Below are 57671 nucleotides of genomic sequence, written 5' to 3' on the forward strand. Positions count from 1 at the left end.
GGGCGTGAGTACTTCTATATCCCGAGCCTGTCCAGCAGCACCATCGTGTATAAGGGGCTGTTACTTCCGCATCAGATTCCCCAGTACTATCAAGACCTGACCGACAGCAGCGTGACGAGCGGCCTGGCCCTCGTGCACTCGCGATTCAGCACGAATACCTTCCCGACCTGGCCGCTGGCCCATCCCTATCGCTACATTTGCCACAACGGCGAAATCAACACGTTGAAGGGCAATGTGAATTGGATGCGCGCACGGCAAGGGCGGCTGAACACCGAACTGTTCGGCGAGGACATGCAGAAACTGTTTCCCATCGTGTACGAGAACCAGAGCGATTCGGCCTGTTTGGACAACGCGCTCGAATTTCTGGTGCTCGGCGGGCGGTCGTTGCCGCACGCGATGATGATGTTGATTCCCGAACCCTGGGTCGCCAATCCGCAGATGGACCTGGATCGCCGTGGATTCTACGAGTACCACGCGGCCATGCAGGAACCCTGGGACGGACCGGCGGCCGTTTGCTTTACCGACGGCAAGCTGATCGGCGCCACGCTGGATCGGAACGGACTCCGTCCGTGCCGCTATCAGGTGACCACCGACGGTCTGGTGGTGCTGGCGTCCGAAGCGGGCGTGCTTCCGATGGACCCGCAGCGGATTCGTCAGAAGGGCCGTTTGATGCCAGGACGGATGTTCCTCGTGGACACCGTGCAAGGCCGCATCATCGACGACGAAGAAGTCAAAGCCGATATCGTGCGTCGCAAGCCCTATCGTTCCTGGGTGGCTCAATATCGGATTTCGCTCGATGAGTTGCCGGATCCGATCAACGTGCCGCAGCCTGATCATCCCACGATCCGGCAGCGCCAGCAGGCGTTCGGCTACACCGTCGAAGAACTGAAGATGGTCATCACGCCTATGGTGGTGGAAGGGCAGGAAGCGATCTCGTCGATGGGCACGGACACGCCGCTGGCGGTGTTGTCGGATCGGCCGCAATTGCTGTTCAAATACTTCAAGCAACTGTTTGCGCAGGTCACGAATCCGCCGATCGATCCGATCCGCGAAGAACTCGTGATGTCGCTCACGACCAGCATCGGGCCCAAGCCCAATCTGATGGATGAAAATCCGGAGTCCTGCCGGCGTATCCGGGTGAAGCAGCCGATCCTGACGAACGCCGATCTGCAGAAGATCCGCGAGATTAACGACCCCAATTTCAAGAGCAAGACGCTGAAGATGTTGTTCCGCGTCGCCGAAGGCCCGGAAGGGTTGGGCGCGGCGGTGGACGATCTCTGCCGCCAGGCCTCGCAGGCGATTCGTGAAGGATACAAGTTCCTCATCCTCAGCGACCGCGGGGTCAATGCGGACTACGCCCCGATTCCGAGTCTGCTCGGCGTCGCGGCGGTGCACCATCACCTGGTGCGGGAATGCACGAGAACCGAAGTCGGCCTGACGGTGGAAACCGGCGAGCCGCGCGATGTCCATCACTTCGCTTGTCTGATCGGTTTCGGAGCCGGGACGGTGAATCCCTACCTGGTGTTCGAGTCGCTGGTGGACTTGGAGCGTGACGGCTATTTCCCCGAAGGGCTCGACGCACCGACCGCGGAAGGCAAGTTCATCAAAGCCATTAACAAAGGCTTGCTCAAGATTTTCTCGAAGATGGGCATCTCCACGGTCCAATCCTATTGCGGCGCGCAGATTTTCGAAGCGATCGGACTCAATCACGAATTGATCGACCGCTATTTCACCGGCACGCCGTCGCGGATCGAAGGCATCAGCATCCGCGAAATCGGTGAAGAGACATTGCGCCGTCACCGCGTGGCCTACGAGCCGGCCCCGATCCGGCAGTTGGATTTCGGCGGCGAGATTCACTATCGCATCCAGGGCGAGCACCATAACTGGAATCCGGACACCATCTATAAGTTGCAGCATGCGACGAAGAATAACGACCCCAAGACCTTTGCCGAGTTCTCCCAATTGGTGAACGACGAAAGCAGGCGCCGGTCGAATCTGCGCGGTCTGCTGGAGTTCAAGTTCCAGCCTGAGGCGATTCCCCTCGACGAGGTGGAGCCGGCGAAGGACATCGTGAAGCGCTTCACGACCGGCGCGATGTCGTTCGGGTCGATCAGCAAAGAGGCCCACGAGACGCTGGCGATCGCGATGAACCGGCTGGGCGCGAAGAGCAACACCGGCGAAGGCGGCGAAGATCCCGAGCGGTTTGCGCCGCTGCCGAACGGCGATTCCAGAAACAGCTATATCAAACAGGTGGCGTCGGCACGGTTCGGAGTCACGAGCCACTACCTCGTGAATGCCAAGGAACTCCAGATCAAGATGGCCCAGGGGGCCAAGCCGGGTGAAGGCGGACAGCTTCCCGGTCATAAGGTGGATGAGAACATTGCGCGACTGCGGTATTCGACACCGGGCGTGCAGCTGATTTCCCCGCCGCCGCACCATGACATTTATTCGATCGAAGACCTGGCGCAGCTGATCTTTGACTTGAAGAATGCGAACTCCGATGCGGCCGTCTCGGTCAAGCTGGTCTCTGAAGTCGGAGTGGGCACGGTGGCCGCCGGTGTGGCGAAGGCCCATGCGGACAAGGTCCTGATCAGCGGCGACTCCGGCGGAACCGGGGCTTCTCCGCTCTCGTCCATCAAGTATGCCGGTGTGCCCTGGGAACTGGGATTGGCGGAAACGCATCAGACGCTCGTCCTCAACGACCTGCGCGGCCGGATCCGGGTCGAAACCGACGGCCAGATGAAGACCGGACGCGACGTGGCCATTGCCGCCCTCTTGGGCGCGGAAGAGTATGGATTTGCGACGGCCCCGCTCATCATCGAAGGCTGCATCATGATGCGGAAGTGCCACCTCAATACCTGCCCAGTCGGCATTGCCACGCAGGACCCGGTGTTGCGCAAAAAGTTCACCGGCCAGCCGGAACATGTCGTCAATTTCTTCTTCTTCATCGCGGAAGAGTTGCGGCAGATCATGGCGAAGCTGGGATTCCGGACCATCAACGAGATGGTCGGCCGCGTGGACAAACTGAAGATTCACAAGGCCGTCGAACATTGGAAGGCCAAGGGGCTGGATTTGACGCCGCTGCTCAAGATGCCGGAAGTCGGTCCTGAGGTTTCCCGCTACTGCGTGCAGAAGCAGGATCACGGGATTGCGGACATTTTGGATCGGAAGCTCATTGAGCAATGCCGACCGGCGATCGATCGCGGCGAAAAGGTCACGCTCGAACTGCCGATCCGGAATTTGAATCGCACCGTCGGGACGATGCTCTCCAGCCAGATCGCAAAGAAATACGGCTTGGAAGGGTTGCCCGCCGATACGATTACGATCAAGTTCAACGGGTCAGCCGGACAATCGTTCGGAGCCTTTCTCTCGCGCGGCATCACGCTGGTGCTGGAAGGTGAGTCGAACGATTACATCGGCAAGGGCCTCTCGGGCGGCAAGATCATCGTCTTCCCGCCGAAGAACGCGATTTACACGCCGGAAGAAACCATCCTGGTCGGCAATACCTCCCTGTACGGTGGAACGCAGGGCGAAGCCTATTTCTACGGCATGGCCGGGGAACGGTTCGCGGTGCGGAACAGTGGCGTGAGGGCTGTCGTCGAAGGGACCGGCGACCATGGCTGCGAATACATGACCGGCGGCGCGGTGGCGGTATTGGGCCGCACGGGCAGGAATTTCGCCGCGGGTATGTCCGGCGGCGTGGCGTTTGTGCTGAACGAACTGGATAAATTCCAGTCGCGCTGCAACCTGGGCATGGTGGAGTTGGAGCAGGTCACGAGCGACGACGATAAAAAGTTGTTGCACGACATGATCACCTCCCACTTCATGTATACCGGCAGTCGGAATGCCAAGCGTATCCTGGATGGCTGGGAAGTGATCCTGCCGAAGTTCGTGAAGGTGATGCCGATTGACTACAAGCGTGTGCTGGCCGAACGGAAAGCGGCGGCGGCTAAAGTAGCCAAGTAACCGTGAAACGTGATGCGGTGTTCGTGAAGCGCGTGCGTGATTGAAAAGTCTTGAACGAGATACGAACGACGAAAGACGATTAAGCGATGGGTGATCCAAAAGGCTTTCTAAAATACGCGCGTGAGGGACCGAAGCGGAAACCGGTCGAGTTGCGTGTGCTCGATTGGAAGGAAATGTACGAGCCGATCGCTGAGGACAAGCTTAAGGTCCAGGGCGCCCGTTGCATGGATTGCGGTGTGCCCTTTTGTCAGGGCAATACCGGTTGTCCGGTCGTGAACCTGATCCCGGAGTGGAACGATCTCGTCTACCGCGGGCGCTGGAAAGATGCGCTCAAAGCCCTGCACACCACGAATAATTTTCCCGAGTTCACCGGTCGGCTCTGCCCCGCGCCCTGCGAAGGGGCCTGCGTATTGGGTATCAACAGCGATCCCGTGTCGATCCGTGTGCTGGAATGGAACATCATCGACCGTGGCTTCAACGAAGGCCTGGTCGAACCGGCCATGCCGGTCAGAAAAACCGGCAAGACCGTCGCGATCATCGGTTCAGGACCGGCCGGTTTGGCGGCGGCGCAACAGCTGGCGCGGGCGGGACACACGGTGACGGTGTTCGAGAAGTCCGATCGCATCGGCGGGTTGTTGCGCTACGGGATTCCCGATTTCAAAATGGAAAAGTGGGTGATCGACCGGCGGCTGGAACAGATGAAGGCCGAAGGGGTGGAGTTCAAGACCGGCGTCACCGTGGGTAAAGATATGACTGGCGAGCAGTTACGCCAACAGTTCGACGCAGTCGGGCTGACCATGGGCGCCGAGATGGCGCGTGACCTGCCGGTCCCCGGTCGGGAACTCAAGGGCATCCATTTCGCCATGGAGTATCTGACCCAACAAAATAAGCGAACGGCAGGCATTTCCGTCTCCGAGGAACCAATCACCGCCAAGGGCAAACGGGTCATCATCATCGGCGGCGGCGATACCGGGTCCGATTGTCTGGGAACCGCACATCGTCAGGGGTGCAGCGAAGCCCACCAGTTTGAAGTGTTGCCGGAGCCGCCCCCGTCGCGTTCGACTTCGACGCCCTGGCCGCTTTGGCCCATGCAACTCCGCACGTCGCATGCGCACGAAGAAGGCTGCGATCGCCAGTGGAGCGTCTCCACCACCAAGTTTACCGGCCATAACGGCCATGTCACCAAGCTGCATGCCAATCGCGTCAAGTTCGAGGGCGGCAAGTTCGTGTCGATGCCGAATACGGACTTTGAATTGGATGCGGACCTCGTGTTGCTCGCCATGGGTTTCACGGGCCCGGTCAGAAACGGTTTTCTCGACAGCCTCGGCGTCACCTATGATGCGCGCGGTTGCGTCACCGTGGACGACAACTTCATGACCAACCTCGACGGCGTCTTTGCCGGCGGCGATACCAAGCGCGGCGCCTCCCTCATCGTCTGGGCCATCGCCGAAGGGCGCAAGATGGCGGCAGGCGTGGATAAGTATCTGCAAGCGAATAAGTCTGTGAAGACTGGCCGCTGAAAAATCCTCCCAGCCTCGTCTCGCTTCGCTCAAACCCTCAACGTACCTCAACCCGTACGCTTCGGGCTTTTGCTCGCTGCGGCCTAGCTGGATAGGCTATTAGAGCGGCCTGGGCTGCATAAAGATCCTTCGTTGAGACCCCAACCCGGCTGCTAATTGTCCTCTGATCCGCTAGAATGGCGCCGTGCATCAATGATGTTCTAGGCAAATTCAGCGGACCGCAAAAGTTTAGAAAGGACTCCCGCTACATTTTCTGCGGCTCTCGCCAGCGTGCCAAAACCGCAATCAGGATCGCGGTTTATTGATCGGGGGACGACGTGGGGCTGTATGAGAGGTGGTGCAAGTCCACAAAAAAAACGGACAAGCGCAAGCACTACTGGACCTATGTTGAGAAGGATGGCGGCCGCATTGAGATCCGCAATGATCTCGCCGAAACCATCCGCTCGCACTACGACCGACTCGAACGCATCGCCGAGGATGTAAATCGACTTGGATACAAGGTCGCCAGTGGAATACTCAGCACGGCAATGCCTCAAACTGCCAAGGGCCGTTCCGGCGACTTCGGCGAAATTCTCGCGACCGAACTGGTCGAGGAAGAGATCGGGCTTCGAGTCCCCGTGCGTCGTCTCCGTTACAAGGACGGCCGTAACATGGCCATGCGCGGTGACGACTTCATCGGTGCTGGATACGATGGAGACGGCGAGAAGCTCTGGCTCCTGAAGGGTGAGGCCAAGAGCAACAAGGTACTCGGCAAGGCCACGATCATGAGCGCCCGCAAGGTGCTCAACCGCGACAATGGCCGTTGTACGCCCGACTCACTGCTGTTCGTCGCCAATCGCTTGTTGGAGAGTAATGACCCGGTGGACAACGAGCTAGGCCGCAGCCTTCGTGACGAAGTAGGTCTAAAGTCCCTCCGTGCCGATCGCATCGACCACATGCTCTTTACGGTGTCTGGTAACGGTCCCCACGCCTCGCTGGAGAAGGACCTCGACACCATCGGGACCAACCGGGACCATTATGTCGTGAACATCCACGTCGAAGACCACCAAGACTTCATCGCGGCCATGTACCTGGAGGCAGAAGACCTTGGAGACGATTGACGAACTGACGGCGTTCCTGACGACTGCGACCGTAGACGGTATCCTTGGGCGTCTCCTCTATCGTGGCGCGGCCTGGTCGCTCATGCGGGCAGAGGGCAAACTGCCGCCCAATGCGCCGCCCCTTGGGGGGGCAATTGACACTGATCTCGCCGAACACGGCTTTGCCCTGCTCCGAGGCGCGATGGCCCTGCGTGCTCAAGCTGGTGCTTCGGAGCTGACCAGCAAGGCTTTCGAGCGTGCTGCCAATGCGTTTGAAGCCCTAGTGCGCAACGCTGACCCCGAGGCGCCTGATCGCGGGTTCCGCCGTACCATAGCCGCCTGTGCGTACCATCTGGCCGGCTTCTCGGCCGTCGCCTATTCGCTCTTCAACGAGACGGCAGGCGACCTCAACACATCGCCGGGCGAAAAGGCGATCCGCCATCTGATCCTGCGAGATCTTGACCAGTTGCGTGGCTTCGTTCGCGGATGGCTGGACGACGAGGCTCATGGTGACGAGCAGATCGCTCAAGCCTTGCGGGGCGAAGAACCCGACGTTGACGAGGTGCTGTCGACCATCCTCAATACGACGATCTGTCGGGCCCTGCTGTTCTTCGATTTCGCGCTTGAGACGGGCGAATACCAGCCGATTGAAAGCGCACGGGCTTTGCTTGCCACGGCAGTTAGCCTGGCAGACAACGCTGGGAATGTTCCGCTGTGGTGGATTTCGAACCTCTGCCGCCACCTAATCGACGATCTGTGGCAGCACTCGTTGCACCAGAACCTGCCGACCGAGCCGCCCAAAGGCACAGAGGAAACATATCCGGACCTGCGGCGACTGTTCATTTCTTCGCTCTATGCTCGCAAGACTTCGGAGGTGGAGCTATGGCCGTCACAACGTGAAGCCGCCCGACGTTCCACGGACGTCACGGACGATTTAGTCGTTGCCCTACCAACTAGCGCGGGAAAGACTCGGGTGGCTGAGATCGCCGCCCTGATGACCCTGTCCTACGCACGACGGGTGCTGATCGTCACGCCGCTGCGCGCCTTATCGGCTCAGGCCGAGAGGTCCTTCAGAAAGACCTTTGCGCCTCTCGGCTTCAAGGTCTCCTCGCTCTACGGCGCCAGCGGCCTTTCGGCCGGTGATGAAGACGCTCTACGCATCTGCGAGATCATAATTGCGACGCCCGAAAAGCTCGACTTCGCACTAAGAAGTGATCCGTCACTGATCGACAATGTAGGGCTTATCGTCCTCGATGAAGGGCACATGATCGGTCCGAGTGAGCGCGAAATCCGCTACGAGACTCTGGTGCAGCGTTTACTTCGGCGTTCAGACGCGGCCGAACGCCGGATCGTCTGTCTTTCCGCAATCTTGCCGAGCGGCGACGAACTCGACGACCTCACGGCCTGGATTCGTGCCGACGAACCAGGTGAACCGGTGCGTTCTGGCTGGCGTCCCACGCGACAGCGGTTTGGTGCGCTCACTTGGCGCGGCAAGGACGCGCTCCTACAGTTCGACCTCGACGACGATGGTCCTTTTCTCGACAGGTTCGTTGTGGAGAAACCAGCGCTAGGGACGGAGCGGAAGCCTTATCCACGGGCGAACTCCCATCTAGCTTTGTTCGCAGCATGGGAGTTCGCGAGGCAGGGCAAGCGCACCCTGATTTTCTCCACCCAGGCGAACTGGGTCGAGGGGTATGGCAAACAGGTCGTGGATCTTTGTAAACGCGGTTATCTGGACTCGTTGCTAGATGACAAGATGTCGATCGCCCGCGCTCTGGAGGTCGGCAAGGAATGGCTAGGCGAGGATCATCCCGCTGTGGCTAGCCTGAAGGCGGGCGTCGCAATCCACCATGGCCGACTCCCGAGCCCGTTCCTGCGTGAGCTGGAGATTCTTCTGTCCGAGGGCGTGCTGAAGGTGATCGTCGCCTCGCCCACGCTCTCGCAGGGTCTCAACCTCAACGCCGCTGTCCTGCTGGTGCCCGCGCTCCATCGGTCGAGCAAGAAGATCAAAGGCGAGGAGTTCGCTAACGTTGCTGGCCGTGCGGGTCGTGCGTTCGTCGACGTCGAGGGGCTGATCGTCCATGTTATGTTCGACAAGATTAGATGGCGCAAGAAAGAATGGAGGGGGCTGGTCGCCTCCGCCAAGGCTCGCACGCTAAAAAGCGGTCTTATCCAGATCGTTGCTGAGATTCTTAACCGTCTGACGCGCGAGGGTGTTCTGGATCGAGAGGACGCTTGGGAATATCTCGCCAATTCCCGCGAAGCCTGGCGATCGCCTGACGAAGAAGCTGTGGTGGCTGATCGTCTGACTCCTGCCGTGGAATACAGTGCGGAAGACGATGCCGAAGAAGGCAGTAGCGGCGACGAAGAGGATAGCATCGACGAAAGGCCTCTGTCCCATCTCGTCGAACGCCTCGATTCAACCGTGTTTGGTCTGATCGAAGCATTGGATGCTGATCGAGCTGACCTACCGAAGCTCTTGGACGAAGCACTTAAGGGATCGCTCTGGGCTCGTCAGATCGCCCGTGAAGAAGAGGATGTCGCCCCTCTGCACAGAAAGGTGCTCGGCGCACGCGCCGACCTCATCTGGAGGACGACCATAGCGCAAGCACGGCGCGGACATTTCGCTATGGGAGTCGGGCTAGAAGCTGGCCTAACCATCGACGCCATGGCCGACGAGTTGGCCGAACTTGTCGACCGGGCCGACGCCGCCGCGCTGGGCGGTGACGTCGACGAACTCGCCCACGCGCTTAGCAGTCTCGGCGAACGCCTTCTATTTATGCGGCCATTCATCCCCGACAAGGCGAACGCGTTGCCGGAAAATTGGAAGGCTATCCTTCGCAGTTGGGTGTCCGGGGAGGAAGTCTCCAAAATCGGACAGCAGAACATGCGGTCAGTCGAAGAGTCCTTCACCTATCGCTTAGTCTGGGCGCTGGAAGCCGTTCGCACCCGTAGAATGTCCCTTGGTTGGTCGCCGGAAACGGTGGCGGGCGGCGCAGCGGCTGCGATCGAAACCGGCGTCCCGCAGTTCATGATGGCGATGCTGATCCGCGCGGGCCTTCCGTCAAGGCGGGCGGCTATGGCGGCGATCGAGAATGCGAAGCCTGTCTTCGTCACGCCTGCGGAGATGCGGGCGTGGCTCGAGTCCGACGAGATCACAGCCTACACCGACGCTGGCGGGTGGCCCACGGCCGACACCGCCGCACTATGGGCACGATTCCGAACCGAAGCCCTCAACGTCGGCATTCAGAAATGGTCAGTCGAACACTACAAGCGGTTGCTCGACGCTGAGGCCCCCCCGCCCTCCGGCCTCTACCGCATCGTCACCGACGAGGGTGATGGACGGACTTGGCTCACAACCCCCGACTACCAACCGGTCGCAGCATTCAAGAAGCCAGCTGTCGACCCTAAACCCAGCCTCTTCTCGGGCCGGCTGCCAGAAAAGGGTAGGCTCGTGGAAGCCTTGCGCGTCGGCCGCGGAAAACTGAGCTGGCCGCGCGCCGATCCGTAAATGGGAAACGCAAGAATGAAAGTGTGAGGTTGTGGCCTGACTGTGCATCTTGTTGAGCAGGGAGAATAAAGTAATCAGGCTGCTGTGTCTCTAAGAACCGGTGATAAATGGTCGATAGGGCGCAACTCACTGGACTACCCTCGATTATGAAGTACTGCTCACGATCATTGAAGGTGTGGTGAGCGTGTAGAAAATGGCAGACTCGGTTCTTATTTGGATCCGCCTAAGCATTGTTACGCGCCCGAGGAAGGAGATAGTACATGGAGGCAGGCGACGAAGACTTAGACCCACAGCTTGTGCGCGGTTGGTTCGACACATTCTTGGAACATCGCTGCATTTGCCAGTACTGCGGATTCGACGGTAGCTGAACGCCAGAAGATTGGGTACAGCTTCAAGGCGACCATCTCATTCCTCGCAACATTGCGGGGGAGCATGCCGAGGCCCCTTTGAACCGAGTCACCTCTTGTTACTATTGCAATAGCCGCAAGCGTCGCTACGATTCCGCGCATGGACATTTTACGAAAATACCAAGCCGAGAAGTCCAGCGAGAACTAATTCAAGATGCTCGAAAAGAGATCCAGCGGCGGAAGGCTGATATTTGGAAGTATGGCGGTGGCCTCGAGCAGAGTTACAGGTTCATGATGCAGCGTCTTCGTCCATGAAAAGTTGTACCAAATATGTGGCCAACAGGCGCTTTCAGGTGACGCACTCGAGCTCGTGCGCGGCTGAAAGCGTGGCGATTTATTCGCAAAGGGTGATACTGGGAGGTAGGGATCAGTGGCGACCTATCAGCGCTCATCGTCTCTTCTAGACTTCTTTCCTCCTGCTCTGTATCTTCTCCGGAATCACCATTCTGGAGAATCTACAAATGACTCAACCAGCCTATCCCCGCAGTCCCAAAGTCCTCCTCGGAGGCATCGCCCACTTGGGCCGGTTTATCGACAAGGTTCGCTTGCGGCATGCAGGCAAGATTCAGGACTATAACTACATCACGGTCGGGTTCGATAAGTACCTGATCGACTTTCTGCAGATCGACCCGAAAGCCTTCGAGCAGCAGGTGTTGGCTGGTGGAAGCGATGAGTCGTTACTGGCTTGGGTCAAGACTCACGGCCGTAAGCATTCGGAACAAGAAATTGCCGAGTGGTCGAAGGGCATCCTCACCGGTGGCCCCAAAGACGACGCGGCCAGGCAGCGGTATCAGGGCCGCCTGCAGGACATCGCCACAAAGCGAGGCGTACCGGTGACCGCGCTCCCTCCCGCAACCACCTGGGTCCATGCGATCGAGCTGGACGAAGGCCGGATGTAAGATTGCGGCCGAGGCGCGTGGCGAGTTGCTATCGCACCTCGGTCCATCCGGTTGATTGCGACTTGAAGATGACGGTGCGGGACGAGGTGCGGACGACCATGCCGTTTTGACTGCCGTCGACGGACAGCACCCGCTCATCCGGCGTCCAGGCGATGTTAAAAAAACCGCCGGTGTAGGTCGAAAATCCCAGCGCGCGTTCACTGGTGATGGCGACGGCCACATGCCCGTGACCCCGCAGCTGGACAACTTTTTCGTTTGGCCCAAGTGACAGCTCCGTCCAGTGCCCCCGCGTTTCTTGAAATCCGTACACCTGTTGATTGCTGTGGGCAAGAATCAGAAACGGCAGCAGTTGATGTCGTACGATCCGCTCCTCGACTCCCAGCGACACTTCACGCCATTGCCGCAGGCCGGCAGAAAATCCTAGCAGTCGATTCGACGTCTGCACGAACCCTGTGTGTCCGCGCGCGCCTGACGTGACGACGGATTCCCCCGGTTGCAGTGACTCTTCAACTCCGCCACCCACGGCCGACCAGGCAATGACCTTATCGGCGGTCGGCGTGACGGTCACTTGCCCACCTCCGCCCCGGCTCTGCGAGAGAGTAGGCATCAGCAGCAAGCCGGCGATGGAGACCATGATCATGGCCGGCATGAGAGCGATCGATCGACGCATGGATGTTCTCCCTGCGTCCCAACCTACCACAGCTCTCCCTGAAGGCGAAGGTTGAATCATTCGGTCCGTTCGCGTTGTGTCAGATCAGTACAGTGAGGGTAGGTTGCTTCATGGTGCGGTCATGGTAGAAATGGTCGTCCCTCACAGGCAGAAAAGAGGTGGTCAGGTGAGATCCCGGTGGGTCATCCTCTCATGGTCCCTGGCGCTTGGCGCTGGACTGCCGCTACTCGGTGTCTGGTGGGCTGGTAGGCCCATCGCGTCTTATCTCGAATTTCCACCGACGACGCGGTTCGTTGCCCACGAGCCCTTTTCCTGGCCGATCTTTACTGGAATGGCCGCGATGATCATCGGGCTACTGACCCCGTTTTGGTCGTACGTTTTGCGGATGCAACGATCTGACTTCCCAGCAACGGCCGATCCGAGCCACGTTTCACGTGTTACGTTTCACGAACGACGCGCATCCATGGGCCGCTTCCCCTGGTGGGGATGGCTCGCGCTGTTCTGGAGCTCGGGCTGTTGGTTCCTGGCCTGGACCCGATTCGAGTGGATGCAGGCAGTGCAGGCCCATACGTTTGCCCCCCTCTGGATAGGTTACATCGTAGTGGTGAATGCGCTGACGTATCGTCGCACCGGCCGTTGCATGCTGCTGCACCGTCCGCGCTACGTTCTGTCTCTCTTTCCGCTCAGTGCCTGCTTCTGGTGGTTCTTCGAATATCTGAATCGCTTTGTTCAGAACTGGCACTACGTCGGTGGAGGAGAGTTAAGCGCGTGGGAGTATCTGGTGCGCGCGACGCTACCCTTCTCCACGGTGCTGCCCGCGGTACTTGGTACGGCAGAATGGTTGTCGTCATTTCCGAGGTTATCGGCAGGGCTGGATCGGTTTGTGACGTTCGAATTCAAGAACCATACGACGTGGGGGTGGGGGCTCTTGATCGGTTCGGCCGTCGGGCTTTTCGGAATTGGTCTGTGGCCTGACTATCTCTTCTCGCTGGTGTGGGTCGCGCCGCTGTTGCTGATCACGTCGCTGCAATTGATTCGGGATGAGCCGACGATCTGCAGCGGCACGGCGCAAGGCGATTGGAGAACCCTTTGGGCAGCGGCGCTTGCGGCGTTGATCTGCGGCTGGTTCTGGGAGATGTGGAACTTTTACAGCCTGGCCCGATGGGAATATGCGGTGCCGTTCGTGCAACGGTTCAAATTGTTTGAGATGCCGCTGCTCGGGTATGCCGGCTACCTGCCGTTCGGGCTGGAATGTCTGGCTGTGGCGGACTTGTGCTTGTCGAGAAAGTTTTCGGGAGTCGTGGCCTATTACGGTGCGGCTGAAGGCGGCACCGATTTGGCACAACGAAAGCCCACGGTGGCGGAGCGCTGATCGGCAGGTGCGCCGCTGCGGGTGGCGGTCCTGAGCATGATCGGCCGGCTTTTCCAGGACCCGCCGCGCAGGCTTTTGTACCGGCCGCTGGTCGGTCCGGGCGGATTGCGTTCCGGCATGTAGGCGTAATAATCGAAGCCGAACCAGTCGTTGACCCATTCGGCGACATTCCCCGCCATGTGGTGGACTCCGTAGTAACTTTTCCCCGCCTCGCCGCTGCTCACAGGCGCCAGAATCGGGATTTCATGCACGTGATGTTGCCCGAACATGGCGAGTGTACTGTCGGGGAGGGTGTCCCCCCAGGGGAAGCGATTTCCGTCCGGCCCGCGCGCGGCTTTCTCCCATTCCGCTTCGGTCGGCAGGCGTTTGCCCAATGAGCGGCACAGGCTGTCGGCTTCTTTCCAGGTCACGTATAAGGCGGGCCACTGGGCCAGCGTCTCATCGGTGACGGAGTGCACTGTGATCACGTGCCAGATCAGGTGCTGGAGGTCCTTTGAGGGATGCAGCTTGTGAGCGAATAGATAGGAGAGATATTCACCGAGGCTGATTTCGTCGCGGTCGATTTCGTAGGCATCCATCCAGACCCGGTGCTGTGGAAGTTCCGTATCGTCGAACTGTGTGCCCATCCCATAGGGATCGTCATCCACCCGGACGCTGCCTAGCAGGAACGGCCCTTCGGGAATTCGAATGGTAGGCGAACCGGTCGTGAGTTTGGCGATTGATGTCAGGTGCTTGGCCAGTTCAGCAGAAGGTGGAGGACTGGGGGCTCGGTTGGCAGCGGGGAAACTCGGGCTGGACCAGGCTGAGATGAGGAACAGGATTGCAAGGCCTACGTAGCGTGGAATGGAAGCCATTCCCGGTAAGACGGAACGTGCAGGCATTACAGTTTACTCGGCGAGGCGACGGCTTTTCCGATTTCGGCAATCAGCCGGCGTTCGATCTCCGCGGTTTCCTCCGCATCCACCGCCAGGATGCGACCGCCCTGCGCCAGGCGTTCAAAGTCGGCTTTGACGCTCAACCGAGTGACGTTGGACGGCAGGGCTTGGAGCGACACCACATACTGATTGCGCGAGCCTGAGGTTTCCAGCGAGGTCGGGGTGGTGACTTTGCGTTCGGTGACGTAGATCGTTTTCTGGTCGGTCTTGACGCTGACTTTCACGCGGTAGCCGTTGCGCGCCAGGGCTTCTTCGGCGGCTTTTCCGACTGCAACCAGCGGGCGCGGGAGGTCCTCGACCTGCGAGCCCTTCTCTTCGACGCGGATATTGTCCGTGGCCTGGGCCGCTTTTGCGGCCGTTCGCTGAATCTCTCCCGACAGCTTTTTCGACTCGGCCAGTTGGGAGTCGAGTTTGGTCCCGAGCGCCTTGGCTTCGGCCTGCAGCGCCTTTGCCTCGGCTTGAGCATGCTCCGCCTGCTTCTTGGCGTCACGTAATTCCTGGTTCAGCAGATCGATCTGTTGCTGCATGACCTTGTTGCCGTCCTGCAGCGAATTCATGACCGACTCCTGCTTCGCCAATTGCTTGCGGAGGCTTTCGTTTTCCTGGCGAAACGGCGACTCGTCCGGTGTGCATCCGACACACCACGATAGTACTGCGAGGCTGAAGAGAGCTGCGAGCGATCGCTGGGGAGGCTTGATCATAGTTTGGGTAAGACCATCAGACCAATACCAGAGTTTGGCCCCCCTTGTCCATCTTCATTCATGTTCCCGCCGGTTTGACCCATCACGAAACAAGCGGCTATTCTGTGGTCATGGCGTTCTGGTGCAAGGTGGTTTTGCTCGTCAGTCTGGCGCTGTGTCAACCAGCGACAGCCGTGGTGTTTGCCGCGGCAACGCCCGAGCAGCCGGAGTCCGTGCCTGCCGACGAGTATCCGTTTTATGACCTCGCCGTCGAGGCAAAGTTCCTGACCTCTCGTACCAGACTGGTCATCATCGAACGCATGACGTCCACCCGTCTGCATCCGGAGGAGCCGCAGTTGCCGACGGTGGCCTGGTTTGCCGAGCAGGGATTTTTCGATGGCCGGTTGCCTCAGGATCTCATTCGGGATTTCGTGGCGAAGGCTCAGCGGCCGGCTCGATTGGATGCCCGTTTTACCTTCGGGGTACGCTACCGGTTCGTGTCCGGCGAAGGGGTGCCGGAGACTGAAGCTGCTGTCCCGGTTGTTCCCGCTGCTTGGCCTATTGAGGAGGATGGTGACGAGGATGCTCTCGAGACCCTCGACCGGCTGGCCTTCTCCCGTGTGGGACTGACATTGCGGGGCGACCAGGCCTTGCTCTATGTGGCGAATCAGCGGCCTAATGCGACCGGTGCCGGATTTTTGTTCTGGTTCGTGCGCCGACAGGGGCGTTGGGAGATTTACGATACGGACGTGTTGTGGGTTGCGCAGCCGGACCAGAATCCTTCAGGCCGTCGATAGCAGGGGGGCAGGTGCGTCGTGGTACTCGTTTGGTTCACTGAGGAGTGTGCATGATTCGCAAGACCTTTTCCGTTCCGCCGCTCGGTTGTAACTGTTCGATCATCGGAGATCCGATCACGAAACAAGCGATTGTGGTCGATCCGGGCGGGGCACCCGAGCGCATTCTGCAGGAAGTCCGCGCGATGGGGTTGACGGTGGTGAGCATTGTGCACACCCATGCGCATTTCGATCACTTTCTCGCATCGGGAGCGATGAAGCAGGCGACCGGCGCCGCACTCTGCCTGCATCCCGATGATCGTCCTCTGTGGGACATTCTGGAGATGCAGTGCCGCATGTTCGGCGTGCCCTATGTCCCGGCGCCACCGCCGGACTATTGGTTGAAGGATGAGGAGCGGTTGGCGATCGGCGAGTTGGAAGGGATCGCGTTGCACACGCCCGGGCATACCCCCGGTTCCATGTGTTTTCACTTTCCTGCTGCGAAGCTGGTGGTGGCCGGTGACACCTTGTTTCGCGGATCCATCGGCCGCACCGATCTCTGGGGCGGAGATTTTGATGTCATCGAACAGTCGATCCGGGAACGACTGTATACGCTCGACGAACAGACTGCCGTGGTCACCGGGCACGGGCCCGAGACGGAGATTGGCCGGGAGCGGGAGACCAATTCCTTTGTGCGAGCCTAGCAGGATGCGGAAAAAGTCCGTCCAGCGGCGTTCTCGCTTCGTTCAGAGGATCACCGGACGGCGCAGAGTACGATTCACCTCTTCGCTCGCTGCGGCCTCGCTGGACGGCCTTTTTGCGCATCCTGCTGGCGATTCTGACGCTGCCATGGCATGCGAGCTGTCCGGGATGTATTACGCAAGAATTGACTTTTCCACAGTTTGGTAGCAGCGGGGGCTCATAGCAGCTTCCATGTGAACCACAGGAGGGAACCATGAGCGCGACGACACGATTTTGGTTGGTGTTTCCGCTCCTCTCACTGGTGCTGGCGTTGTCCGTTTCCGATCCCCAAGCCCGTGCCGGCGAGGCCGGCAGTTCTCCCAATGTGACCATCAGCGATGTGCGTGTGCGGCTCTCCGATCACGGCCCCGTGGTCCTGCTCTCGGCGGACGGCAAAACCATTCCCGTCTTTGTCGATCACACGGTTGCCGCCTCCATTCAAGCGGCCTTGACCGGTGAGAAATTGCCCCGCCCGCTTTCCCACGACCTGATGCATACCATTCTCGAGTCGCTCGGTGGTCGTGTGGTCCGGACCGTGATTACCCTCAAAGCGGGAACGTATTACGGAAGTTTGACTGTGGCGTTCCAGGGGCAGGAAAAGGTCTTCGACAGCCGGTCCTCAGACTCCATTGCCTTGGCGATTCACTTCCAGGCGCCCATTCTCGTGGGACGAGATATGTTGGATGCGGTCGGCACGTCGATAGGGGAACCCAAGCCGGAAGCCCTGTAGCGTCGCGAAGCCTGCCTGCACGATGTGCGCAGTTCGCCCTGCTCTTCGCTAGACCCTTCCTGCCAAGAAACGGGCAGTGCTGGCGTTTTACGGGCTTCTGGCCTATCGTACGAGTGATGCGAAGCACCGTCTGTCGACGGGCACGGAGGCCGAATTCACAATGAAGAATCAACGCAAGCATGAACGTGTTCACGTTCAGTTTCGCAGTCATTTTTCGATGAAGGGGAAGATGCTGGCCGGAGACGGGGATCTGACCGACCTGTCTCCCGGCGGCTGTCGTATTCTCAGCTCGGTGCAGGTTCTGGTCGGCGCCGAGGTGGAGCTGTGCATTTTCCCGGGGGACAGTGCCAACCCCATTCTCATCGATGGGGCCACCGTGCGCTGGTGTCAGCCGAACGAATTCGGTCTCTCGTTTACGAAGATCCGAGTGCCTGTGCAGCGCCAACTGACCGATGTCTGGCGCAAACTCGCCAAACCCGCCTAGCAGGCTGTCTTTCCAGCGGGCGTCCTCGCCGGCGCCACGATCACTTAGATCTTCATGGCGTCGCGCACTTCGGCCATGGTCTGGGATGAGACGGCCGTGGCGCGGCGGCGCCCGTCTTCGGCGATCTCGTCCAGGCGCGACGGATGCTGGGTAAGGGTGGCGCGGGCGTCCCACATCGGTGCCAGGCGCTCCACCACCCGATCGGCCACCAGCTTCTTGCAATCGATGCAACCGATAGCCGCCTTGCGACAGTCTTGGTTGACCTGCTCGATCACCGGCAGCGGTGAGAAAATCTTGTGAAAGTCGTAGACGGGGCAGACATCCGGGTTGCCGGGGTCGTGGCGTCGCACCCGCGCCGGATCGGTGATCATGGTCTTGATTTTCTGCCGGACGACGGGTTCCTGATCGGAGAGGTTGATGGCGTTGCCGTAGCTCTTGCTCATCTTGCGCCCGTCGGTGCCCAGGACCTTCGCAAACTTGGTGAGGTGTTCCTGCGGGTCTGGAAACACCGGACGATAAAGGCTGTTGAAACGGCGCGCGAGTTCGCGAGTGAGTTCGAGGTGCGGCAACTGGTCTTTGCCGACCGGCACGAAATCGGGCTTGTAGAGGAGGATGTCCGCGGCCTGCAGGACCGGGTAGCCCAGAAAGCCGTAGGTGCTCAGGTCGCGCTCCTTGATCTCTTCCTGTTTCTCCTTGTAGGTCGGGTTTCGTTCCAGCCAGGAGACCGGAATGATCATGGAAAACAACAGATGGAGAATGGCATGGTCCGGCACCTGGGACTGGACGAAAACGGTGGCGCGCTTCGGGTCGATCCCGGCTGCCAGCCAATCGATCAGCAGTTCCCGCACATATTCTTTGATGCGGCTGGTGTCGGCGTAGTTGGAGGATAAGGCATGCCAGTCCGCCACGAAGAAGAAGCACTCGTACTGCTCCTGCAGCGCGTTCCAGTTCTCCAGCGCGCCCAACCAATTGCCAAGATGGAGCAGGCCGCTCGGCTGCATCCCGCTGAGTACCCGTTTCTGACCCGTTGTCATGCCATCACTCCTGTATTCTTGCAGGATGCTGAAAGAGCCCGCCGGCCTCGTCCTCGCTTTGCCTCGGTGCTTCGCTCGCTGCGGCCTTGCTGGACGGCCCTGGTGAGCATCCTGAGTCGCTGGTCGATCTCGCCTGAAATTTCAATGGATCGATTTTCTTTCCACCGGCACCGCACCCGTCAGTCCAGTGGGACGAACCTTCCCTGTTTGACTTGAATCAGAAAGACGCGGCGATTGAGTGTGCCGTCGGGACTGAACCCGCTCGGGCCGCTCAAGGTCGGCAGGTCATGTTGCATCATTAAGAAGTCGCGGACGCCTTCGCCGGTGGTCGCCCCCCGCTTGATGGCTTCCACAGCCAATCGTGCGGCGTCATAGCCCTGGGCAGCGAACAGCGAAGGGGTCGCTTGAAACCGTTTGCGATACCGCTCCACAAATTCCTGTACGATCGGGCTGCTGCTCTCTGCAAAGAAGCCATCGACAAAGACACTGCCTTCGACGGTTCGATCGGCGACCCGCGCGAAATCCGGAGTGTTCCATCCGTTGGCCCCAAGCAACGGAACCGCGATGTCAAAAAACGCCAATTGGGCTGCCAGCAGTCCCACATCCAGCGAACGTCCAGGGATGAACACGGCGTCGAACCCCGGTGAGTAGAGCAGGCGCTTGCCTTTCTTGCCTCCCTGTCTGATCCCGGTTTTGGCCGGATCGTTGTCGACTTGCACTTCCACGCCGTATTTCTTCAGATCCTCGGCTTTGAGCTTGCCGATCACGGCGCGAAAGTCGCTGTCGCCTTCCTTGTAGGGCTCGCTCACGATCAGTTCTCCGTCCTGTTGCCGGACTTCTTGCGCGAACAAGCGGGCCAGGTCGCGGCCGTAGGCGGTATCGGGATAGAGAATGGCGACGCGTTTGTACTGCTGTTCCCGGATCGCATAGTCCGCCACGCGTTTGGCCTGGTGGCCATAGGTAAGCGCTGTGCTGAAGACGTAGCTGCCGAATCGTCGAAGGTTCGGGGCGGTGGCGCTGGGCGTGATCAGCGGAATGCGTGTCCGTTCGGCCATTTCAGCCATCACCGGCAGGTTCTTGGACAGGAGCGGGCCGATCACGGCGAGCGGGCGATCGTCGGACAATACGCCGGAGAGTTCATCCAGAAAGGCGGCACGGTCAGATTCCGTATCCTTGACGATCAGGCCGATCGAGGGTGTCTCGCCGCCGTCTTTGGAGCGTTCGAGGGCCAGCTGGATGCCGTTCAATACCTCGGCTCCGAAAGGGGCCAGCTTTCCGGACATGGGAAAGATGGCGGCGATGGAGTAGGGATGTGATTTGAACTTTGTCCGCACCACCGCCTGGAGGTCGGCCGCTTTTGCGGCATAGGGATGGTTGGGGAAGCGGCTCAGGAAGAGGCGCAAATCCCGTTCGACCAGATGATCTTCTCCGGCGGCGGTATGGAGTTCGATGAGCTTGATGGAGGCCAGATCTCCCGGAAATGATTTCGGGTAGGCCTCGCGGACGCGCACGAGCGCCGGAGCGTCGAGTTGCTCATTGACGAGTTGCCGGATCTGGCCTTCGGTTTCATGGGCCTGGTCGCCGGCATCCAGCGGAATCTCATCCAGCCAGGCTTGGATGGCCCGGAGGTAGTCTTTCTTCTGCGCCTGGAATTCGCCCGTGAGCCGCAGCGCATCGCGCTTGATGGCGGGATCGGCGGAGAGGCTGCGGACCTCGGAGAGCAGCGGGAGCGCCAGGTCGAGGTTGCCCGCGCGCGCGTGAGTTTTGGCGAGCAGCAGTTTGGCCCGATCGGCCAGGTCAGAGCTGGGAAATTCGCCGAGCAGCTGATTGACGTAGCGGACGGTTTCCGCATGTTCTTTCATGCCGAACATGGCCGCGGCCATCAACAAGTAGGCATCGTCGAGGAGGTCGGGAGGGGGACCGCTTTCGATGAAGCGTCGCAGCATGACCGCTGCGGCTTCCGGTTGTTCCGAGTCGATCAGACGTTTGGCCTGGTCGAGCACGGACTGGCCGGCGGCAGTCGGCGATTTCGATTGCTCTGTGCGGGACGGCGCTGGATTCTTTTTGGCAGGGGCTGCCTCACCGAGCGTGACTAGGCCCGCGAGGAACGCCACCGCGAGGGCGACGCTGCACGCGCGGAGATGCGGGGCGCGGGGTACTGATCGAGGAACCATTGACTCCTGTGCATGGCGAACGCTCTCGCCGCAAGTGAGGCTACTATAGGAAACAGGTGCGGGGGTGTCAAGGTAACTCGAGGTCGATGCGTTGTGTTCGGAAGGAGGCTTGGCTATAGTCGATGCAGCCTGTTCCTCGTCGCATTCAGCAAGGGTGTTTCCCATGAGCCGTGAGTCGGAGGATCTGTCTGCGCCGGTCCCGGAGCGACTCCCGCTGGAGCCGTTCATCGAGCGCTACTGGGATCATGTGCGGATCGCGCGGGGCTTGTCACGCAATACGCTGCTGGCATATCAGCGGGACGTCGCGACGTTTCAGCGCTATCTCCGGGATCGGCAGGTCTCTGATGTGCGGGAGATGTCGCCTCCGCTGCTGGCCGGATTTCTCGATCATCTGCATCGGTCAGGCCTCGCGTCGTCGTCCCGCGCGCGCGCGCTTGCCGCGGTCAGGAGTCTGTTCCGCTTTCTGAAGCAGGAGGGGATGATTGCCGCCAACCCGACCGTGAGTTTGCGCAGCACCTCGCGCGCCCGACGGTTGCCGAAAACGCTCAGTCCCGAGGAGGTGACGCGTCTTCTGGATCTGCCGCCCCGTCCATTGCCGGAAGATCATCGTGATCGCGCGATGGTGGAGGTGCTCTATGCCGCCGGGGTGCGTGTGTCCGAATTGATCTCGCTGCGGATTGACCAGTGCAATCTGGATGTCGGCTATGTCGGTATCACTGGCAAGGGCGATAAACAGCGTGTCGTGCCGATCGGACGTCCGGCGATTGAGGCGTTGCAGGCCTATCTCCTCGCTGCGCGACCGGCGCTGCTGAAACAGCGGTCGTCACGATTTGTGTTCGTGAGCCGTCGTGGCACGCCGCTCACGAGGCAGGCTTTCTGGAAATTGCTCCGCGCGCGTGCGCACCGGGCCGGCATCAAGAGGATTCCTTCGCCTCATATGCTGCGACATTCCTTCGCCACGCACTTGTTGCAACGGGGCGCTGACTTGCGATCCGTGCAGGCGATGTTAGGGCATGCCGACATCGCGACGACGCAAATTTATACGCATGTGGACTCGTCACAGTTGAAAAAAGTCCACACTGCGTGTTTCCCGCGCAACAGATCGCGCCGATGAGGGGTGACACTCGCTACCTCTACTGGAAGCTCCCGGAGAAATTTTCGCATTGCGAGAATCTTGCAAGAATAATGCATGATTCCTGGTTGACACTGCTTTGTGGAGTTGATAGCATCCCGAAAATCTGCCGAGAGCGAGAAAAATCGGGCGGATAGCTCAATTGGGAGAGCGCTGCCCTTACAAGGCAGAGGTCACAGGTTCGATCCCTGTTCCGCCTACCAATGAAGAAATGCAGGGAATTGCGCGCAAGGCATTGCCTTATCCATTAGTAGTGATGTACAAGAGTACACTCTACCGTATTTAGACTGTTTGATTCTGAAGATCTGAATTCTTCTTCCGCCATCTTGGGTTGCGTGGGGCCGTCGTTCAGCCTGGTTAGGACGCCAGATTGTCAATCTGGAAGTCGCGGGTTCAAATCCCGTCGGCCCCGCCATTCCCCCAGCTTTTGGTACAATCCATGCTTACCGTTTTCATGCGACGCCATGTGAAGGGAAAGGTCTAGGCTCATGTTCCAATCAGGCGTAATGGGGTTGGTGGGCTCACTGGGGGCGGTCTCGAAAATCGTTCTTCTACTGCTCTTTGTCGCTTCGATTCTCTCCTGGGGTGTGATTTTCTACAAATGGCGGACTTTCAAAGCGGCGGATCGCGAGGATCAGCGGTTCTTCAGCGCGTTTACGAAGATTCGCGATCTCGATGAACTGTATCGCCAATCCAAGCGGGCCGACGGCAGCCCGAGCGCGCGTGTATTTCAGGGCATTATGGATCGCGTCCTGACGGTGTCCGGGGATGGCACAGTGAGTGCGTCTCAACCGGCCAGTGCCTCGAAGGATCCGGTGGCTGCGATCGATCATCAATATATGGACAAGACCGTGGCCTATCTGGTGCAGAACCAAGTCTCGCATTTGGAATCGTACCTGCCCGTGCTGGCCACGACGGGGAACATTACCCCCTTCATCGGATTGCTGGGGACGGTGTTGGGTATCATCGACTCGTTTCGTGAGATCGGGACTCAGGGAACTGCGAGCATCGCGGCTGTGGCTCCCGGCGTGTCTGAAGCGTTGGTGGCGACCGCGGCCGGATTGTTTACCGCTATTCCTGCCGTGATCTTCTACAACTATTATCTGACCCGCATTCGTAAGACCGTGTTCCGGATCGAATCGTTCACAGTGGAGGCGATGCGTTCATTGCAGACCCGGATGAAGCAGGCCGCAGTTGGGGGGCAGTTGTGACGTCGGAGACCAGACACCGGCGCTTCATGGCGGAGATCAACGTGATCCCGCTGGTGGACGTGGTGTTGGTGTTGCTCGTGATTTTCATGGTGACCGCCCCCATGTTGTATCGCGGGATGGATATCAATCTTCCCAAGTCCGCCAGCAATACGATTAAGCCTGAAGCGAGAGCGGTTTTGTCCATTGAGCGCGATCAGCGTTTGTATTTGGATAAGGACGCGGTGAGTGTCGTGCAACTCGAGCGGAAGCTTCGGGCCTTGAAAGATCAAAGCCCCGATGTCTCGCTCTATCTCCGCGCCGATCGGGACGTGCCTTACGGGATCGTGGTGCAGGTGATGGACAGTGTGAAGAAAGCCGGGATTGAGAAGCTTGGTATGGTGACGGAGCCTACAGGTGCCGAACGCGTGAGTGAGTCGGTCGCGACCCCCGCGCAGCCACGCAAAAGGTAGCGGCGCCGCGACTCGCGCGCCACACGGTCGTATCGCAAGTCATGACGTTCCAAGCCCTGCCAAGACATACCGCGCTCTTTCTGATCGGGGATGTGGGTGAAGCCGGAAGCCGCCGTCTTCGCAAGACGGTTGTGGTGTCCCTGGTGCTCCACCTCTGCCTCCTATCCGTGATTATGGGTGCCAAGTTCTTTAAGAAAACAGAACGTCCGCTCTCGGCGGTGGAAGTCTCGCTGGTCACGTTGCCGCCTGTGGAAGCGAAGCCCGAGCCGAAGGTTGAGAAGGCGGTTCCCCATCCCACACCCAAGCCGGTGCAATCTGCTCCGATGCCCGTGCCTCCCAAGACGGTGCAGACCCCAACACCGCCTCCGATTCCGCCTCCGGTCCAGGCCGCTCCGGTGGCCAAGTCGGCGCCACCAGCTCCGGCACCGGCTCCTGCGCCTCGTTTGCAGGCTCCTGTGCTGGCGGCGCCACAGCCCGTTCCGCAGGCTGCGAAGTCGCCTTCTTCCGCCCCCGTGACCAACCGGGCGGATGTGCTTCGGGATGTGATGAAAGATATCGAGTTGCCGCCGAATGCGCCCCAGTATGGCGATCTGGCCCCGATGAAACCGGCGGAGGTGAAAAAGTCTGCTCAGCCGAAAGTGGGTGGACCTGAGCGATCAGACCTGGATGCGATGCTGAAGAAATTGAACGTGCCTGAGATGGCCGCCGCCCAAACCGCGCCTCCGCAGGAACCTCCCAAGTCGGCTGTCACTCCCACGAAGCGCGCCTCTCTCTCTGAAGAGATGAATAACGACCTTGATCGCGAGCTGCAGGATTTGAAGAAACTGCCATCCCTTTCGCCGGTCAAAGCGACTGAGCCGGTGCGGGAGGTGAAGCCGATGTTCCGCGAACCGCAGCCGGTTGCGAGTGCTCCGCCGGTGACGGCCAGTGTCCCCCGTAGCAAGCCTGAAACCCGGTTGCGCGTGGCAGGGATGCCGGGATCGAATCAATACCTGGCCCGTGTGCAGGCCAGGATCAGCAGTTTCTGGACGGCACCGCCGGTCGATATTTCGGGCAAGGTCCTGACCGTCACCGTGCGGTTCCGCTTGGAGCGCGATGGCCGGGTGGGGTCGGTCATCATCGAACAGTCGTCCGGCAACGATTACTATGATATGGCTGCGCAACGGGCCGTGCAGAGCGCGATTCCGTTGCCACCCTTTCCGCCGGATTTGACGGATTCTTATTTTGATGCCCACTTTACTTTTGCCGTAGGCGAGGCTGCAGGATGAATCGTGTGATCATTGGTCTTATGATTGCTCTCTGTGTCGTGGTGGGAGCCGGGCTCTTCGGGATTCTGGATTCCCGCGCGACCGATGTGTTTCTGGAGGCAACCCGGCCGGACTTTCAAAAGATTCCCATTGGAGTATTCGGTTTTCAGAACGGCGGCGGTCCCGAATGGCTCGGGGGCCGTATCGAGGAAGTGCTGAAGGCGGACCTTCAGCGGTCTCTGGTCTTTTCGTTGGTGGATCTACCTGCCATCGGGGTGAAGGCGCGCGAAGTGTCGACCACCGACAAGGCGATCTTTAAGCAGGCGGCAGAGAACGGCGTCTCCGTGCTGGTCTGGGGGAAGTCGGGCCAGAAGAACGGCAGCAAAGAGAGTGAGCTGTTGATGGACGGCTTCGTCTACGACAGCGGCAGCGATGAGGTCGTCGGTGGAAAGCGTTATGTGGGTTCGACCTCGGTCGTGCGGTTGATGGCGCACCGGTTTGCCGATGAATTGGTGTTTCGTTATACCGGAGAGCCGGGCATCGCCAGGACCAAAATTGTATATGTCGCGGAGCATGGCAATGCCCGTGAATTGTTCGTGATGGACTACGATGGATATGAGCCCAAGCAGATTACGGCGGACGGCTTTCTGAATCTGATGCCGCGCTGGTCGCCCGATCGCCGGTTCATTGTGTTCACAGCCTATCGGAGCCGGAATACCCAGGACATCGATATCCTGGAACTGGCGACCGGCAAACGGTGGACGCTAGTCTCAATGGCGGGGCTGAACATTACGCCTGCCTTGTCGCCAGACGGGAATTTTCTGGCGTTTGCCAGCAGTCAGGACGGCAATTCCGAGATTTATAAACTCGACACCCGTACCAAGACTCCGCAGCGGCTGACGGTGAATCAGGGGGGCGATCTCTCGCCGACCTGGTCGCCCACCGGCCGCGAGATTGCGTTTACCTCGGACCGCGGAGGTGCTCCTCAACTTTTTGTCATGAGCGCAGACGGGTCCAACGTTCGTCGCCTGACCTACGAAGGCGACTACAATGCCGCTCCGGCCTGGTCGCCGCGCGGCAACTGGATTGCGTATGTCTGCCGGACCGCTCAGCGGTTGTATAAGATCTGTATCCTATCCCCCGACGGACAGAAGCGGGTTCAGGTCACGACGGGGCCCGGGATCGATGACTCGCCGTCCTGGTCTCCCGACGGCCGGCATATCACGTTCAGTTCGACCGTCGACGGAAAAAGCCACATCTATATGGTGGATACGGACGGAAAAGGGTTGGAACGCATCACGTTCGGTGGCACGCACAATAGTTCGCCGTCCTGGTCCCCGGCGCTGTAGGTACGATCATCAGGCAATACCCGAGTCTACGATATATTAACCATTCACCAATCCATGAGGAGTCACGATATGAGGATACCGGTAGCGACAATGGGCCTGACACTGACAGTCGGGATGCTGTTGGTCATGCAGGGTGGGTGCTCGAAGAAGTCTATTCAGTCGGGTGGTGACGCGCAGTCAACGGAGCGTGGTATGGCCAAGTCGGGCGGGCCTGCTCCGGCTCCACTCGCGTCAACCGGGGGGATGGATGCTCCCAGTGCGACATTCCCGGACTTGTCTCTCTCCAGCAAGCCGGATGATTTGGAGACCGGCGGATTGCGTGGGTTTGATTCGGTGTCGGGTGGAAAAGCGCCGTCCGAAGAACGCCTGGGCGGCGGGGGCACGATGTTGGCCAAGGTCGAGCCGTCGGAGAGCACGGCGCGCCAGATCGAGGACATTCGTCGCGAGCAAGCCAAGGAACAAGCGGCATCCGCAGAAGCCGGATTGCGCGACGTGTTCTTTGGTTATGACAGCTGGACCATCACCGAAGAGGGACGGCAATCCTTGACGCAGGATGCGCAGTGGATCAAGGCGAATGCAGGTGCACTCGTGAAGATCGAAGGCCATTGCGACGAACGCGGCACGCTGGCCTACAATCTGGTGTTGGGCGAAAAGCGCGCCAAGGCCGTGCGGAACTATCTGGTCGAGCTTGGTGTGGGCGCCAACCGGTTGGCAGTGGTGTCCTACGGCAAGGAACGGCCATTCTGCAACGAACGGAGCGAAAGCTGCTATCAACAGAACCGTCGCGGTCACGTGGTCGTGCGGTCGAAATAACTGTTCCGATCAGGGATGATGTGACATGATTCTCCGGAGCAACGCCGGTAAAGGGAGACCTGTCATGGACAGTGGATGGCCAGATCGAAGTGAAATGGTAACGAACCCATCATTCGGGCGCCTCGGAGCGGTCGGCGGCAAAGCTGCGCCGGCCCGACTCGGTGTGCTCGTGCTGGTCGCGTCTGGGTTGACCTTGTTGTCGGGATGTGTGGCGCAGCAGGCTGACCTGAAACAGACGGAGCGTGAACTGCAGCGTCGTATCAAGCAGACGACGGAGGAGCAGGCTCAGACAAGGGCGCGTCAAAACCAGGAAATCGTCTCACTACGTGAGCAGGAAATTCCTAAGTTGAGTGGCGATGTGGGGGAGGCCATTCACCGCACGAAGGCCCTGGACGCGCGGCTGGATGACTTGATGGCGAAATTGGCCTCTCAGGATTCGAAGCTCAGTCAGCGAATGAGCGAGGGGGAGAAACGCTCCGCTGAAGAAAGCAAGCGATTGGGTTGGGTCGAAAAGCAGCTGGTCGATCAGGATGCCTTGCTCAAAGGCGAGCGGGACCGGAATCGGGCGGAACTCGCGTCGGTGACGGCTCGTTTGGATCAAGTCACCGCTCACATGGACGCCATTCAGAAAAACGTTCTGGATGCCATGCAGAAGACCACGACGGTGCTCGCGCAAAAAGTCGATTCGCGCCTGGACGATCAGCAAAAGGTCTTGCACGGTCTCGAAACGCGGTCCCAGAATGTGGCGCAGCTCGATTCACAGAACAAGGTGTTGGCCGACCAGGTTTCCAGGCTCAACCAGGCATTGGTGGATTTCAAGCAGGCGTTGGGTAACTTGGGAGAACGCGTCGTTCAGCAGGACCAGGCGGTGAAGCATCTGGCCGCGTCGCTGGACCAGGACACCGTGGCGTTGAATAAACGGACGGATGCATTGGCTGGAAAAATCGAGGCGGACAACAAGGTGACGGCGGAACACTTGAACGAAGTGAACCGGAGCGTGGCCTCGGTGGCGAAGGCGTTGGAAAATGCCGGCGGTAAATTCGTATCCCGCGAAGATGACCATGAGCGCCGTATCGATGAGACGACGCGCGAACTGGGTCATGTGCAGGCGCAAATCCAGACCCTGGACAAAAACTTGGAGAATCAACACGCGTTCTTGAAGCAGGTCGAGCAGCATCTGTCGGCTTTGCGCGTCAGCGCGTCGCAGCGGGCCGAGCAGGCGCCGGCCGTCGCGGAAGTGGCGCCGCTTGCACAGTCGCAGGCCATGCCGTCGCCGGAAGCCGTCTCGCCGCCAACCTCGTCTCCTGTCCCGTCAAGCGGGTCGATGTCTCGCTCGGAAAATCGTAGCGCAGCCCTGATGGCGGATCGCGAGTCGTACGAGCGGACGTTGACCCGGTTTAAGGACGGCGATTTGGACGGGGCGCGCCAGGGCTTCGCGGAATTTCTCCTGCAACATCCCCACTCGGACCTGGCTCCCAATGCGCGGTTCTGGCTGGGCGAGTCCTATTACGGGAAGAAAGATTTCTCGCGCGCCATCGATGCCTACGATCAAGTGCAGTTGAACCATCCCGCCAGCGAAAAAGTGCCGGCTGCCCTCTTGAAGAAGGGCTATGCTTATCTCGCGCTCAAAGATCGAAAGAAAGCCGCCTCGGCGCTCAAGCAGGTCATCGACCTGTATCCAAAATCTCCGGAAGCCAATAAGGCGATGGACAAACTGAATCAACTAAAGGAGTTGCACTAACGATGAAGCTCCGATTCGTGGAGGCATTGCAGGTAGGGGCGGGGCTGACCTGCGGACTGGTGTTGGCAGGGTGTGCGAAGCACGCCGATTTCCTGGAGATCCGGGATCAGGTCTCGATCATCGCCCGGACGCAGGATCAGGAACAGAAGCGATTCGAGGCGATGCAGCGCCGACTGGAGTCGCTCGAACGCGTTCGGGAGCCGGAGGGCGGAAAGCTGCGGCTCGACGATGCGTTGGCCCGCCTTCAGAAGCTCGAGGGACGTCTGGCCAAGATTGAAGAAACTCAACTGGCCCAAGCCGCCTCCATTCGGTCGGACCTCGCGCTTGCCGAAGCCAATCGTCAGGCGCGTGTCTCGAAGCCGTCCGGGCCCATTGAGCCGGCGACCATCATGCCCGGAGTGCCGTCGATTACGCCGACCTCGGCCTTCAATCTCGCCTATAACGACTACCTCAACGGCAAGTTCGATCTTGCCGTGACCGGGTTTCAGCGGTTCATCAAGGATTTTCCCTCGACCTCGCTGACGCCGAACGCGCACTATTGGCTCGGAGAATCGTACTACGGCCAGAAGGATTATATTCGGGCGATGCAGTCGTTCGAGCACGTCGTGAACGAGTATGCGGGCAATGAAAAGGTTCCCGCCGCGCTCTTCAAGCTGGGCTTGTCGGCCGCCGAAACCGGCGATACCGCAAAATCGCGCAAGTATCTGAAGCGGGTCATCGAGGAATATTCGACGTCCGATGAAGCCAAGCTCGCGAAAGCGAAGATGGCCGAAATTCGATGACCTTGGGCCTGCTGCACGGTCCTCTCTCCATCCGCTCATCCTCGGTTCGAATCTCAGGGAGCGTTTCTTCCCATGGACATAGCGAGTAGTGTGGGAAAGATTCAGGTTCTGCCGAGCGATGTCATCGGCCGCATTGCGGCAGGGGAGGTGGTCGAGCGTCCGGCTGCGGTCGTAAAAGAGCTCGTTGAAAACAGCCTGGACGCCGGCAGCAGCACGATCACCGTCGAGGTCAAAGACGGAGGCCTCGGGCTGATTCGTGTCACCGACGACGGCGAGGGCATGTCTCGACGTGATGCTTCTCTCGCTTTTGAGCGGCACGCCACCAGTAAATTGCAGTCGGATCAGCAGCTCGGCACCATTTGCACCATGGGCTTTCGCGGGGAGGCGTTGCCCAGCATCGCAGCCGTATCGAAAGTCCGGCTCACGACGTTGTCTCGCCAGGAACAGGTGGGCACGCAGCTCTGGCTCACGGCGGGGACCATCACGCGGGTCGAAGATGCCGCGGCGATTCCCGGGACATCCATCGAGGTTTCGGAGCTCTTCTACAATACGCCCGCCCGCAGGAAATTTCTCAAATCGACCACGACAGAGTTCTCCCATATCAGCCATGTGGTGCAGCAGGCCGCGTTAGCGTCGCCGCAGGTACACGTGCGGTTGATTCATAACGGCTATGAGGTCTTCGCACTGCCGGCCGTGTCCTCGCCTCGCGATCGTGTGCTGCAGGTGTATCGCGCCGCATTCGGTGACCGGGCGCTGGCCGTCGATGTTCAGCAGAACGGTTTGTCCCTGAGGGGCTTCATCATCGATCCGGTGCGGGCGCGCGCCGGGCGGACGCCGCAAGAACTCTTCGTCAATCGCAGGCCGATCAAAAACAGCACCGTGCAACATGCGGTTGTGGATGGCTACAGTTCGTTTCTCGCGAAGGGCCATGCTCCGCTGTTTGTGCTCTTTCTTGATGTCGAGCCCCAGCGGGTCGATGTCAACGTGCATCCGACTAAACGAGAGGTCCGGTTTGCCGATAACGAGCAGATCCACCAGCTGGTTCGTTCTGCTGTGCGCCATACCCTTGGTCGCGCCCACATCGAATCGTCGATGGCTGGGGCCGCTCACGCGCATCCGGACGGGAACGGGGTATCGAATGTCGCGATTCCCGTCGAGGAAACTGGCGTCGAGCCGGCAGCCCTGTCGTATCCATCATTCGCACCCCTGAACGTGCCTGTTCCGCCGACTCCCTCAGCTGAGAGCCAAACCTCATTTGTCGGGGAGGGGGGCACTCCTTATCAATCGGGTGAGGCCGTGGATATTGTTCCCCTCGGCCAGATGCACCGCACCTATGTGATTGCGCAAGTGGGCGATGAACTCCAGGTGATCGATCAACATACGGCCCACGAGCGAGTCTTGTTTGAGCGACTGTTGCGAGCCTGGCAGGGCAAGAGCTTGCCGTCCCAGCCGCTGCTGTTGCCGGAACCGTTGGAGTTGCCTGTTCAACAAGCTCTCATCCTTCAGCGCCATCTGGCGGAACTGGAACGACTCGGGTTGTTCATTGAACCATTCGGGCCCTCCTCCTTCTTAATCCGCAGCCTGCCGGTGATGTTGGGCCATCCTGACCTGGCCGCGCTGGTTCAAGATCTGATTGACGATCTTGAGCAGTGGGATTCGATTTCCTCGCTGGAAACGAAGGTGAAGCCCATTCTTGCATCACTGGCTTGCCACGGGGCTGTTCGGGCGGGCCGGGCGATGGCGCTTCCCGAGATCAGGCAACTGGCGCAGGATTGGGTGGCCGAGGGGTCGATCATGACCTGTCCGCACGGCCGCCGTGTGGCCTTCCGTCTCTCGGGGGACGAACTGGCTCGCCTGTTCGATCGTGCATAGGAAGAGGGAGTCCGGGGATGGTGCGACTGTCGGAATCGCAGCGAGCGTCGCGGCCCCTGGTGCTGCTGGTCGGGCCGACGGCGGTGGGAAAGAGCGAGATCGGCCTTCGGCTAGCGCATGCGCTGGATACGGATGTGCTGACGGCAGATTCGCGCCAGGTCTATCGCGGGATGGACATTGCGACCGACAAGCCGACGCCGGAGCAACGACAGGGCGTGCCGCACCGCCTCATCGATGTAGTCGATCCCGACGAGCCGTTTAACGCCGGGCAGTATCGCCGGCTGGCGCTGCAGGAGATTCAGCGGCTGTATGGAGCCGGCCGGTTGCCGTTGATCGTCGGTGGCACAGGACTGTACGTTCGGACGCTGATTCATGGATTGTGTGATGCCCCGCGCGCAGATCAGGCCTATCGAGAATCGTTGTTGCAGGAGGCCCGCGCGCAGGGCGGCTATTTTTTGCACGGTGAATTGACGCGTGTCGATCCCGAATCGGCCGCGCGGCTCCATCCCCACGACGAAGTCAAAATCGTGCGGGCGCTTGAAGTCCATCATCTGTCGGGACAACGCCTGTCGGATATGCAGCGGCAGCATCGTTTCGCCGAGCAGGAGTTTTCGGTGCTCCTCATCGGTCTGAATCGGGATCGCGCGCAGCTCTACCGCCGAATCGACGACCGGGTCGAGTCGATGTTTGCGCGAGGCGTGGTGGAGGAAACCGAACGACTGCTGGCCGACGGGTATGGGCGGGAGTTGGGTGCGATGAAGGGGCTGGGGTATCAGCAGGTTGCCGGCTATCTGGCCGGCGAATACGACCGGGCTGAGGCGCTCCGCCTGTTGAAGCGTGATACCAGACATTTCGCCAAGCGTCAGTTGACATGGTTTCGGAAGGAGCCCGGCTTGCGCTGGTGTGAGCTCACTGAGCAGGATCGTTCGGAGGATGTAGCCGGGCGTCTGCTTGAGATGATTCGTTCGTTTGTCCAGGATCTAGCACCTCGACGGCCGGAGGAAATGCCGAATCCGTCGCTTACCATGGAACAGGAATCGACCGCATGACTGAATCAAAGAAGGCCGGGCAGGCCGCAATCGGTATTATCGGTGGCAGTGGGTTGTACGACATTGAAGGACTGGCGCGGGTTCGGGAAGTGCGCGTTCGAACCCCGTTCGGTGCGCCGTCAGATGCCATTCGTGTCGGGGTGTTGGGTGGCATCCGTGTTGCGTTTCTCTCCCGACATGGGCGGGGGCACCGGCTCAGTCCCAGCAGCATCAACTATCGCGCCAATATCTATGCATTGAAATCGCTCGGGGTGACGCAAGTGATTTCGCTCAGCGCCGTCGGCAGCATGAAGGAATCCATCCGTCCCGGTGACGTCGTGCTGCCGGATCAGTTCATCGATCTGACGAAACGCAGAGTGTCGACGTTTTTCGACGAGGGCATTGTGGCGCATGTCGGGTTCGGGGAGCCGGTCTGTTCGTCGGTGGCGGATGTGTTGGAGCAGGCAGGGCGAGCGGTGGGGGCGCGGCTTCAACGCGGTGGTACCTACGTGTGTATGGAAGGACCCCAGTTTTCTACGAAGGCGGAGTCCCGGTTGTATCGCCAGTGGGGGGTAGATGTTATCGGTATGACCAACATGCCGGAAGCCAAACTTGCCCGTGAAGCGGAGCTCTGTTACGCGACCGTTGCGCTCGCGACGGACTACGACTGCTGGCATGACACCGAAGAGGCCGTCACGGTCGAGGCCATTCTGGCCACGCTGCATAAGAATGTCGCTCTGGCTAAACAACTGTTGAAGGCGGCGCTGCCCAAGTTGGCGCCGGACCGGACTTGTGTCTGTCATCAGGCGCTTCGGACCGCCATCGTGACCGCGCCGGATTGCATCTCTGCCACGGCGAAGCGACGGCTCAATTTATTGATTGCTCCCTCTGTGCGGACGCGGAAAGGAAAACGGTGAAGCATGGGTAAATTATTGGTAGTGGGATCGGTGGCGCTGGATACCGTCAAAACGCCGTTCGGTGAGGTCACCGAAGTGCTCGGGGGATCGGCGACGTACTTTTCGACGGCCGCGAGCTACTTCACCTCGGTCGATCTGATTGCGGTCGTCGGGGAGGATTTTCCGGAGCAACACGTGGCGTTCCTGAAGAGCCGGAAGATCGATTTGGCCGGCTTGGAGCGGCGACCGGGTGCCACGTTCCGCTGGAAGGGGGCCTATTCGCACCAATTGAACGAAGCGCAGACGCTCGATACCCGCTTGAATGTGTTCGAGACGTTTCGTCCCAAGATTCCCGCTCAGTACAGTTCGCCGGATGTCCTCTTCCTGGGCAACATCGACCCGAATTTGCAGCTGGATGTCTTGCAGCAGGTAAAACGTCCTGCGCTGGTCGCCTGCGACACGATGAACTTTTGGATCAACGGCAAGCGCGACGCACTCTGGAACGTGCTGCAACACATCGACATTCTCATCATCAATGACGGAGAAGCACGGGCGTTGGGCGAGGACACGAATCTCGTCAAGGTCGCTAAGAAGATTCTCGCGCGAGGCCCCAAACACTTGATCGTCAAACGCGGTGAATATGGCGTCCTGATGTTCAACGACAAGCAGGTCTTCGGGGCGCCGGCGTTCCCGCTGGACGATGTGAGAGATCCCACCGGTGCGGGCGATACGTTCGCCGGAGGATTTCTCGGTTACCTGGCAGCGACCGGAAACCGGTCTCCCGAGGCAATGCGGCAAGCCATCATTTTCGGCAGCGTCATGGCCTCGTTTACAGTAGAAGCCTTTAGCCTTGACCGATTGAGGATCCTGGATTACAAAGAGATTGAGGCGCGTTTCAAAGAATTCAAGCGGCTCACTCACTTTGAGGACATTGAGGCATGATGACAATTCGCCGCGAGCAGGATCGCGCCGCGCGCACCGCTTCTGTCGGCGCGGGGGCACGCTGGCTGGTGTTGCTCCTGGGCTTGTGTGTGTTGAGCGGGTGTGCCAACGAAGAGAACCTGCGCAAGTCGAAAGGGTTCTATCAAGAAGGGGTCGCCCGGCTCAGTTCCGATCAACAGCAGGCCTACGTGTCGTTTCAGAAGGCGGTGAAGCTCAACCCCGACAATAAGGAAGCGCACTACGGGTTGGGACATATCTATTCCTCGCAGGGGCGGTTCAAGCTGGCCGAGGAATCGTTCCGTGAGGCGATTCGTATCGACGGTGACTATGCCGAGGCGAACACCTATCTCGGGCAGGTGCTGGCCAATCAGGATCGATGGAAAGAAGCCATCGCGGCCTATCGACAGGCGCTCAGCAATCCGCTCTATCCGACACCGGATCTGGCACGCTTCCACTTGGGGAAAGCCTTGATGCACGAAGGCGATCTACAGGGGGCCATGGAAGTGTTGGAAGACGCGACGACCGTCACGCCGCCGAACGTCCCTCCCGCCATGCTCCAATTGGAGTTGGCGCGCGTGTATCACAAGCTCGGATTCGATGTGCGGGCGCGTGAGGCTCTCGCAAAGGTCTCAAACTTAGACAAGGGCGGAGAACAGGCAGCCGCAGCGCAGGAACTTCTCGGTCAGCTCAAACCATAGGCGGATATCATGGAATCAGTGGGTGAATTTTTTCGGCAGGTGCGTGAGACGAAAGGCCTGACGGTCGATGAGGTGGCCTCGAAGACCAGGATTCGCACGGATTTCGTCAAAGCGCTCGAAGAAGGAAATTTCGCCAAGTTGCCCGACCAAGTCTTCGCGCGCGGCTTTGTGCGCTCCTATGCGCGATCGTTGGGGCTCGACGAAGAAGATGCCATCCATCGGTTTGTGCAGTCCGCCGGTGCGTTCTATGAAAAACAGGGTGAGCGGGAGCGGTTGAGGCAGCGGCAGGTCGAAGAGGAACGGCGCCGGAAAGCCAATCGCAAAGCGGTGGGTATCGCCATTGCTGTCGCCATTGCAACGCTGGTGTTTCTGCTAAGTCGGGAACAGTCTTCGACATTGGTGCGGCGTTCCGGATCGGACCAGCCGTCGCCGAGTAAGAAGAGCGCGCCTTTTGCCAAGGATACACGCGAGGCGCCGCGTCAGGGCTTGGAACTTCCGCCTCCCATCGTGCCACCGGCGACGAAACCGGCTGAACCCGTGGCCGTTCCCTCAAAGCCCTCGCAGGAAAAGGTGGCTGCCGCTGTGCCGCCTCCTCCCGCTCCTCCGGTCAAGCCGGCGCCGGTTCAGCCGGAGCAGATGGCCGCTCAACCCTCCTTCTCCGGATCCGATGGTCCTCTCGCAGGGCTCTCTGTTGATGGACCCGCTGGTCCTGATGGTCCGCTCGTGCTGGATCTGGATGCCACTGAGTTGAGTTGGGTGGTCGTGCAGGTTGATTCCGGTAGTCCCCAGGAGGCGTTGCTGCGCCCTGGTCAAAAGGCTCAATGGAAGGCTCAGGACCAGTTTACGGTGACACTCGGCAATGCCGGAGGCGTCCGCGCGGAACTCAACGGTAAGCCGCAAAAGCCATTTGGGCCGAGCGGAAAGGTTGTGCGCGATGTCGTCCTCAAACGTTCAGGTTTGTGATCGGGTAGTGTTCTGGTACCTGCGGCCGGTTTGAGTGTTCGTGTCCACTCACCTGCGGTTCACTCTCCATAATCGGTGTCGCCGAGCAGCTCCTCCGGTTCCCTTCGCGCATACGAATGGGGCGCGCAGGGGGTCTCTGGGGCGCAAAGGTGTCACGCTTGGATAGTGGTACGTACGAGCCCCTGTGCTGAGAGTTCAGAATAGCCACAATTTCAGCCTCTTTCCCCACTTCTCATCCTGGCACGCCCCTTGAGTTCCACGTAGGTCGGCATAGGCGAAGAGCCGGCAAGGAGGTTTCCAGTTCCCTTGACAAGACAGAAAACGCGTTGCTATAGTTCGCCTGTTTTGTCGTCCTTGTCACAGGCTTTTTTCATGCTGCCCAGGATAAGCGGGTCGTTGTTCACGCGGTGGGTTCAACACAAAGGAGGAGTTCTGATGGGGTATTTTTCTAAGTTCGTTGGAGTCTGTGCGGCCGTCACCTTGTTGTCTGTGGCGGTGGTGGGAGCCGAGGAAAAGGATCCGTTGAAGCCCCGTGTTGCGCCGGATCAAATGGCGGATGCGAAGGCGATGAAGAACCCGGTTGCCTCAACCCCGGAAAGCATTGCCAAGGGCAAGGCACTGTATGAGGGCAAAGGCACCTGCTTCAATTGCCATGGGAAAGAAGGAAAGGGCGACGGCCCTGCCGGCGCGATCCTCAACCCGAGCCCGCGTAACTTCACCAACTGCAAGTTCCACAAGAAGCGGAAAGACGGCGAGCTGTTCTGGGTGATCAAGAATGGCAGCGCAGGCACCGGTATGGTGTCCCTGATCCCTGCGGCCATCAATGAAGAAGAAGCGTGGACGATCATCAACTACGAGCGCAGCTTCTGCAAGGGTGGAGAAGAGTAGTTTCGAGTTTCGGCCGATCGGCTGAACAAAAGGGGGCGTCGAGGGTATCCTCGACGCCCCCTTTGCTTTTATGCGGCATGTGCTGGCATCCAGATCCGGGCGGGGAACGTACGCGGGACGGATGGTGTCCGCCCCGCCGGGATTGCGGCTGGACGTGTTGTAATTCGGGCGACGCCGTCGTCAGAAACCGGATGGTTGTTCAGGGTTTGTCGGTCGCGGGTATCGTAGGTGGTCTTGTAAGTACCGCGTCCATCCCCTTGTCGGGGACTCGTAGTGCAGGGAACACTTGCGGTTGTTGTTCCTGCTTGAAGGTATTGCGAGCTGCCGTCGGGATCTTTCGGGTGAGGTAATCCGTGACCTCGCCGATCGTCACCTCTCCGTTCCGATTGAGATCCGCTTCGCCACGAAGGCCTCGCAAGAGGTAATAGGTGAACAAACCATGGCGCAACGTATCGGATTCCAGGCTTTTTCCGAAACCCGTGGTGCCGATCAGGTGTAGTACCTTTCCGCTCGTGCCCGTCCATTTCGGTGCCGCGACCTTCGATCGTCCCTCACCGCCGTTTTTGAGAACGGTCCCGTCGAATACGAACAGGATTTGCTTCGCCTTCAATCGTTCCAGTGCCGCCTCCAGATCTTTCAGCGGATACAGGCGGGAGGTTGATCCCAGGGAGCCATCGTAGGGAATCAGAAAGGTGTCTCCGGTCGGCGAGACGACAGCCTGCCCGGCGAAGTACACCGTGACGAGGGAGTCCTGCGTGAGTTTTGATGGAAGCCAATCGAGCAACGCTTCCTCAATATCGGGGCGTAAGGCGCTCCAGTCTTGCAACAACCGCACGTTATTCTTGGGCACCCCCCCAAGCGCTTGTAAATAGGTCGCGACCATTTCGGCATCCAGGGCGGCGTATTTGCGCCCGCCGATGTGCTGTTCGCGATAGCTGCTGATGCCGATGGACACCAGATAGTCGCCGGATCGCTGTCCCCCCGTCGTCGGAGCGGGAACTTGATCCACATCGTCGGTAGTGATGCCGGTCGGCCGTACCGAGGCCAGCAGCGTCTGAGGTGCGGGGACGGGTTGTCCGGTTCCGCTTGCCAGGGAGACCTGAAATTCAGCCTGCTGCGGGTACAGCGATTGCGGCAGGGTGGCGATGAACTCGAGGGACTTGGAGCCGCCTGTCTCGATGGTGCCCGTGGATAATTTCGTAGCCGGGAATTGTGCGATCAACGCCGGTGGGCCGGTGAGCTGAACAGTCATGGGCTGCACCGCCTGGGAGCCGGTGTTGACGATGTCGACCCGTACGCGGATCCGTTCGCCGCCTTCGAGAATTAAGTTGCTGTTTTCATCGAGAAGGGTGGCTTTAAATGACAGGGGGGATGCCATCGTGGTGGTCGAGTTGGCAGGGACGATGCCAGCCGGTTTCTGGGCGGCCTCGGTAGGCACGACGGAAGCGGGTGGGGCCGCGGCCGTTGCAGCATGCGTGGGGTCAAGCAGCACACGTGCTTCCTGCATGAACTGCGTGGCCAGCACGGTGGACGCGTCCTGAAGCAGGGGATCAACGATGTAGTCACAGCGTTGCTGGGTGAGCTCAAGCTGCAGCCGCTCCTTGCGTGTGGATTGCAAGGGCCGCTCGGCCAGCGGTGTACCGGCTGCATCAAAGAACTCTGCGAGGACATCCAGGCTGAGTTCGGCGGGGGCACGGTCATAGAGCGCATCGGGTTGAATCTTGAATCGAGGGTCCAGCATGCGTATCCGCACCGTCACGTCCGGTTTTCCGGCGCTGTCATGACTGCCGGGAAGCACTACGGCGCGAAACGTCTGATGGGCGGCTTGTATCAGCATGTCTTCTACGGTCGGACCGATAGAAAACGGCCGGATCCGGCCGCAGCCGTCGATGTATTCGGTCTTGGCGGCGGACAGCGACGGGTCAACGTCCATTTGAATGGTGAGGGGGACCGGAGGGCCGAGGTCCGGCAGGGCCTGGCGAGCAAAGCGGGACTTGATACTTTCGCAGCCTGCGGAAGCCAGCAGAGGTATTAAGAGCATTCCAAGAATGAGTGCGCGGTGCGTCTTCAAGCCGAGGCCTCCTCTACGCCGGATTTTGAAGCAGGAACGGTACAGGAAAGGAGGGGGCATTGCAACCGAATGCCGGTGCGGCTTGCGACGCGTACAGGCCTCGTTTATTCTACCGCCGCTTGTGTGTCGGATCATGACCGGAAGGGAGGCTGATTCATCGTGATGGTGTTGGGCCTTTCCAATATGAGAGATGCGGCGGCGGCGCTCGTTTCTGACGGTCGCATTGTGGCGGCGGCGGAAGAGGAGCGTTTCGTTCGCCGGAAGCACGTGACGGCGCTGCCGGTGCAGGCGATGTGCTATTGCCTGCATGAGGCCGGAGTCGCACTTCGCGATGTCGAAGCCATTGCCGTCCCTTGGAAATATTGGCAGGTCGGGCGGCGCGCGAGGCTCGCCCTGACGGCGATGATACGGTCCCCGCAACTGTTTCGAGTGAAAGGGACTCGCTCATTGGAGCGAGTCAGCCGGGAGTGGCTGGAACTGTTCCGATTGCGGGAGGAACTGACGAGGCGCGTGGATGCGGGCGTCATCCAACCGGTCTTTCTCGATCACCATGTGTGCCATGCCGCCAGTTCGTTCCTGGTGTCGCCCTTCGAGCGGTCGGCGATTCTCGTGGTGGATGGCGCGTCTGAAGCCGATACCACCCTGATGGCGACAGGTGAGGGGAGTCGGATCACCGTGCTGGATCGCACCCCGCTTCCCCATTCGCTCGGGCAGTTCTATGCGGCGATGACGGCCTTTCTCGGGTTTCGCCCCGACCAAGACGAATACATTGTGATGGGCCTGGCGTCCTCCGGGGAGCCGACGTTTGCTCCCGCCTTGCGTCAGAACATTGTGCGACTACTGTCCCGAGGTCGATTTGAAGTGAATGTCCGACTGCTTGATTTTCATCTCGCCAGAGCCGGCTTCTTTGTGGAGGGATTCGTTCGCCTGTTCGGCGCGCCGCGGCGTTCGACGGATGAAATCACCCAACGGCACCGCGATCTGGCTGCCAGTGCCCAGGTGGTTCTGGAGGAAACGTTGTTGCATCTCGGCCGCCACTTGCGCTCCCTCACGCAGGCTGAGTCGCTTTGTCTGGCAGGCGGGGTTGCCTATAACTGTGTGGCCAATGGGCGGCTGCGCGCCGAACTCGGGTTTAAGGAGGTCTATGTGCCGCCGGCCGCAGGCGATTCGGGTGCGGCGCTTGGGGCGGCCTTGTGGTGGACGGCGAGGCGTGAAGGAGAGGCGGGAAGGTGTCGCTTGCCCGATGCGTATCTGGGGCCACAATTCGATGAAGCTGCTTGTCGGGCAGCGCTGTCGCAAGCAGGCCTGCTGGCCGAGTCCCTGACGGATGCTCAGCTCTACGAGCGGGTTGCCGCCGAGCTGACACGGGGGCGTCTCGTTTTCTGGTATCAAGGCCGGATGGAGTGGGGGCCTCGCGCGCTGGGGAATCGCAGCCTCCTGGCAGATCCGCGGCGGGAAGACATGCGGGAGTTGATCAACAGCAAAGTAAAATGCCGGGAGTCGTTTCGACCCTTCGCTCCCTCGGTACTGGCTGATCGGGCCCAGGAGTTCTTTGAACTGCCGGCACCATCGCCCTACATGCAGTTCACCGTGCGGGTGAAGGCCTCGGCGAAAGGACTCCTTCCGGCCGTCACGCACGTCGATGGAACGGCCCGGGTTCAGACGGTGACGCGTGAAACCAATCAGCGGTTTTATGATCTTCTGGCAGCGTTCGGGCGACTTACGGGTGTCCCGGTGCTGCTGAATACGTCGTTCAATGTGCAGGAGCCGATCGTCTGTACGCCCGAAGATGCGGTGCGCTGCTTCCAGCGGACTCAGGTGGAGTGGTTAGTCCTCGGCAATCTACTGGTGGGCAGATCATCTCCACCGGCCATCTCGAATCATGCCTGCTGAACCGGTTCGTTTTTCAGATCCTTCCCCTCATCGCCTGATCGTTCTCTTGCTCGATTGTCTTTTGGTCGGCTTCATTCTGAATCTCACGCTGCAGCCGCTGGTAGAGCCGGACCTGGGATGGCATCTGCGCGCCGGGCTGGATTTGATCGCCCAGGGCTGGCGGTTGCCGGAGACCGATCCCTACTCCCACACCATGCCGGATTGGCATTGGATCGAGCATGCCTGGTTGACCGATGGCCTGCTGGCGGTGATCTACCGTGTGATGGACCCGTTGAGTGGTCTGGGTCTGATCCTGTTCTTTAGTGGCGTGACGGCGCTCGCCTGGTGGGTGGCAGCATCGCAGGCCAGAGTGCATCGGACGTATCGCTTGGTGGCCATGGTGGCGAGCCTTTGGGTGGCATTACCCTTTCTAGGCGCGCGCACGCAACTGGTCAGTCTGCTCGGCGTCGCGATTCTGTTGTGGGGATGGGGCCGCGTTCAGGCTGGACAGCGGGCATGGGTCTGGGGACTGCCCCCGTTGCTCCTGCTTTGGGCGAACCTGCATGGCGGGTTTACGGCGGGACTTTTTTTGTCCGGTGTGTTGTTGTGCCTCTCCTTCATGATGAGGATAGGCGCCGGACGGCCGACGGTCGCGGCATCGCTCGATGAGCCGGTCCTCAGTTGGGACGATCTTCGCCGCTGTGCGCTGGCGCTGGGCATTGCGGTGGCGGTTACCTTCCTGAATCCTTATGGATGGCGTCTTTACCAGGAGATTTATGAGTCCCTGACCGATCGGTTCATGATTGAGACGTTACGGGAATGGCAGCCGGTGTCTTTCCAGGGGTGGGCGGGGAAGGCCTACGGGATGTATCTGGCCGGGCTGGCGTGCTTGATGGCCGGATGGTATCGCCGGGTAGAACCGGTTCGATGGGCCCTGCTGCTGCTCATGTTGGGGTTGTCGTTGCGGCATTGGCGGAACGTCACCCTGTTCCTGATCGTGAGCCTCCCGCTGGTGGCGGAGTTGCTCGCACTTGCGGTGGCCTCGTGCGTTCGGTGGGTACCGATTCTGAGGACGCACGCTGCGGCGGCTCTGCTCTTGTTGACCATGGGGACGGCCGGTGCCCTCTCTGCTTTGGGGAGCGAACATCTGGAGCATGTCTGGTTATCGGGGAAGTCGCCTGACGTGTATCTGGAACAGACGGAATATCCGATTGAAGCGGTGCGATGGATCCGGAGCCATCGGCAGGATGTGGGAACCAGGCTCTATAACGATTACGGATACGGCGGGTTTCTGCTCTGGCACTTTCCCGGTGAGAAAATATTCATCGATGGTCGTATGCCGGCCTGGCGAATCGGCGACCGGCGCATCTTTCAGGATTATGCAGACCTGAATCGCGAGGACGCACCACGTTTGGCGGTGCTGGATCGGTACGCAGTCGATTGGGGGCTGCTCCAGCGGGGCAGCGCGCTTGCGCTGGCCTTGGAGGCGCATCACGCCTGGGAGAGGATCTATGCCGATGCCAAGGTGGTGATCGTGCGACGAAAGGGATGATCAGTTGGACGGGTCTGCTAAAAATGGGTGGGTTCGACGGAAGCTAAGGCGGGTTCGACGGTGCTCGGTGCGGGACGAATAAGGGGCTCGTATAACCCTTGCTCGTCACGTTTCCGGATGGCCAGGAGTTCTTGCAGCATGACGAGTCCGTCGCGCCAGGGGTGGACTTTCGAGCCCGGCTGGTCGACCCAATTGATCGGGACTTCCGCAAGCCGGTAGCCGCGCTGTCGCGCGACGTAGAGCAGCTCCAGGTCGAACGCATAGCCGTCGACACAGGCGACTGAAAACAAATCTTGAGCGATCGATCCACGAAACAGCTTGAATCCGCATTGAGTGTCGGTGATATCGCGAAGACCCAGGCGCTGCACGATGTTGTTGAAGACGGTTCCCAACAGGCTTCGATGCCACCGTGCCCGGACGGTGAAGGCGGGATCTTGGGACGCCAACGCCCGTGATCCGATGGCGAGATCCGCTCCTGCCAGAAGCGCCGATTCCAGCCGTGCCAGTTCTTCGATCGGTGTGGCCCCATCCGCGTCCGCAAACAATTGATACGTGCCCCGCGCGGCCTGCATGCCACGGCGGACGGCCGCGCCCTTGCCCATATTGCTGGTCAATCGAATGAGTCGCAGGTGCGGGCAGCGATGGGCCACCGACTCGACGGCCTGCGCGGTCTGGTCGTGGCTGCCGTCATCGACGACGAGGACTTCATAGGTCCGGCCGCGCTGATCTAGGTAGGCAATGACTCGTTCCAGGCAGAGTGGAAGACGGCGCGCCTCGTTATAGGCCGGGATGATGATCGAAAGAGAAGGCGTCTGAGTCGAGCACGGTGTCACGTTGGGACAGCCTCGTGTCGGAGTATGACGGGACCGATCCGTCTGTTGAAGGCGAATGGTGGCCCACGGTATCTGACCGAGGGGCGAAATGCAAGCCGTGGGTGCCGGGTCTTGACAGAGCCATCGACCGGGGGTGATCGTAATCTCACAGACTGTAGGTGCCCAGGCGTCGCTCTCTGGCCAGGAGGTTGCGATGAGGCGGACACAGTGCAGGTTTATGTGGTGGGTCGGGGCGCTGTTGCTTGCCGGTTGCGCCGTGGCGACTCCACCCAGCCGGTTAAGTCAGTATGTCGCCCCTGTCGTGGCGGACGAATCAGCAAGCCCCGGGCTTCCGGTGCAGCGCCCGCTTCGAACCGCGCTGGTCGTGCTGGCCGATCGGTCGGCTCAGGAGGCTGCCCCGGGTTTGCCTGAAGAAGCTCAGGCAAGGCTGGCTGAGGCGCTCAGGGGGCAGGTCAATCGGGGCTTCCCCATCGCCATTGAACGGGTGGTGAATCTCGGTGAGATTCCGGTCGGAGCGCCTCTTCCGAATTGGATCGACCTTGCCGGGCAGCAGGGTGTGGATTTTGTCCTGGTCGTGATCCTTTCGAGTACGGAGCAGGAGTATCCGGTATCGCTGTTCCTCGGCTGGACGACCCACCTGCAGCCCGGATTCCGTCGCGACAATTGGTCCCTCGCGGAAGCAGCCTTCCTCGATGGACGAACAGGTCGGCAGCTTCTCCGTGCGGAGGGGCGAGCCATGGCGACGTTGGACAGCCCCACGGCGCCAGGGATTTCGCAGTGGTATCCGGTGATTTATCTGCGACCGCAGAATCCGGAGCGACGCATCTGGCCGCCATCCTATGAAGGTGCCCCTGTCACGCTCCGTGTGGTGTCGATGGAGCAGGCGGCGACGCGATTGGCCGGGAATCTGCAGCGAGCCTGGGTCGAACAGCGGGAGCTGGAGTTGGCCGCGCTGCCCGGGCCATGACTCCTGTCCACCGGAGCAACGGGCCCTGCTTTTTCCTCTTTGAAGGCGATTCTGTGATTAGTGTAGAATGATTCGTTCACGATGGCGCGGAGGATGGTCCCTCATTTTCAGGCTTCCAGAGGAGTACACATGACGTATCGACATCGGCGCAGGAAAGTGTTGTCCGTACTGGCAGGGATCCCTATGATTGCTGCCACGCTTTTAGTCGGCGGAATGCAGCCCGGGTCTCAGGCTCGGGCGGCGGGTGTCCCCCCGGCGTTTGCGCAGGGATTCTCAGAAATCGTCAAGGCGGTCACGCCTGCGGTCGTCAACATTGCCGTTACCGGTGGAGGGGAAGGCCGTCGCGAAGGTCGTCGCCAGCTTCCTCCGGGCGGACCATTCGGTGGCCCGCCTCCTGGACCCGGTGATGAGCCGCCAGGCATGGAACCGCCAGGTGGTCCCGGTGGACCTCCAGGCCCTCCGGGTGGTGGCCCCCATCGCCCCGAGCAGAGTGCCGGATCCGGTGTGGTCCTCGATTCGAACGGGTATATCGTCACGAATAACCACGTGGTCGAAGGCGCGACCCAAATCACCGTGACCCTGTCGGACCGTCGTGAGTTTCCAGCCAAGATCATCGGAACCGATCCCAAGACGGACTTGGCCATCATCAAGATTGAAGCCAAAGATCTCGCGTCCATGAAGTGGGCCGACTATGATGAACTGCATGTCGGGGACCTGGTGCTCGCAGTGGGCAGCCCGTTCGGGCTGAGCTCCACCGTGACCCTGGGCATTATCAGCGCACTGGGACGCGGGAACGTGGGCATTGCCGATTACGAGGACTTTATTCAAACCGATGCGGCCATCAATCCGGGGAATTCCGGCGGCGCCCTGGTCAACATGGAGGGCAAGTTGATCGGCATTAACACGGCGATCTTTTCCCGCACCGGCGGATCCGAGGGTATCGGCTTTGCCATTCCGAGCAGCATCGCGACCGATATCGTTGAGAGTTTGACGAAGACAGGTAAAGTGGTGCGCGGCTGGATGGGCGTGGCCATTCAGGAGATTACCCCGGCGTTGGCAAAATCCTTCAAGTTGCCGGAGCAGCGCAAAGGCGTGCTCATCAGCGACGTGAACGAGAATGGCCCCTCTCATTCGGCCGGCATGCGGCGCGGCGATGTGGTCATTGCCTTCAATGGTAAAGAGGTACAGAGCGTCAGCCAATTGCGGAACCTCGTGGCGCGTATGGCTGTCGGCAAGGACGCCGACATCAAGATTTTGCGCGAAGGGAAAGAGCAGAGCTTGAAGGTGAAGGTGGCTGAGCGGCCGTCGGACGAAGTGCTCGCGAAGAGGGAGCCGGGTCCTACCGCCCCTCAGACCGAGACCGTGAAACCGCCGGACAATGTCTTGGCGTCCTTGCGCGTTCAGATGCTCGATGCCGCGATGCAGAGCCAGCTGAATATTCCTGCAAAAACCAGCGGCGTGGTGGTCAGTTCGGTTGAGGCCGGCAGCGCCGCCGAGTCTGCAGGGTTGCAGCGTGGCGATGTGATTCAAGAGGTCAATCACGAAGTGGTCAAGAGCCTTGAGGATTACCAAAAGGCATCGGCCAAGGTGAAGAAAGACGAAATGGTTGTGCTCTTGCTGAGTCGGCAGGGGAACAATCTGTTCGTAGCCGTCAACCCGAAATAGACAGCAACCAGCGGACAGCTTTCAGCTATCAGGCCAATTCCGGCTGATGGCTGAAGGCCTCCTGCTGAAAGCGATTTTGAATGGCTGACGGGTTCAAGTTTCAAGAGTGGCTGCAAGATACGGTCTTTAAGCCGCTTGAAGATAAAAAAATGCCGGTCATGGAGCACTTGGTTGAGCTCCAGGTCCGGCTGACCCGTGCGGTCATTATCACGGCGATCATTTTTGTCGGCACATTCTTCTACGCCGACACCCTGGTGAAGTGGATCAGGGTTCCGCTCCAGAATATGTTCGTTCCCGGATCTCTTTCCTGGATCCCCACCGATCTTCCCACCGTCCCCTTCGTGTTTCTCGCGCCGGCTGAAGCGCTGTGGCAGAACGTCAAGGTGGCTGGCCTCTTTGCCCTGGTGTTGGGGACTCCGTATATTCTCATTGAGTTCTGGCATTTTGTGGTGCCGGGTCTGCACGCGCAGGAGCGGCGATTCGTCGGTCCGTTTGTGATCCTGAGTACGTTGGCGTTCTACCTGGGCCTGTTGTTTTCGTTTTTCTTCGTGCTCCCCTTTGCTCTGAACTTTTTGATTTCGTATGGCGTGAATGCGGGCTTCATTCCGCAACTGTCGATTGCGCAATATGTCGGATTCGCGCTGTGGTTCCTTCTGGTCTTCGGTCTCATTTTTGAAGTGCCGTTGGTGATTACCCTGCTGGCCAAACTTGGCTGGGTGGACGCCCCACTGCTGAAACGATATCGCAAGTGGGCCTTCCTCGCGGCGTTTATCTTCGCCGCGATTCTGACGCCGACGCCGGACCCCTTCAATCAGTGCCTGATGGCGCTGCCGATGTACATTTTCTATGAGGTCGGGATCGTGAGTGCCGGAATCTTCAACAAGAAGAAGGCGGGCGCTCCCGAAGAGGCGCTTGTGCCGGCGGTTGCCACGGCGGGTCCCGGTCTCGGGAAGCCGGGACCGTCCATGCCGTCCGGCGGCGGTGATGGTGAATATGTCGGTGTGCCGACTGGTCGTCGAGGGTAACGCAGGGCAGGAATCAGCAACGTGACGAACGCACATGTTTTTCCCACGCATCATGATATACGCTTTATGAGGAGTCTAGGATGCCACGCGAGTTAAATGTCATTTCACAGCCCGGTTCCAGCAGCGGCGGAGATGCCTGCACCTATATGTGGGCCTGCGCCATTTGCGACGAGAATGAAACCTGTCAGAAAGACAAGGAAGGCCACAGCCGGTGGCTCGTCGCCAAACGCATGGAACGGATCGAATATAAGGTCCTGGTCATGAGCAACAAGGGTGGAGTGGGGAAAAGTACCTGCACCACCAACCTGGCGGTCAGCCTCGCGCTCAAAGGCTGGCATGTCGGGATTTGCGACATGGACATTCATGGTCCCAACATTCCCAAGATGGTCGGGGCGGAAGGACAGAAGCTGAAGATCAGCACGTCCGGGGGAATCATTCCGTTTCAAGCCTACAACATGAAGATCGCGTCGATGTCGTTCCTGTTGCAGAACTCCGATGATCCGATCATCTGGCGCGACGCTTATAAGTATGAGTTCATCAATCAGTTGCTGGGAGGGGTGGAATGGCAGGATCTCAATTTCCTGTTGATCGATCTGCCCCCAGGCACCGGCAACGAGTCGGTGACGACCATCGATCTCTTGGGCGGGGTCAGCGGAGCGGTCATCATTACGACGCCGCAAGAAGTCGCGCTGCTCGATTCCCGCAAGTCCGTGACCTTCTGTAAAGACAGCGAAGTGCCGATTATCGGCATCGTCGAGAACATGAGCGGGCTGGAATGTCCTCATTGCCACAAGGAAGTGAATGTCTTCCGTAAGGGCGGCGGTGAAGCGTCGGCTACTGATATGGGCGTCCCGTTCCTGGGCCGGATTCCGCTCGATCCCGATGTCGTGACACAAAGTGATGCCGGTGAGCCATTCGCGCTCTTTAATTCCGATTCGGCGACCGCGCAGGCCTATCACGACATCGCAAATCAGGTCGAAGCGTTCTGCAAGAAGAGCGGATCGCTGGTCAAGCTGGCGCCGCGTCAGCAACATTGATGGGACGGTGACGCGTGAAAGCTCCCGATGCGACAACCGGATTGACTCCGCTCCACGAAGCTCAGCGCATTGTGCTGGACGCCGCGACTTCGCTGGGGCTTGAAAAGATCTCGATTCTGGATACCCTGGGGCGCGTGCTCGGCGAAGATATCATCGCTGAGCGCCATAATCCGCCGTGGGACAATTCCGCGATGGACGGATTCGCGGTGCGGGCGGAGGACATTCAGCAGGAGCACACGATCTCCAAGCCGGTCACGTTGACGGTGATCGAGGATGTGCCGGCCGGAAAGATGCCCACCAAATCCGTGGGGCGGGGCCAAGCCATCCGGATCATGACCGGCGCGCCGATTCCGAAGGGCGCGGATACCGTACTCAAGGTCGAGGACACTGAACATACGCCCGATTCGGTGCGCGTCTTCAAGCCGGAACCCCGTGGCTCGAATATCCGGCCGCAGGGGGAAGATGTGAAAAAGGGCGATTGCATCATTCCAAAAGGAACGACAATCCGTTCCGGCGAAGCGGGGATGCTGGCCATTCTGGCCAAATCTTTCGTGTTGGTCTATCAGCGGCCGCGAGTCGCGATTTTATCGACCGGCGATGAGTTGGCCGATCTCGATGAGCGCTTCAGCGAAGAGAAAATCATCAACTCGAACAGCTACGGAATTGCCGCTGCGGTGCAGGAAGCCGGTGGCGTGCCGATCCTGTTGGGGATTGCGCGGGACACGCCGGCCGCGTTGAAAGAAAAGATTTCGCACGGATTGAATGCCGATATTCTCGTGCTCTCCGGCGGTGTCTCGATGGGGGACTACGACTTCACGAAAGCGGTTTTTCGGGATTTAGGCGCCGAGATGAATTTCTGGAAGTTGGCGATTCGCCCAGGTCAGCCGCTTGCCTTCGGAAAGATTCAGGGCAAACTGGCATTCGGGTTACCGGGGAATCCCGTCTCCTCGATGGTGACCTTCGAGCAATTGGTCCGGCCTGCCATGCTGAAACTGGCCGGGGCGCGAGGATATGGGCGTCCGCTGCTTGAGGCGGTGTTTCAGGAGAAGTTTTCGAAGCGAACCGATCGCCGTCATTTTCTCCGCGGGGTGTTGTGGCGGGAAGACGGGGTCTTCAAAGTTCGGACGACCGGCGATCAGGGGTCAGGCATTCTCACCTCCATGGTGAAAGCCAATTGTCTGATCGACATTCCCGTCGAGGTGGAACGGATCAATCCCGGCGACTCAGTCACCGTACAGCTTCTCAGTGGATCGGCATGGCTGGAGCAAGCGGCCCCGATGGCATCGACCGGTCATCGTCCTTCCTGTTGTTGAGCCGCGAAAGGAACATGTTCATGTCCGTGCCGATTTTATCTTTTGTCGGACGATCCAATAGCGGTAAGACGACGCTGATCGAGCGTGTCATCCCGGAACTGGTGCGGGCGGGGTATAAGGTGGCGACCGTCAAACATGCCGGGCATGGATTCGATCTGGATACCGAAGGAAAAGACAGCTGGCGGCATAAACAAGCCGGGGCGAGCAGTGTGGTCATCATTTCCAAGAGCAGCCTGGCCATGTTCGCCGATGTGTCGGACCATATGAACGTCGAGGATGTTCGTGAACGGTATCTGGATGCGTCCTACGACTTGATCCTCGCTGAAGGCTGGCGGAGCGAAGGGTATCCTAAGATCGTGGTGGTTCGCGACCAGATCGGCGAGGTGCCGGTGTCGCAGGATGGGCTACTGGCTGTGGTGTCCAATAAGCCGGTCGAGACCTCGGTCCCGCTCCTCGACCCCGACGATGTCGCCGGCGTCGCGGCATTGATCATCCGCCACTTTCCCAAACCCCAACGGGATGATGCGTAAATCCTCCGTCATTGTGCTCGGAGCGATCGTGGCCGGCGCAGTGGCTTTAGGGGGAGTTGCGGTTCCGCTGACCAACCACCCGAAATTTTGTGCCAGCTGTCACACCATTCAGCCGGCCTATGAGCGCTGGCTGGAATCATCCCATAAAGAGGTGGAGTGTGTGGCGTGCCATGTCAGGCCCGGCGTCTCAGGTTGGTTGCAGGACAAGGCGTGGCATGGAACCAGGGATGTGGCCATCTATCTCTTCGGCAAACCGACCGCGCCCCACAATCTGCAAGCGCATGTCGATTCGGGCGTGTGTCTGAGTTGCCATCGGAACATCCTCCGGGTGTCGGAGATTGCGACTCGGGATCTGCCCGCACCTGTGAAGGATGTGGGATTGGTCATGAGCCATCGCAAGCATATGGACGCATTCGGGAAGCGAGGGCAGGGCGAGGGCTGCACGACCTGTCACGCAGCAGTCGTGCACGAGAGGCCGATCAAGGGCTACCCTATCGTGATTCCTCGCGGGCACGTGTCGGCCGATAGCCGGCCCTGGAAGCCTGAACATCCGGAAGGTTCCGTCCTGCACAAGCGGGCGCAGGCGGATTGCTTCCGCTGCCACGATAATAAAACCGAGTATGAAGGTAGAGTCCTGAGCCGGAAGTGCGAGACGTGCCATCTGCCTGAGAAACTCACAGAATTCTTGTCGTTTTAATCCACGGGAATACTCGCTCCATGTCGCCCTCGGCCGTCGAAGTGCGCAATCTGACCAAACGCTTCGGCGGGTTCACGGCAGTGGACGGGATTTCGTTCGACATCGGCCGGGGTGAGATTCTCGGGCTGTTGGGCCCGAATGGAGCAGGAAAAACGACGACGTTTCAGATGATGCTGGGACTGGTCACACCCAGTTCCGGCTCGATCCGGATGTTCGGACTCGACTTGCAGACCAATCGGGAGGCGATTCTTCAGCAGGTGAATTTTTCCTCCACGTACATCTCGTTGCCCTATTCCCTGACGGTGGAGGAAAATCTCGGTGTCATCGCTCGGTTATACGGGATGTCCAACATCGCCGGCCGAATCGATGACATGGTGAAGAAGCTGGAGATGAGTGAGTGGCGAAACAAGCTCACCCGCAAACTTTCGTCGGGGCAGATGACCAGGCTCACATTGGCCAAAGCGTTGCTCACGGAGCCCAAGGTGCTGTTTCTCGATGAGCCCACGGCAAGCCTCGATCCGGACATCGCGCACAAAATCCGCGCGATCCTCCTCGAAGAACGGCAGGCCACCGGGCTCAGCATTCTCTACACCTCCCACAACATGCGGGAGATGGAGGAAATGTCGGATCGTATTATCTTCCTGCAACGGGGCAAAATCGTTGCGGAGGGCACGGCGAAGGACATTGTCGCCAGATTCGGACAGGCCGATCTGGAAGAGGTGTTTCTCAAGTTAGCTCGCGAGCAGTAACGGCAGATCGGGATCGCTGCTTCGTGGAAGGGAGTACGGGCAGTCATGGTTGACGCAGGAGTGTCCTTCGGAGTGGGTCTGCTCATCGGCGGGTTGGGCCTGATGCTGGGATGGGGATTGTTGTGGCTCGTCGTCGGCGCCATTGGTCTGGCACGAGAGACGTGCGGGTGGGCGATCTTCATGAGCAGCGTCAGCAGCACGGCCATTGCGGGGGGGGCGATGGCGGGAGTGCTCTGGGTGGTGGATTCGGCGAGGTTAACTAGTTCTTCGCTGCATGCCGGTCTGGCCGGGGTTCCGCTGGCGCTGCTTGTCGCAGGGTTCTGTCGTTTGGAGGATGGTCGGCGGATCGGTCCGGCGTTCCTGGAAGGCAGCCGCCTCATGTTGCATCAACTGCTTGGTGTGCATGAGGAGGGATGCGGGCATTGCCACGAGAAACCTGTTGAGGAGCCGCCCTGTCACCAGAAACCCTGTTACGAGCAGTCCTGCCACGAGAAGCCTTGTGAAGGGAAGCCCTAGCTGCCGATGGCCTATCATCGTATTGCAGCCCTGGTGATTCGTCACCTGTATCTCTACCGTCGCAGTCTCCCGCGGGTGATGGAGATCATCTACTGGCCGTTTCTGGACCTGGTGGTCTGGGGATTCATCACCGTCTATCTGGCGACTTTTCAAGGGCAGATGCCGGCGGTGGTCACGTTCCTCCTCGGGGCGTTGATTCTCTGGGACGTGTTATTTCGCTCGCAGCAGGGTATTACCATTTCCTTTCTCGAGGAAATATGGGCGCGTAATCTGATGAACCTCTTCGCCAGCCCGCTCACGCCGAGTGAATTTCTGGCGGCGACCATGGTGATGAGCCTGTTTAAAGTGACCGCGGTGTCGATGGTCATGTCGGTCTGCGCCTGGATCTTTTATGGGTACAACGTCTTTATCATCGGGCTCTGGCTGATGCCGTTCATCGTGAATCTGGTGCTGACAGGCTGGATCATCGGTGTGTTCACGACCTCGCTGATCATGCGGTTTGGGCAGGAGGCGGAAGTGTTGGCCTGGAGCATGGTCTTTCTGTTTCAGCCGATCTCCTGCGTATTTTATCCCATGGAGGTCCTGCCGTCCTGGCTGAGAGCTGTGGCTTCCATCAATCCGGCCGCCCATGTGTTTGAGGGCATGCGCGGCCTGCTGGCCACCCATGCGGCTCCCCTGAGCAGCCTGAGCCTGGCCAGCGGGTTGAATCTTGTGTATCTTGGAGCGGTCATCCTGTGGTTTCATCACACCTTCAGTGTGTGCAAGGACCGGGGATCGTTGGTGCGGGTCGGTGAGTAGGTGATCGACCGAACAGGGAATGTGGGAGTAGTGGGATGAACATCAACTCAGGGCAAGTCAGGCCGGCACTGCTGCCGGTCGGTCTCGAATCCTTTTCGTTTCATCAGACGCCGGTCCTCGTCATCGAGAATTTTTGGTCCGCCGAGGAGCGGACTCAGTTTCGGCAGGCGATGAACCGTGCGAATTGGAATCAGTTGCAAGATTTGTCGTACGTGCGGCAGGACTTCCCCAATTCCGGGAACTGGGCGAAGGCCGAGATCGCCCAACCGCAAGGCCAACTCCTGCTGAGCCGGTTGGAGATGCCCTGCATTCAGCAGTATATCGAGTCATTTCCGAACATCACCAGGCGGCATCTGGGTTTCAGCTATTACTCCTATGGTGCCGGTGACTGCCTTCTGACCCACGATGATACGGATCAAGGTCGTCCGGTCGCTGGGAAGCCCGCTCCCCGTCGCCGTCTCGCCATGGTGAGTTATTTCCATGAAGAATGGGAATGTGATTGGGGCGGAGAGTTGATGATTTACTCAGCGACCGGCGAACCAACGAACGGAAAGCCGGAACTGGCCATTACGCACTGCATCGCACCCAAGCCGGGATCATTGGTCATGTTTACCGTGCCGCGGTTCCATCGGGTGTGCCGGGTGGATCAAACGGCGGGAGACCACAAGCGCCTCTCGATTGCCGGCTGGTTCATGACCGAACATGCCTGAGCGTGTATCCTGTTGCAGAACAATCGATTGCAGCGTGAGCGGAGATCGCCGGGTGGTGTGTTGGCAAGTCAGCGGAGCACGGCAAAATATTTTTCAGAAGTTGAGAAGGGCGAGTGGTTACAAGTGCCGATGGGCGGTCACGATGAGGACTTGGGCCGGTTTTCGGCTCGTGTTGCGCCAACAATGATGGATATCAGAAGGAATGCAGGCGGCATCCCCTCGTTTGAGGCTGTACGTGTTTTCTTCCAATGTCAGTTCGACGGTACCCTGAAGCACGACTGCCAATTGTTCCGCGCGCCGTACATACGGACGTGATCCGCTGGCCCCACCAGACTCCAGTGTAATGACCATGGGCTCCAGCTGACTGTCTTCGCTGATTGGTCCGATCGCTTCGATTCTGGCCCGAGACCATTCGCTTTCCACTACCGGCCGGGCATCGGCTCGGATGACAGCCGCATGTGATGGACTGGTCGTTCTGAAAAATTCTCCGAGGGTTACGCCGAGCGCCGATGCGATCCGCTCGGTGGAGGCAATAGACGGTGAGGCCTGCCGGAGTTCGACCTGGGAGATAAAACTAGGGGAGAAGCCGCATTTGTCCGCTAGGGTTCGGACAGAGAGGTGTCGGCTTTTGCGGAGACGGCGGACGATGTCGCCGACATGCGTTTTCTTCCGGTCCTCGGTTGCTACGCTCTCCTGCGGGGCCTTCTTCTTGGATTTTTTCTCCACGTCGTCCTATCCTTTGGGTCCTACCCAGGATTCGCGCGGTTGGTGTAGCACGTTTATGGGCCTGTCGCAAGCTGGCCGAAGGGGCGGAATCTTCTCAGACATATCTGCGGTTGTCTTCCAATAGGGAGAGTGTTGTCACCATGGGACCACCCTGCTGTGTCTCTGCAGCCTCTTATGCCGGTAGATACTTGGTTTTCCACTCCAACAACGGCCGAACGACTCCCGGCCACCGACCGTGAAAGTCTCCTCGCGCCGAATCTCCGGTCCCGCTGTCATCCACACGAAATCCAATTGTTCGGGGCGCATGGGCGTGCATGCGAAAAGGATCTTCGGTCATCATCAGGGATGAGACCGACATCATTCCTTCGGCAAGCCAGTTTCCTGGAATTCTGGCCGTGGAAGTATATCGACCGGTCGGGCGAGGGGTTCGCTGCCAGGCCTGGTCCCGGTCATGGGCGATAAAAACAAGGACATCTTCCTCATTGTAGAGATTAAAGACCGGCACAAAGATATGCCCGGCTTTCACGACATCAAATTCCACTTCGAGATCAATCGGTTTTCGAATGTCGAAGCGGTCCGTGATGATGCCGGACTCAGCCCGGACGCGTACGGCACGCAAGCGGACGACGTCATTGCCCGGAGCCTGGGTTGGATCCAGCCATTCGACGACCGGCTGGATGTGTCCGGCATGGAGGTAGTGATTCACCACTTCATGCGCCGGCCCTGCCTGCACGACCTCGCCCTTGTTCAGCAGAATCGCGCGGGAACACATCCGCGTGATGGCCGGCATGTCGTGGGAGACGAGGATCACCGTCCGCCCGTGCTGCCCCACATCTTCCATCTTCCCCATGCACTTCTTTTGAAACCGGACGTCCCCGACCGCTAACACCTCATCGACGATCAGAATGTCCGGATCCATATGGGCCAGCACGGAGAACCCTAACCGGACATACATGCCGCTGGAATAATGTTTCACCGGCGTGTCGATGAACTGCTCCACTTCGGCAAACGCCACGATCTCGTCGAACTTGCGGGCGATTTCCTGCCGCTTCATGCCGAGAATCGCGCCGCTCATGAAGACGTTATCGCGACCGGTCAGTTCCGGATGAAAGCCCGTGCCCACTTCCAAGAGGCCACAAAATCGGCCGTGGATGAGCGCACGGCCTTTGGTGGGTTCCGTCACCCGCGAGAGGATCTTAAGGAGTGTGCTCTTGCCCGAGCCGTTGGTGCCGATGACTCCGAAGACTTCGCCTTTTTTGATTTCAAACGACACGTCGCGCAACGCCCATAGGGTGTCATGGGTCTGGGGGGATGCCGGCTGCCCACCGATGAGGCGGCGGAGCCCACGCGTCAAGGCTCCGGCCAGGGAGCCGTCTTGAGCATGCGTCGTCCCCAGGCGATAGCGCTTGGAGAGACCGGTAACGCTGACAGCGGTGTTGCTCATCTCAATCAGATCGGCGAAGGTTCCTGTTGCTTCGTTCGTTGATCGACCCGTGGCTGCGGTATGGGTTAGCTGGCTCCCTTGCCGATCAGGAATTGCTTGAGTTCGCCGATATTCTTCATTTCGGCCAACTCATTGCCCTTGAACCGAACTCCGAACGCCTGTTCGATGCCGAACATCAGATTGATATGGGCCACGGAGTCCCAGCCTTCGATATCGGGTGCCGTCATCTCATTGGTCAGCGCGAGGCTCTCATTGTCGAACACTTGGCGAAACACTTCTTCAAGTCGATCATGCAGCTCCATTCATTCCCCCAACTCTCAGTGGTGTCGTCACATGTCCATCATCATGTCGTGGCCGGGAAGCCATCTTCCCGTCACCCCTGCTTCTGTAAAGCCGCTTTATGCAGCCGCGGCACGAGGTCAATCGGCTTCGTCGCACAATGGCCCCGGAGGTTCATTGCGAAGCCTCAGGATTTAGCTCAAACGTCTCGAGTATCTGTACGGTGGGTGATGAGTCGGGGCAAGTGATCCGTGTGACGATCGCAGCGGCGGCGCGTTCGACCTCCATTGCTCCCTGCCGTCCCACCGTGGTGTTGGTTTGATCCGTCAACAACTTCGGTGGTCTAACAATAAGCGTACGGACCTTCGGAGAGTGAACTGCGGCCCACTGCACCAGGCCCTCGATCGCACATTTCGCAGTGACATAGTGGGGCCATTCCGCAGGACGATCTTTCACAAACGCCGAAGAGACAAGCACGTTCCAGCCGGAGCGTTCGGACAAGTCGTTGAGAAACGTGGACATGGGCATACTGGCCAGCGAGACACTCTGCGTGAGGAAGTTCTGAAACTGCGCGAGCTTCTCAGGCACGAACGACAGCGGGCGAATGGGCGGCGATGCATTGCCTATCAGCAGATCAAGTCCGCCGTATCGCTCGACAATTCTCTGCCGTAACGTTCGGCACCATTCGATTTCCGACGCATCCCCCTGAGCCAATTCAATGAGGCTGGAAGTGTCTCCAAGGCTCGCTCGAATCTTTTCCGCCTCCGCCCTGCATTGATGGTAGTTCAGAAACACCGTGCAGCCCTGCGAAGCCAGCGCCTGAGTGATTGCCGCACCGAGTCCACGGCTTCCACCGATGACTAACGCGACCTTCCCCTTCAGCCGGTCTGATCTCGGTATCAGATCGGTAAGCCGACGAAGGGAGGGCTGCGGAGAATCCTGTCGTACAAAAGCCCACATGTCGGCCGTCGCACAACGGGTGCCGGCTGCCGAGAGAGTGCCAGCACTGTGCAAGAGATCAAATCGTTCGTCGAAGTCTTGAACCGCCACATCATAGGAAAGCAGCGTATCCTGTGGTCCGTCTTCTGGATACAAGGTGAGTTCCAATCGCCAGAAGACGGCGCGCTTGCCGGGAAGCTGCATTCCGACGACAAAGCTGGCCCACAGCATCGCCGTGAGCTGTCTCGTTGTGGCGCCTTTTTCGGAGAGTCTCCATCGAGTGATCACCTGTACCAGTTCGCTGATTGCCGGCCCGTAGACGCCGGTCACACGGGTACCTGCCGGAAGGTCCTCCTTCTTCCGATCCTCTGCTTCCGTAAAACAGGCCGCTTCAGGAACGTGCATGTCCCATGACTTCTCACACCCAGGAACAAATGTGAACGTCGCCTTCAGCATCAGGCGCGTGGCGTCATAGAGTTTGACGCACGCCCGTTCTACCGAGGTTTCGAGCGCCTCCAGACGATAAGGCATGCCGACGACGAGCGGATTTCGAAACTCGACCGAGAGGCGTTGCAGGAGCCGATCCTGACGGTCGGCGAGATGGCCGAGTGCCGCCAGCACGCCAAGCATGCCGAATACCACGGGCTCGCCGTAGGGTGTGGCTCGCGCATATTCTTCGGAGAGATGCAGGGGGTTTCTATCCCCGCTGGCTGCACTGAACTGGGCGAGATCCTGCGTCGTGAAACACACTGTGGTCACATGTGGCGTGGAGGGGGGAGCCCCGGACGGCGCTTCAGCAGGCGCCATCCGCGAGCTCCCAGGAGTCGACAGGTTTCACGAACGTATTGGCAATCAGGCCTTTGGCCGCCAGGTCATAGGTCCAGACTTCGAATCCTTCATGGTTCCCGACTCGCTCGAAGCCATGCTTGGCATAAGCGTCCGCCGCCATCGCATTCTTTTGC

General features: G+C 59.5%; 50 protein-coding genes, 2 tRNA genes and 1 pseudogene (2 of these 53 cut by a window edge). 41 read left to right on the forward strand and 12 right to left on the reverse strand.

Annotated features, from left to right (window positions below; all coding sequences use genetic code 11):
- The 6 genes and pseudogenes from gltB to NSND_RS18265 all read left to right on the forward strand — a co-directional run.
- On the forward strand, nt 1-3966 hold the 3' portion of the coding sequence (gene gltB / locus NSND_RS18245; RefSeq protein ID WP_080880346.1) for a glutamate synthase large subunit. The gene continues 555 nt to the left of window position 1, outside the view; the window shows 3966 of its 4521 coding nt (coding positions 556-4521); its start codon lies beyond the left edge, outside the window; the stop codon is at nt 3964-3966.
- An 86-nt stretch (nt 3967-4052) separates the two neighbouring features.
- Complete coding sequence (locus NSND_RS18250; RefSeq protein ID WP_080880347.1) at nt 4053-5486, forward strand: glutamate synthase subunit beta; 1434 nt, start codon at nt 4053-4055, stop codon at nt 5484-5486.
- 317 nt (nt 5487-5803) lie between these two features.
- Nucleotides 5804-6586 carry a HamA C-terminal domain-containing protein gene (locus tag NSND_RS18255; RefSeq protein ID WP_080880348.1) on the forward strand — a complete coding sequence of 261 codons (783 nt, stop codon included), beginning with the start codon at nt 5804-5806 and terminating at the stop codon, nt 6584-6586.
- Nucleotides 6573-10076, forward strand: coding sequence for a DEAD/DEAH box helicase (locus NSND_RS18260; protein WP_080880349.1), 3504 nt, complete (start codon nt 6573-6575; stop codon nt 10074-10076). Before NSND_RS18255 ends, NSND_RS18260 begins: the two co-directional genes overlap by 14 nt.
- A gap of 398 nt (nt 10077-10474) precedes the next feature.
- A pseudogene (locus NSND_RS22230) lies at nt 10475-10738 on the forward strand (hypothetical protein); the annotation flags it as partial.
- A gap of 206 nt (nt 10739-10944) precedes the next feature.
- Nucleotides 10945-11382, forward strand: coding sequence for a DUF5069 domain-containing protein (locus NSND_RS18265; RefSeq protein ID WP_080880350.1), 438 nt, complete (start codon nt 10945-10947; stop codon nt 11380-11382).
- 28 nt (nt 11383-11410) lie between these two features.
- On the opposite strand, the gene NSND_RS18270 is transcribed toward NSND_RS18265, so the two are convergent.
- Nucleotides 11411-12052, reverse strand: coding sequence for a hypothetical protein (locus NSND_RS18270; RefSeq protein WP_080880351.1), 642 nt, complete (start codon nt 12050-12052; stop codon nt 11411-11413).
- A gap of 463 nt (nt 12053-12515) precedes the next feature.
- On the opposite strand from NSND_RS18270, the gene NSND_RS18275 reads away from it, so the two are divergent.
- Nucleotides 12516-13424 (forward strand): hypothetical protein, encoded by a 909-nt coding sequence (locus NSND_RS18275; protein WP_143833618.1) that lies wholly within the window; start codon nt 12516-12518, stop codon nt 13422-13424.
- Here the strand turns inward: NSND_RS18275 and NSND_RS18280 are convergent.
- Complete coding sequence (locus tag NSND_RS18280; protein ID WP_080880353.1) at nt 13361-14305, reverse strand: formylglycine-generating enzyme family protein; 945 nt, start codon at nt 14303-14305, stop codon at nt 13361-13363. The genes NSND_RS18275 and NSND_RS18280 overlap by 64 nt on opposite strands.
- Nucleotides 14305-14916, reverse strand: coding sequence for a hypothetical protein (locus NSND_RS18285; RefSeq protein ID WP_080880354.1), 612 nt, complete (start codon nt 14914-14916; stop codon nt 14305-14307). The genes NSND_RS18280 and NSND_RS18285 overlap by 1 nt, the downstream gene beginning before the upstream one ends.
- A 188-nt stretch (nt 14917-15104) precedes the next feature.
- Between NSND_RS18285 and NSND_RS18290 the strand changes: the two genes are divergently transcribed.
- The 4 genes from NSND_RS18290 to NSND_RS18305 all read left to right on the forward strand — a co-directional run bounded on the left by NSND_RS18290 (nt 15105) and on the right by NSND_RS18305 (nt 17767).
- Nucleotides 15105-15836 carry a hypothetical protein gene (locus NSND_RS18290; protein ID WP_080880355.1) on the forward strand — a complete coding sequence of 244 codons (732 nt, stop codon included), beginning with the start codon at nt 15105-15107 and terminating at the stop codon, nt 15834-15836.
- A 50-nt stretch (nt 15837-15886) separates the two neighbouring features.
- Nucleotides 15887-16516, forward strand: coding sequence for an MBL fold metallo-hydrolase (locus tag NSND_RS18295; protein ID WP_080880356.1), 630 nt, complete (start codon nt 15887-15889; stop codon nt 16514-16516).
- Nucleotides 16517-16767: 251 nt separating this feature from the next.
- Complete coding sequence (locus NSND_RS18300) at nt 16768-17283, forward strand: bifunctional nuclease family protein (RefSeq protein WP_080880357.1); 516 nt, start codon at nt 16768-16770, stop codon at nt 17281-17283.
- A gap of 160 nt (nt 17284-17443) precedes the next feature.
- Nucleotides 17444-17767, forward strand: coding sequence for a PilZ domain-containing protein (locus NSND_RS18305; RefSeq protein ID WP_143833619.1), 324 nt, complete (start codon nt 17444-17446; stop codon nt 17765-17767).
- A gap of 44 nt (nt 17768-17811) precedes the next feature.
- Here NSND_RS18305 and trpS read toward each other — a convergent pair whose 3' ends face one another.
- Nucleotides 17812-18801, reverse strand: a complete 990-nt coding sequence (gene trpS, locus NSND_RS18310; protein ID WP_080880359.1) for a tryptophan--tRNA ligase — start codon at nt 18799-18801, stop codon at nt 17812-17814.
- Nucleotides 18802-18980: 179 nt separating this feature from the next.
- Complete coding sequence (locus NSND_RS18315) at nt 18981-20975, reverse strand: penicillin-binding protein activator (protein WP_159450868.1); 1995 nt, start codon at nt 20973-20975, stop codon at nt 18981-18983.
- 163 nt (nt 20976-21138) lie between these two features.
- Between NSND_RS18315 and xerD the strand changes: the two genes are divergently transcribed.
- The 17 genes from xerD (at nt 21139) to NSND_RS18400 (ending at nt 36986) form a co-directional block, all read left to right on the forward strand.
- Nucleotides 21139-22089 (forward strand): site-specific tyrosine recombinase XerD, encoded by a 951-nt coding sequence (gene xerD, locus NSND_RS18320; RefSeq protein ID WP_200810560.1) that lies wholly within the window; start codon nt 21139-21141, stop codon nt 22087-22089.
- Nucleotides 22090-22234: 145 nt separating this feature from the next.
- Nucleotides 22235-22310 (forward strand) — tRNA-Val (locus NSND_RS18325).
- A 134-nt stretch (nt 22311-22444) separates the two neighbouring features.
- Nucleotides 22445-22522, forward strand: a tRNA-Asp gene (locus NSND_RS18330).
- A gap of 73 nt (nt 22523-22595) precedes the next feature.
- On the forward strand, nt 22596-23318 hold the full coding sequence (locus NSND_RS18335) for a MotA/TolQ/ExbB proton channel family protein (RefSeq protein WP_080880361.1): 723 nt from the start codon (nt 22596-22598) through the stop codon (nt 23316-23318).
- The gene (locus tag NSND_RS18340) at nt 23315-23767 is read left to right on the forward strand and encodes a biopolymer transporter ExbD (RefSeq protein WP_013249869.1); all 453 of its coding nucleotides are present in this window, start codon (nt 23315-23317) and stop codon (nt 23765-23767) included. Before NSND_RS18335 ends, NSND_RS18340 begins: the two co-directional genes overlap by 4 nt.
- Nucleotides 23768-23808: 41 nt before the next feature.
- The gene (locus NSND_RS21930; RefSeq protein WP_080880362.1) at nt 23809-25035 is read left to right on the forward strand and encodes an energy transducer TonB; all 1227 of its coding nucleotides are present in this window, start codon (nt 23809-23811) and stop codon (nt 25033-25035) included.
- 5 nt (nt 25036-25040) lie between these two features.
- Nucleotides 25041-26363 carry a Tol-Pal system beta propeller repeat protein TolB gene (tolB, locus tag NSND_RS18350; RefSeq protein ID WP_159450869.1) on the forward strand — a complete coding sequence of 441 codons (1323 nt, stop codon included), beginning with the start codon at nt 25041-25043 and terminating at the stop codon, nt 26361-26363.
- Between the two features lie 69 nt (nt 26364-26432).
- Nucleotides 26433-27176: an OmpA family protein gene (locus NSND_RS18355; RefSeq protein ID WP_159450870.1), complete on the forward strand. Its 744-nt coding sequence runs from the start codon at nt 26433-26435 to the stop codon at nt 27174-27176.
- 64 nt (nt 27177-27240) lie between these two features.
- Nucleotides 27241-28917, forward strand: coding sequence for a tol-pal system protein YbgF (gene ybgF, locus NSND_RS18360; RefSeq protein ID WP_159450871.1), 1677 nt, complete (start codon nt 27241-27243; stop codon nt 28915-28917).
- Between the two features lie 2 nt (nt 28918-28919).
- The gene (gene ybgF, locus NSND_RS18365) at nt 28920-29699 is read left to right on the forward strand and encodes a tol-pal system protein YbgF (protein WP_080880366.1); all 780 of its coding nucleotides are present in this window, start codon (nt 28920-28922) and stop codon (nt 29697-29699) included.
- A gap of 72 nt (nt 29700-29771) precedes the next feature.
- Nucleotides 29772-31571 (forward strand): DNA mismatch repair endonuclease MutL, encoded by a 1800-nt coding sequence (mutL, locus tag NSND_RS18370; protein WP_080880367.1) that lies wholly within the window; start codon nt 29772-29774, stop codon nt 31569-31571.
- A 17-nt stretch (nt 31572-31588) separates the two neighbouring features.
- Nucleotides 31589-32620 carry a tRNA (adenosine(37)-N6)-dimethylallyltransferase MiaA gene (miaA, locus tag NSND_RS18375; RefSeq protein WP_080880368.1) on the forward strand — a complete coding sequence of 344 codons (1032 nt, stop codon included), beginning with the start codon at nt 31589-31591 and terminating at the stop codon, nt 32618-32620.
- On the forward strand, nt 32617-33516 hold the full coding sequence (gene mtnP, locus NSND_RS18380; RefSeq protein ID WP_080880369.1) for an S-methyl-5'-thioadenosine phosphorylase: 900 nt from the start codon (nt 32617-32619) through the stop codon (nt 33514-33516). The genes miaA and mtnP overlap by 4 nt, the downstream gene beginning before the upstream one ends.
- 3 nt (nt 33517-33519) lie before the next feature.
- Nucleotides 33520-34437: a PfkB family carbohydrate kinase gene (locus tag NSND_RS18385; protein WP_080880370.1), complete on the forward strand. Its 918-nt coding sequence runs from the start codon at nt 33520-33522 to the stop codon at nt 34435-34437.
- The gene (locus NSND_RS18390; protein ID WP_080880371.1) at nt 34434-35135 is read left to right on the forward strand and encodes a tetratricopeptide repeat protein; all 702 of its coding nucleotides are present in this window, start codon (nt 34434-34436) and stop codon (nt 35133-35135) included. Before NSND_RS18385 ends, NSND_RS18390 begins: the two co-directional genes overlap by 4 nt.
- A gap of 9 nt (nt 35136-35144) precedes the next feature.
- Nucleotides 35145-36098, forward strand: coding sequence for a helix-turn-helix domain-containing protein (locus NSND_RS18395; RefSeq protein ID WP_080880372.1), 954 nt, complete (start codon nt 35145-35147; stop codon nt 36096-36098).
- A gap of 435 nt (nt 36099-36533) precedes the next feature.
- On the forward strand, nt 36534-36986 hold the full coding sequence (locus NSND_RS18400) for a c-type cytochrome (protein WP_159450872.1): 453 nt from the start codon (nt 36534-36536) through the stop codon (nt 36984-36986).
- Between the two features lie 199 nt (nt 36987-37185).
- Here the strand turns inward: NSND_RS18400 and NSND_RS18405 are convergent, their stop codons facing one another.
- Entirely contained in the window at nt 37186-39057 is a 1872-nt protein-coding gene (locus NSND_RS18405; RefSeq protein WP_080880374.1) for a caspase family protein, read from the reverse strand.
- Between the two features lie 162 nt (nt 39058-39219).
- Here NSND_RS18405 and NSND_RS18410 point away from each other — a divergent pair, with 162 nt between their 5' ends.
- Together NSND_RS18410 and NSND_RS18415 are read left to right on the forward strand one after the other, a co-directional pair.
- A complete protein-coding gene (locus NSND_RS18410) occupies nt 39220-40950 on the forward strand; it encodes a carbamoyltransferase family protein (RefSeq protein ID WP_080880375.1) in 1731 nt (576 codons plus the stop codon).
- Nucleotides 40940-42481: a hypothetical protein gene (locus NSND_RS18415; protein ID WP_080880376.1), complete on the forward strand. Its 1542-nt coding sequence runs from the start codon at nt 40940-40942 to the stop codon at nt 42479-42481. The genes NSND_RS18410 and NSND_RS18415 overlap by 11 nt, the downstream gene beginning before the upstream one ends.
- Nucleotides 42482-42498: 17 nt before the next feature.
- Here NSND_RS18415 and NSND_RS18420 read toward each other — a convergent pair whose 3' ends face one another.
- Entirely contained in the window at nt 42499-43314 is an 816-nt protein-coding gene (locus tag NSND_RS18420) for a dolichyl-phosphate beta-glucosyltransferase (RefSeq protein ID WP_080880377.1), read from the reverse strand.
- A gap of 193 nt (nt 43315-43507) precedes the next feature.
- Here NSND_RS18420 and NSND_RS18425 point away from each other — a divergent pair, with 193 nt between their 5' ends.
- From NSND_RS18425 to NSND_RS18475, 11 genes are all read left to right on the forward strand, one after another.
- On the forward strand, nt 43508-44281 hold the full coding sequence (locus NSND_RS18425; protein WP_143833621.1) for a hypothetical protein: 774 nt from the start codon (nt 43508-43510) through the stop codon (nt 44279-44281).
- Nucleotides 44282-44410: 129 nt separating this feature from the next.
- Nucleotides 44411-45946, forward strand: coding sequence for a Do family serine endopeptidase (locus NSND_RS18430; RefSeq protein WP_080880379.1), 1536 nt, complete (start codon nt 44411-44413; stop codon nt 45944-45946).
- Nucleotides 45947-46026: 80 nt separating this feature from the next.
- On the forward strand, nt 46027-46971 hold the full coding sequence (tatC, locus tag NSND_RS18435; RefSeq protein ID WP_080880380.1) for a twin-arginine translocase subunit TatC: 945 nt from the start codon (nt 46027-46029) through the stop codon (nt 46969-46971).
- A gap of 80 nt (nt 46972-47051) precedes the next feature.
- Entirely contained in the window at nt 47052-48008 is a 957-nt protein-coding gene (locus NSND_RS18440; protein WP_143833622.1) for an Mrp/NBP35 family ATP-binding protein, read from the forward strand.
- Nucleotides 48009-48022: 14 nt separating this feature from the next.
- Entirely contained in the window at nt 48023-49321 is a 1299-nt protein-coding gene (gene glp, locus NSND_RS18445; RefSeq protein WP_080880381.1) for a molybdopterin molybdotransferase MoeA, read from the forward strand.
- Between the two features lie 20 nt (nt 49322-49341).
- Nucleotides 49342-49851, forward strand: a complete 510-nt coding sequence (gene mobB / locus NSND_RS18450; RefSeq protein ID WP_080880382.1) for a molybdopterin-guanine dinucleotide biosynthesis protein B — start codon at nt 49342-49344, stop codon at nt 49849-49851.
- Complete coding sequence (locus tag NSND_RS18455) at nt 49841-50548, forward strand: cytochrome c3 family protein (protein ID WP_235000303.1); 708 nt, start codon at nt 49841-49843, stop codon at nt 50546-50548. Before mobB ends, NSND_RS18455 begins: the two co-directional genes overlap by 11 nt.
- A gap of 20 nt (nt 50549-50568) precedes the next feature.
- Nucleotides 50569-51297, forward strand: a complete 729-nt coding sequence (locus tag NSND_RS18460) for an ABC transporter ATP-binding protein (RefSeq protein ID WP_080880384.1) — start codon at nt 50569-50571, stop codon at nt 51295-51297.
- 45 nt (nt 51298-51342) lie between these two features.
- Nucleotides 51343-51813 carry a hypothetical protein gene (locus tag NSND_RS18465; protein WP_080880385.1) on the forward strand — a complete coding sequence of 157 codons (471 nt, stop codon included), beginning with the start codon at nt 51343-51345 and terminating at the stop codon, nt 51811-51813.
- 6 nt (nt 51814-51819) lie between these two features.
- Nucleotides 51820-52611, forward strand: coding sequence for an ABC transporter permease (locus NSND_RS18470; protein WP_041186663.1), 792 nt, complete (start codon nt 51820-51822; stop codon nt 52609-52611).
- Nucleotides 52612-52646: 35 nt separating this feature from the next.
- A complete protein-coding gene (locus NSND_RS18475) occupies nt 52647-53321 on the forward strand; it encodes a 2OG-Fe(II) oxygenase (protein ID WP_080880386.1) in 675 nt (224 codons plus the stop codon).
- A gap of 117 nt (nt 53322-53438) precedes the next feature.
- On the opposite strand, the gene NSND_RS18480 is transcribed toward NSND_RS18475, so the two are convergent.
- The 5 genes from NSND_RS18480 to NSND_RS18500 form a co-directional block, all read right to left on the reverse strand.
- Nucleotides 53439-54047: a helix-turn-helix domain-containing protein gene (locus tag NSND_RS18480; protein WP_080880387.1), complete on the reverse strand. Its 609-nt coding sequence runs from the start codon at nt 54045-54047 to the stop codon at nt 53439-53441.
- 172 nt (nt 54048-54219) lie between these two features.
- Entirely contained in the window at nt 54220-55491 is a 1272-nt protein-coding gene (locus NSND_RS18485) for an ABC transporter ATP-binding protein (protein WP_080880388.1), read from the reverse strand.
- Between the two features lie 65 nt (nt 55492-55556).
- Nucleotides 55557-55793 (reverse strand): acyl carrier protein, encoded by a 237-nt coding sequence (locus NSND_RS18490; RefSeq protein ID WP_080880389.1) that lies wholly within the window; start codon nt 55791-55793, stop codon nt 55557-55559.
- 151 nt (nt 55794-55944) lie between these two features.
- Nucleotides 55945-57516: an SDR family NAD(P)-dependent oxidoreductase gene (locus NSND_RS18495; RefSeq protein ID WP_080880390.1), complete on the reverse strand. Its 1572-nt coding sequence runs from the start codon at nt 57514-57516 to the stop codon at nt 55945-55947.
- On the reverse strand, nt 57503-57671 hold the 3' end of the coding sequence (locus NSND_RS18500) for an HAD-IIIC family phosphatase (RefSeq protein ID WP_080880391.1). It continues 1829 nt past the right edge of the window; the window shows 169 of its 1998 coding nt (coding positions 1830-1998); the start codon falls outside the window, past its right edge; it ends in the stop codon at nt 57503-57505. The genes NSND_RS18495 and NSND_RS18500 overlap by 14 nt, the downstream gene beginning before the upstream one ends.

It is taken from the genome of Nitrospira sp. ND1, assembly GCF_900170025.1.
In the GTDB taxonomy this organism is placed as follows: domain Bacteria; phylum Nitrospirota; class Nitrospiria; order Nitrospirales; family Nitrospiraceae; genus Nitrospira_A.

Bases quoted from the DNA above. Each gene is read 5' to 3' on its own strand.
- NSND_RS18250 (WP_080880347.1), top strand. From the start codon at position 4,053: ATGGGTGATCCAAAAGGCTTTCTAAAATACGCGCGTGAGGGACCGAAG.
- NSND_RS18265 (WP_080880350.1), top strand. From the start codon at position 10,945: ATGACTCAACCAGCCTATCCCCGCAGTCCCAAAGTCCTCCTCGGAGGC.
- NSND_RS18270 (WP_080880351.1), bottom strand. From the start codon at position 12,052: ATGCGTCGATCGATCGCTCTCATGCCGGCCATGATCATGGTCTCCATC.
- NSND_RS18275 (WP_143833618.1), top strand. From the start codon at position 12,516: ATGGGCCGCTTCCCCTGGTGGGGATGGCTCGCGCTGTTCTGGAGCTCG.
- NSND_RS18280 (WP_080880353.1), bottom strand. From the start codon at position 14,305: ATGCCTGCACGTTCCGTCTTACCGGGAATGGCTTCCATTCCACGCTAC.
- NSND_RS18285 (WP_080880354.1), bottom strand. From the start codon at position 14,916: ATGAATTCGCTGCAGGACGGCAACAAGGTCATGCAGCAACAGATCGAT.
- NSND_RS18295 (WP_080880356.1), top strand. From the start codon at position 15,887: ATGATTCGCAAGACCTTTTCCGTTCCGCCGCTCGGTTGTAACTGTTCG.
- NSND_RS18300 (WP_080880357.1), top strand. From the start codon at position 16,768: ATGAGCGCGACGACACGATTTTGGTTGGTGTTTCCGCTCCTCTCACTG.
- NSND_RS18305 (WP_143833619.1), top strand. From the start codon at position 17,444: ATGAAGAATCAACGCAAGCATGAACGTGTTCACGTTCAGTTTCGCAGT.
- trpS (WP_080880359.1), bottom strand. From the start codon at position 18,801: ATGACAACGGGTCAGAAACGGGTACTCAGCGGGATGCAGCCGAGCGGC.
- NSND_RS18315 (WP_159450868.1), bottom strand. From the start codon at position 20,975: ATGGTTCCTCGATCAGTACCCCGCGCCCCGCATCTCCGCGCGTGCAGC.
- xerD (WP_200810560.1), top strand. From the start codon at position 21,139: ATGAGCCGTGAGTCGGAGGATCTGTCTGCGCCGGTCCCGGAGCGACTC.
- NSND_RS18335 (WP_080880361.1), top strand. From the start codon at position 22,596: ATGTTCCAATCAGGCGTAATGGGGTTGGTGGGCTCACTGGGGGCGGTC.
- NSND_RS21930 (WP_080880362.1), top strand. From the start codon at position 23,809: ATGACGTTCCAAGCCCTGCCAAGACATACCGCGCTCTTTCTGATCGGG.
- NSND_RS18355 (WP_159450870.1), top strand. From the start codon at position 26,433: ATGAGGATACCGGTAGCGACAATGGGCCTGACACTGACAGTCGGGATG.
- ybgF (WP_159450871.1), top strand. From the start codon at position 27,241: ATGGACAGTGGATGGCCAGATCGAAGTGAAATGGTAACGAACCCATCA.
- ybgF (WP_080880366.1), top strand. From the start codon at position 28,920: ATGAAGCTCCGATTCGTGGAGGCATTGCAGGTAGGGGCGGGGCTGACC.
- mutL (WP_080880367.1), top strand. From the start codon at position 29,772: ATGGACATAGCGAGTAGTGTGGGAAAGATTCAGGTTCTGCCGAGCGAT.
- miaA (WP_080880368.1), top strand. From the start codon at position 31,589: ATGGTGCGACTGTCGGAATCGCAGCGAGCGTCGCGGCCCCTGGTGCTG.
- mtnP (WP_080880369.1), top strand. From the start codon at position 32,617: ATGACTGAATCAAAGAAGGCCGGGCAGGCCGCAATCGGTATTATCGGT.
- NSND_RS18385 (WP_080880370.1), top strand. From the start codon at position 33,520: ATGGGTAAATTATTGGTAGTGGGATCGGTGGCGCTGGATACCGTCAAA.
- NSND_RS18390 (WP_080880371.1), top strand. From the start codon at position 34,434: ATGATGACAATTCGCCGCGAGCAGGATCGCGCCGCGCGCACCGCTTCT.
- NSND_RS18395 (WP_080880372.1), top strand. From the start codon at position 35,145: ATGGAATCAGTGGGTGAATTTTTTCGGCAGGTGCGTGAGACGAAAGGC.
- NSND_RS18400 (WP_159450872.1), top strand. From the start codon at position 36,534: ATGGGGTATTTTTCTAAGTTCGTTGGAGTCTGTGCGGCCGTCACCTTG.
- NSND_RS18410 (WP_080880375.1), top strand. From the start codon at position 39,220: ATGGTGTTGGGCCTTTCCAATATGAGAGATGCGGCGGCGGCGCTCGTT.
- NSND_RS18415 (WP_080880376.1), top strand. From the start codon at position 40,940: ATGCCTGCTGAACCGGTTCGTTTTTCAGATCCTTCCCCTCATCGCCTG.
- NSND_RS18425 (WP_143833621.1), top strand. From the start codon at position 43,508: ATGAGGCGGACACAGTGCAGGTTTATGTGGTGGGTCGGGGCGCTGTTG.
- NSND_RS18430 (WP_080880379.1), top strand. From the start codon at position 44,411: ATGACGTATCGACATCGGCGCAGGAAAGTGTTGTCCGTACTGGCAGGG.
- tatC (WP_080880380.1), top strand. From the start codon at position 46,027: ATGGCTGACGGGTTCAAGTTTCAAGAGTGGCTGCAAGATACGGTCTTT.
- NSND_RS18440 (WP_143833622.1), top strand. From the start codon at position 47,052: ATGCCACGCGAGTTAAATGTCATTTCACAGCCCGGTTCCAGCAGCGGC.
- mobB (WP_080880382.1), top strand. From the start codon at position 49,342: ATGTCCGTGCCGATTTTATCTTTTGTCGGACGATCCAATAGCGGTAAG.
- NSND_RS18455 (WP_235000303.1), top strand. From the start codon at position 49,841: ATGATGCGTAAATCCTCCGTCATTGTGCTCGGAGCGATCGTGGCCGGC.
- NSND_RS18460 (WP_080880384.1), top strand. From the start codon at position 50,569: ATGTCGCCCTCGGCCGTCGAAGTGCGCAATCTGACCAAACGCTTCGGC.
- NSND_RS18465 (WP_080880385.1), top strand. From the start codon at position 51,343: ATGGTTGACGCAGGAGTGTCCTTCGGAGTGGGTCTGCTCATCGGCGGG.
- NSND_RS18470 (WP_041186663.1), top strand. From the start codon at position 51,820: ATGGCCTATCATCGTATTGCAGCCCTGGTGATTCGTCACCTGTATCTC.
- NSND_RS18475 (WP_080880386.1), top strand. From the start codon at position 52,647: ATGAACATCAACTCAGGGCAAGTCAGGCCGGCACTGCTGCCGGTCGGT.
- NSND_RS18485 (WP_080880388.1), bottom strand. From the start codon at position 55,491: ATGAGCAACACCGCTGTCAGCGTTACCGGTCTCTCCAAGCGCTATCGC.
- NSND_RS18490 (WP_080880389.1), bottom strand. From the start codon at position 55,793: ATGGAGCTGCATGATCGACTTGAAGAAGTGTTTCGCCAAGTGTTCGAC.
- NSND_RS18495 (WP_080880390.1), bottom strand. From the start codon at position 57,516: ATGGCGCCTGCTGAAGCGCCGTCCGGGGCTCCCCCCTCCACGCCACAT.